Here is a 56,023-nt window from a genome sequence, read left to right on the forward strand (position 1 = left end):
TTCGCGCGGCGGCACGGATGGTCGCGGATGACCTGCAGGAGATGGGCGTCGGGGCGGTGCCTGCGATGGGGATGAGCGGCGGTGGACAGGTCCTGCTCCACCTCGCGACGGGATCGCCCGAGCGGATCGCAACCTCCGTACTCGTCAGCACCGCGCCCTACTTTCCCGACACCGCGCGCCAGCTGATGAAAGCAGCCACGCCGGATACTCTCCCGGAGGAGGCGTGGGCCGAGTTGCGCGCCAAGCATCCGGGCGGGGACGCGCAGGTGCGCGCCTTGTTCGAGACCGCCCAGAGGTTCCACGCGAGCTACGGCGATGTGGCCTTCACGCCGGACCTTCTGGCGCGGGTTTCGGGGCGATGCCTCGTCGTCCACGGAGATGCAGACCCGCTTTATCCCTTAGCCAGCGCGATGGAGCTTTATACCGGCCTGCCGGATGCCCAGCTTTGGATCCTCCCCGGCGGCGGCCATTGCCCCATCTTCGGCGACCAGGCCCAGCCCTTTGCCGAGCTTGCCCTGCGGTTTCTGACCTCGGATGGCGCGGCGTGATCGCACCCGCCGATCCTGCGCAGACCCGGATGACCGGTGAGATGGCCATCGGCCCCAACTTCGCGGCGCGCGCAGAATAGGCCGTCATCGGCGCATAGCCGAAGCCGGTTCACCATGCGGACAGGCGTAAGGGGTCGAACCCTTTCTTCGGGAAGAAGACGAGCGCCGCTGCCAGCGCCGCGCCTCGGACCTGCACCGTTGGGGCTTGCTGAAGGGGGCGGCCTGCGCTTGTGCCGCCCCCTCCCCGATGTCTTGGGTTCTGCCCCCTCGGACCGCGCGGTCTGTTCAGACGGCGTGAACGGCGGGAATGTCCCAAACCTCGCGCACCTTGCCGTCGATGATCCGCCAGACCAGAACCACATCAAATTCCATGGCCGTGGCCCCATCGCCCAGCCGGTTGCGGGTTTGCACCACAACCAGCTCGTCTCCCACAGCCCAGGCGCCCTTCGGGCTCACGTTGAAGACGCCCTGCCCATAGCTGCGGACCTTGCGAAAGAACTCGGCGATCCCGCTCAGGCCCTGATAGGCACCCGCCAGTTCCGGGGCGTTCGGGTTGAAGAAATGCCATGTCACGTCGGGATGAAAATGCGCCGTATCCGCGCCCATATCCGCGATGTTGATCGATGAAATAAGGTCGATATTGGCGTGCTCGGGGGTCATGGAATACCTCTTTGGTTGACCTGTTTGGAGTGAAGGAGGGTGACGTCGGACGGAAGCGGCTGGGCAGAGATCCAGGCCGCAAGGATCCGGGCGGCGAGGTCGGGATCATTGAGGCACCATCCATGACCGGCATCCGGGATGATCCCGGCCCTTGCGTGAGTGCTTTGGGCCGCGACGCCGGAGAGGCCTTTGACAACGGCCGCCGGTTCCTGCGACCCGGCAAGATACAGGCTGCGCACGGACTGCGCCGCCATCAGCTGCGCCGGATCGGCCCGCAGGACAGCCCGCGCCAGATCCCGGACCGTCGCGGGTGTGGCCCAGCCCTGGCCCTGCGGATCGCTCAGGGCTCCGGGATCCGAAATGCCCGCCAGCCGCCCCGCGACGCGGCGCAAGGCGCGGACCCCGAGGAGCGGGTAGACGAGCTGCACTGCCGCCTCCATGGCCCGGGGATGGCGCAGCGCGCGCAGGACAACGCCCGAGATCACAGCCGACCGGATCGGGATCCTGTGCTGCGCAAGCAGGGTCATCGCCACATAGCCCCCCAAGGACAGCCCGAACAGATGCACCGGCGCGTCCTCGCCCTCAAGGCGCGTCGCAATATCCTCGGCGCAGCACGCCAAACTGGAAAACACCTGTCCGCGGTTTGCCCCATGCCCGCGCAGATCAGGCGTCAGGCAGCGATACTGCGGCAATCGTTCCGCGATGGGGTGAAGAGATCGAGACGACATCGCTCCGCCATGGAGCATCACCAATACCTGTCGGTTTCGGGTCATTCCTCGCCCCTTCCCTTGGGTGCCTGCGGATGTCCAAACGCGCAGGCCTCGATACGGTTTTTGAGCCGGTTTTGCCCCGACAGCCACCACGCGCGATCCGCCCGGAGGTCGCGTTCAGCGACCCGTGGCGTATGGCGTCCGCCCATCTGAGCATCCGCTCAATTGAGCATGTGCTCAGCGCGAAGCCCGATGTCAAGACTGCCCTCCTCGCCGCCAGAAGTCAGAATGGAACTTGGGCAATGATCAGCCGAAGACGACGTCCGGAGCCCCGTGCCGGGCATCCCCTTCCCCAGGACCGCCCGACGCCCGGCATGGCCAGTTCCCGCGCAAGGATGACTTGCGGGGGTCCCTTTTGAACGCCCGGGATTGAGGCAGCCTGAACGCCTCGCAACACGCAGAAGACATGCGCTTGCCAGTGACATCGGCGGCGCCACATGCCGCCGCGGTTCTGCTCAGTACTTCTTCAGGCGGTGACAAGCTGCCCGCCCCCGGATGCGGCGACCCTTGGATCAAGGGGACGGTCCGGCGACGCCATAGACCCGGTGGCCCGCCCCCGACCCCTCCTCCGCCACCGCGTCCACGAGGAATTGCGCAAGGCCGGATCGCGACACCGAGCTGCCACCGGTCGGCAGAGCCCCGAGGGTCGCGCGGTATCCTTGCACCTCGTGGTCGGTCAGAAACCCGCAGCGTGCTAGGGTCACCTGCAGCCCCGACGCGTGCAGAACACGCTCCATGCGCTCTGCGCTGCGCACCACGGGCCGGACCATCGCGGCCAGGAGCTTGTCACGCAGGCTCCGGCGCGGAAAGAGCAGCGCGCTGGAGGTCACCACGACCCTGTTCACCCCTGCCTCCGTGGCGGCGACGAGGGCCTCAGCGGATCGCCAATAGACCGACGCGGCGCTCCGGGTTGGTCGGCGCCCGCCAAGGGTGGAAATCACCGCATCCTGTCCGCGCAGGATCTCGACCAGAGCCTCGCGCGCGCAGGGATCCGCGACCTCCATGCGCAGCCGGTCATCGCGCAACGCAAGACGCTTGTCCGGCTTCCGCACGACCGCCGTCACCCAATAACCCCGGTCCAGAGCGGCCTGCACCACGCGCCGCCCGGTCCGGCCATTCGCCCCAAGGACAACAAGTCTCATCTGGCGCGCCTCCGAGGGGACCGGGCCCACCCCCATGGTGTGCCATCAGCCCCTTGCGCCGTGATTACCCATGCAGTTTTCGAAGGTGAATTGACCAAATACGTATTCTCAGCATGCAAAAATCGTATATACTCGGGTCATGGGTTTTGACTGGGATCTGGCGCGCACATTCCTGACCGTTGCGGATGAGGGCTCTCTCTCGGCGGCGGCGCGGGCGCTTGGCCAGACGCAACCGACCATCAGCCGACAGATTGCCGCCTTCGAAACCGCGCTGGACGCGACCCTGTTCGAGCGGACGGGACGCTCGGTCGCCCTGACGCCCTTCGGGGTGGAGTTGCTGGACCATGTGCGCGCCATGGCGGCGGGGGCGGATATGGTCTCGCTCGCCGCCATGGGTCAGTCTCAATCGGTGGCGGGTCAGGTGCGGATCACGGCCTCCGAGCTGCTCTCGGCCTTCGTGCTGCCGCCGATCCTGCGAGAGATCCGCGACCTCGCCCCGCTGCTGGAGGTCGACATCGTGGCCGATAACGGGATCAGAGACCTTGCGCGACGCGAGGCCGATATCGCGATCCGGCATGTGCGACCGGAGCAGCCCAACCTGCTGACCCGACGCCTGCGCGCGGAAACCATGCGGTTCTATGCCAGCCACAGCTATCTGGACGCGCAGGGCATGCCGGACATGGCCAGTCTCGGCGATCATCAGATCATCAGCTATGTGGAGGCCGACCGAATGCTCGGTTATCTGCGCCCGGCGGGCTTTGACCTCACACGGGCGAATGTCCGGTTCACCACGTCATCGCAATACACAGCACTTGAATTGGCACGGGCGGGTTTGGGGGTGATCATCCTGCCGGTTCGGATGGCCGCGACGCTGCCCGATCTGCGCGAGGTTCTTGGCGACATGGCGCCCTTCGAGGTGCCGACTTGGCTGGTCACCCATCAGGAAATGAAGACCAGTCGCCGGATCCGGCTGGTGTTCGACCATCTGGTCGAGAGGCTGTCCTGAGCGCAGGCCACCCGGCGGGTCAGGACAGCGCCTCCCACAGCATTTTCATGGCGCTGATGCTCAGGAACAGGGCGAAGACCGCCCGCAGCCGCTGCGCCACGAGGCGATGGGCGATCCGCGCTCCGAGGGGCGCGAAGAGGACCGTGGCAATGGAAATGGCAAGCGCGGCGGGCAGGTTGATATAACCAACCGAAAACGGCAGCAAACCCGGGATCGCGGACCCCGCTGTGGCGTAGCCGAGACTACCCAGCACCGAGATCGCCAAGCCAAAAACTGCGGCCGTGCCCACCGCCTTGTGGACCGGACAGGACAGCAGGGTGAGGACCGGCACGGCAAGGGTCCCCCCGCCGATGCCCATCATCGCCGAAAGCGCGCCGATCGGTCCCGCGATGGCCGCGCGCTGCCAGAGCGCTGATGGCGGCGCCTCGGCAAGCGTGACCGGCTTCGGGTTCAGCATGCTGAGCGCGACGATCAGGGCGATGACGCCAAAGACCAGCGCAAGGACCCGCGCATCGGCCTGCGCCGCCAGCCCACCCCCGAGAATGGCCCCTAGCACGAGAAACGGCGCCCAGGCGCGGACCAGACCCATATCGATGGAGCCCTTGCGCCGATGGGCCAGCGCAGACGAGATCGAGGTCGGAATGATCGTGCAGAGCGATGTGGCCACCGCGAAATGCATGGCCACATCCGGGGCGACGTCCAACAGGCCCGCCTCGGTCAGCCAGTAGAGCACAGGCACGATCACGATCCCGCCGCCGACCCCGAGGAGCCCCGCGAGGGTGCCGGCCATGGCCCCAACCCCCAGCAGGATTGGCCCAACCGTGACCCAGGTCGTCATATCCATTGGTGAAGTCTCCGGGGGGGGGCGCGGGCTTGGCGTGCGGTGCAGGCCGCGCTCAGCGCAAGAGGGGCATGCGGGGCTGCGCCCGGGGCCCGTGTGCGGGCCCCGGGGCGCGGGCGGCGCGCTTTAGGCGGCCGCCCCCATGGGAAACGGAGCGTCGATATCGCATTCCGCGGCGATCTTGTTCAGCTCTTTTTGCAAGGCCGGGTTCAGGGTCAGTCCCGCCTTGCGGCGGGCCTCGGCCTGGGCGGTCTTGCCCTCGCCGGGCAGTCGTACCGGGTCATGGCCCGGCAGAGGCTCCGACGCGCGCATCTCGTCGAAAATGCGGGTCGCAGTCGCCGCGAACTCCTCGGCCATGCCAAAGGCCGCGGGATCCAGCGCCATGACGCATTGCCCGGTATTGGTCGAAGAGCTGGTATCGGAGGTGAAATCCACCACATCCCCGCCAAAGGCCGCCCCGTTGAGCACCCCGGCCATCAGGCCGATCGCCACCGAGAGGCCAAAACCCTTGGGCCCGCCTATTGGCAGCAGGAAGCCTTCGGATTTGCGCGCCGGGTCGGTCAGGGGCTTGCCATCGCGGCCCACCATCCAGCCTTCGGGCATGGGCGCCCCCTGTTGCAGCAGGGTCTTGATCTTGCCCATCGCGGCCACGGTGGTCGCCATGTCGAAGACAAAGGGATCCGCCCCGGCGGCGGGCGCGGAAAAGGCGATGGGATTGGTGCCCAGCAACAGGTCACTGCCCCCATAGGGCGGCACGTGGTTTGCACTGCCCACCGCGGCGGCCATGCCGAGCAGACCGGCCTCGGCCTGCGGACGGACATAAAGCGCGAGCGGCCCCGCATGGTTGCCCCCGCGCACGCCGACCCAACCGATGCCTGCGGCGCGGGCCTTTTCCATGGCCAGATCGCGGGCGGCGGCCATGGCCAGATGCCCCAGACCATCATCGCCGTCGATCACGGCCGTGGCCACGGTTTCATGGGCGACGGAGATATGCGGCGTGGGATTGCAGCCGCCCCCGGCCAGCCGCGCCATGTATTGGCGCAGCCGGAACACCCCGTGGGTGCCATAGCCGAACACATCCGCTTCGACCATCAGGGCGGCCACCTTGGTCGCGTCGCCCTGCGGCACGCCCTTGCTCCTCAGGGCCTGAGCCACGAAGCCCTGCAGGGCGTCGACCGGGATCGGGTCCGTCTCAGCCATCATGGGACCCCACGGTTTCCTTCTGCCAGAACACCACCTTGCGCTGGGTCCATTGCACGATCAGGTAGAGCGTCAGCCCCACGAGGCTGAGATAGAGGATCAGCGAGAACACGCGCGGCGTATCCAGCTGCGAGGCGGCCACGCGGATCAGCTCGCCAAAGCCCTTGCCCCCGCCGAGAAACTCGCCGGTGATTGCCCCGGCCATGACGCCGACGGCCCCGATCTTGAGCCCGGTGAAGATCTGCGGCAACCCGGTGGGCAGCTTCATCTTTATGAGCGTCTGCATCCGGCTGGCCCCCATGGTCTTGAACAGCATCCGGGCGTTCTCATCCGCCGAGTGCAGACCGGCGGCAGTACCCACCACGATCGGGAAGGTTGCGATGAACGCGGCCAGGGCCACTTTCGATTCAATGCCAAACCCGAGCCACGCGACGAAGAGCGGCGCAAAGGCGACCTTGGGCATCGTATCGATGGCCACCAGATAGGGCATCACGGCTTTCTCGCCGAAGGCCGTCTCGCCCACCAGAACCCCGAGCGAGAACCCGATGGCGATGGCCAGCGCAAACCCGTAGATCACTTCCTTGATCGTGATCCAGAGCGAGCCGAGCATGTACCCGCCCGAGAGCAGGTTCTTCCCGACAAAGACCATATCCTCCAGCGTCTCCCAAGGGGTCGGCAGGATGATCGGCGAGACGAGCCCGAGGCCCGTCACCAGTTGCCAGGTCCCGATAAAGACGAGGAACACGAAACTCATCGCGATCCAGCGCGGGACGGAATCGATGAAGGCCACTTCCTGGACCCAGACGGTATCCTCGTCATTGGCCTTGAAAGACAGGTTGCTTTGCACGTCGCTCACATGTTCTCTCCCTTGTCCAGAAGGCCGCGAATATGATCGACGATCTCGCCGAATTTGGGCGTCGTCATCATGTCCAGCGTGCGCGGACGCGGCAGGTCGACCTCGACGATTTCCGCGAGGCGTCCGGGGCGTGGTTTCATCACGACAATCTCGTCGGACAGGATCACCGCTTCCTGGATCGAGTGCGTCACGAGAAAAGCCGTGGCGTCCTGCTCGCGGCAGATCCGCTGCAGCTCCATGTTCATCATGTCGCGCGACAGCTCATCCAGCGCGCTAAACGGCTCGTCGAGCAACAGGACCGCAGGCTCGGTGATCAGCATCCGGCAGATCGAGGCCCGCTGGGCCATCCCGCCCGACAGCTCGTTGGGATAGACATTCTCGAACCCCTTGAGACCGACGATCTCGAGCAGCTCATAGGCCTTGTCGAGCGCCTTCTTGGCGGCGGCCTTGCCATCGCGGATCTCGATCGGCAGGACGATGTTCTCGACGGCGGTTTTCCAGGGAAAGAGCGTTGCCTGCTGGAACATCATGCCGATGTCGCGGCGCGGCCCGATAACCGGTTTGTCCTGCAGGATCACCCGCCCCTTCGAGGGGGGAATGAGGCCCGCCATGATCTTCAGCAGGGTGGATTTCCCGCAGCCACTGGATCCGATCACGGAAGTAAAACTGCCCTTGCGCAGGGTCAGGCTGACATCCTCAAGCGCGACAACGCTGTTGCGCGCATAAGTCTTGCTGACATGGGTCAGCTGATAGACCGGCGCACCCAAGGGTGCGCCGGAATAGTCATGGGCCAAGACCGCGGTCATCAGTTGACCGCCTCACGTCCGATCTTGGCGAACTCGTTGGTCCAGGCGGCGCTCAGATCTTCGAGCGGCCCGTCAACCTCGCCACCGGCCACGAGAGCGTCCTGCCATTCCTGCCAGACCTCTGCCGGGTACCAGCCGAGACCTTCGCCGCCCTCAGCCGGGATCGTCTTGGAGCGCACGGCGTCAAACAGAGCAGCCTGGAACTCCTTGTCCTCGCCCTCTTGCGGGTTGCCCGCAGCGAGATGGGCCAGCACCGCCTCGCGGTTCGCATCATCGAGCGCAAAGGCATGGCCCTTGGCGAAAGCCCGGCTCCAGGCTTCGACGAGCGCGCGGTCGTTGCGGATGGTGTCGCCCAGCGTGGCGATCCCGTTGCCGAAGAAACGCCCGAACTCTGCCGGGGTGATGTCGCGCACGGCCATGCCGCGCTGGTTCAGGATGGCCGTATCGGCGGTGGAGGCGGAATAGGCCTCGATCTCGCCATTCAGGAAGGCCGCCGTTGCCGGGCCGCCATCCCCGACGGTGAGGAATTCGTAGTCCTCGCCATCCTTCATGCCAGCGCCGGTCATCACGTTGCGGGCAAAGCCGACCTCGGCGCCATCCGCGGTGCCGGTGCCGATCACCTTGCCGCGCAGCTCCTCAACGCTCTGATAGTCCGAGCCTTCCTGCACCGCGATGCCGAAATTGGACCGTGCAGCCACGTTATAGATATGCACTGCGTCCACACCGCGGGTCCGCGCCGCGATCAGCGGGCCCGGGCCCGGGCGTCCGAAATGGGCCTGCCCCGCCGAGAGCGCCTGCAGCACGGCACCGGAGCCGTTGATCGCCTCGACCGTGACCTCAAGGCCTTCTTCCTCGAAGAACCCTTCGCCAATCGCCACGAAAACCGGGAACGAGTTGATGGCCGAGGGGCTCGGTTGCACAAAGGTGATCTTGCGCAGGTCATCCGATGCGAATGCCGGCGCGCCGAGGGTCGCCATAAGGGGCAAGCTCGCCACCAGTGCCGCCGAGAGTGCTCTTCTGTTGATCATGTTCGTCTCCTCCAAGTTGGTCCAGATATGGCCGTCATGCCCAACGGCCGTGTCAGTGCGTCATGCAACGCGCACTGTGTTCTTCAATTGCCCGATATCGGTGATCTGACAGACCACGGTGTCGCCTGGTTTGAGGTATTGCGGCGGGTCCATCGCGTAGCCCACGCCCGACGGGGTGCCCGTCGCGATGATGTCCCCCGGCTCCAGCGTCAGCCCCTCGGACAGAGAGGCGATCAGGGTCGGGATGTCGAAAATCATGTCATGGGTGCGCCCGTCCTGACGCACCTCGCCGTTGACCGACAGGCTGATCGAGAGGTTCTGCGGGTCGCTGATCTCGTCGGCGGTGACGATCCACGGCCCAATCGGGCAGGAGCCATCCAGGGATTTGCCCTTGAAATACTGCCCCCCATGGCGCCGCTGCACGTCGCGGGCCGTGATGTCATTCAGGATCGTGTAGCCGAAGACATGCTCAAAGGCGCGCTCCTTGGGGATGTCGCGCCCGGCCTTGCCGATCACGACGGCCAGCTCGACCTCGTAATCGATCTTCTCCGAGACCGCCGGAAAGATCAGCACGTCCCCGCCATGGCCCACAACCGCCGTGGCAGGCTTGGTGAAATAGACCGGATGATCGGTGATCCCGATCTTGGCCTTCTGCGCCCGCTCGCCCTCGGCGATATGTTCGGCATAGTTCCGACCGACGCAGAAGATGTTCTTGCGCGGCGCATGGAGCGGCGCGAGGAACGGGTGATCCGCCGAGACGACCGCCTCTGCGTGCCCACCAGCCTCCGCCTCATCCACGATGCGCTTGAGTTCGGCCAGCGCCTCGGGTCCGGCATCGATCAGGGCCTGCAGGTTGCCACTGCGCAGAGCTGCGCCGGCGGCCCCCGGGATATCCCGGGTGGTGGCTGCAATCTGCAGGGCCGACCCATTGGACAACAAGACAACAGCCAAAGGGGTCTCGCCCATGGCGAGGGTCGCGAGTTTCATGCCATTCTCCTCCCAAAGAACGGGTCTGCGGTGTTTCCTGCGCGTTTCCCCTGCCCCATCCATGGTCGGATCGGGCCCCCAAAACGCGGTTTTCCTCTGGGCCGCAGAACAACTTCTGTGCATTGATAAGGAGCGCAGATATGCTCTCGCGCAACCAACCAATATGGCAATTGGGTGAAATTGAGTGACGCAATCCAAGGAACTCGTCGGCCGGATACGAGACCTGATCACGGACAAGGGCTACACGCTGAGCGACCGTCTCCCGCCGGAACGGGATCTGTGCGAGACGCTGGACGTGTCGCGGCATTCTTTGCGTAACGCCCTGTCAGAGATGGAAAAAAGCGGGTTGATCTGGCGCCATGTGGGGCGCGGCACCTATGTCGGGCCCCGCCCGATCCTCAATCTCGACGATGTTCTCTTCCTGCGCGATCTGGTCACGCCGGAACAGGTGGTCGCGGTGCGCTTCACCATCGAGCCGGAGCTGAGCCGTCTGGCCGCGCGCCATGCGACAGCCGCCGATCAGGAGCGAATGGAGCTCTGCGCCGATCGCTGCCGCACATCCGAAGACTGGCGGACCTATGAGGCTTGGGACAACAACCTGCATCACGCGATTGCCCGCGCCGCGCGCAATCAGCTTTTTCTCTACTTCTTCGAAACTCTTAACTCCGTGCGACGCTCTATCGTCTGGGGCCAGAAACGGGATACGGACAAACCGCATCCGGGCTATTCCAGCTTCCGCGAGCATGACGCCATTGTCTCGGCGATTGTCTCGGGCGACGGCGATTTCGCCGCGCGGGCCATGACCGTGCATCTCAAGTCGGTCTATTCGCGCTTTCCGCACGACTAGGGCGATGGCGCGGATCCGGCCAGCGGTGACCGTCAACCAATTCAGGAAATGGTTGGGCTCGGAACACTTCTGTTCTTCTACATATCAGGCTTAGACACCGGGGCGCGTCCCCGGGGTCCACGCGCCCCATCGCCCTGGCGGCGGTCGGGATCGTCCCGGACCGGCTCGAGCAGCCCGGGCGCGTTTCTTGTTCTTGCTCAGGAGGAAAGCAATGTCCGATCATGTCATCCCTGCACCCCAGGTGCATACCATCCCGACCGGCGATGGTGGCCGTTTCCCGGTTCGGCGGGTCTATTGCATCGGCCGCAACTTCGCGGCCCATGCTGTCGAGATGGGGCATGATCCGGATCGCGAGCCGCCCTTCTTCTTTCAAAAGAACCCCAACAATCTCGACGCGTCCGGCGAGTTCCCCTATCCGCCCCATACCTCCGATGTGCATCACGAGGTCGAGCTTCTGGTCGGGCTGAAATCCGGCGGCACGAATATCGCGCTGGAGGAAGCGCTGGATCATGTCTGGGGCTATGGGGTCTCGCTCGACATGACCCGTCGCGACCTGCAGGGCCAGATGAAGAAGATGGGTCGCCCCTGGGAAATCGGCAAAGCCTTCGAGCGGTCCGGGCCGGTCGGCCCGCTCCTGCCGGTCTCCGAGGTGGGGCACCCGGATCAGGGGCGCGTGGCGCTGGTCGTCAATGGAGAGATCCGTCAGGAGGGCGATCTGAACCAGATGATCTGGAAGGTGCCGGAAATGATCTCGTATCTCTCGGAGTATTTCGAGCTTCAGGCGGGCGATGTGATCATGGCCGGGACCCCTTCTGGCGTGAATGCTGTGGTCAAGGGCGACGTGATGGAAGCGACCATCGATGGGGTCGGATCGCTGACCGTCACCGTGGTATAAGACGCCTGCGCGCCTCGGCGTCCGATCCCCTGTGATCGGGCGCGCGGGGGCATCCGCGCCCAACCACCGAACCCCGTGCGGGGCGGCACCGCCCCTGCGCCCTTGGCAGCGCACACATAATCGATTTTGCAGTTTCAGCGATAAAAAATCGATAAATGTAGACGTGGACTATTTTCACCGATACTTTTGATCATATCCATAGGGAGGAGGAGATCATGCGAAAGCTTATTCTTGCAGCGGCGCTGTCGGCGGTGACAGCCCTGCCCGGCGCGGCAGAAGAGATGCGGATCGGGACGGCCAGCCTCGGCGGCGCGTTCTACCCGATGGGCCAATCCATCTCGAACCTCGTCAACAAATACGCCGGGGGTGACATCTCGATGGTGCCGGTCGTCACCGGCGGCTCGGTCCAGAACCCGCGGCTGATCGACAGCGGCGAGGTCGAAATCGCCATCACGAACAACAATCTGGCCAAGCTCGCCGTAGCGGGCAAAGGCCCCTACAGCTCGGGCGCGATCGACCTCAAGGCCGTGGCGGCCCTGCACCCGTCGATCCTGCACATGATCACGCTGGAGGGCTCGGACATCGAGACCTTCGAGGATCTCAAGGGCAAACGGGTCGCCGTAGGCCCAGCGGGCGGCGGGACGCTCGGCTTCCTGAACTTCCTCTTGCCGATGCATGGCATGAGCGTTGACGATTTCACGCCGAGCTTTCTGAGCTATTCCGATGGGTTCAGCCAGCTGACCGACGGCAATGTGGATGCAGCCCTAGCGCTGTCGGGCTATCCCGCGGGTGCGGTGATGCAGGCCACGGCCGGGGCGGACCTCAAGTTCATCCGCTTCTCGGAGGGCAAGCTGGACGAGGCGATCAGCAAGAACGCCGCCTATAGTGCCGTCACCGTTCCGGCAGATGTCTATGGCACCCCGTCCGATGGCGCGGTTCTGGGCGTGAACAACATGCTGGTCGTGCCCTCGGACACGGATGCGGATGTGGTCGAGGCCATCGCCCGCGCGGTTTTCGAGCATCTCGACGAGTTCAAGGCCGAAAACGCCAATGCCCGGCAGATCGATCCGGCCATGTCCACATCGCTGGCCATCGATCTGCATGAAGGCGCGGCGCGCTACTTCGGACAGTAAACGGCGTGACGCAGGCGCATGCACCGGGCTGGAAAGGCGCGCTGACCGGGAACAGCGTGTTGCTGGTCGCGGCGTTCGGGCTCGGTGTCTTTCATCTGGCGGTGGTGTCGGGACTGATCTCCCTCTCGACACTGCCGATGCGCATCATTCATGTGGCGCTCGCCTTCTCGCTGCTCTTTGCCACCAAACCTATGACCGCGCGTCTGGCAGGGACGCGCTGGAACATGGTGCTCTCGGGGGTGCTAATCGCTGCCACCCTCGCGGCCTCGTGGTGGATGCTGACCCGCTGGAAGGCAATTGCCTTCAGCGGCGGGCTGACCGAGCCGGGGGATTTCTGGGCCGGGCTCGTCCTGCTGATCGTGGTGTTCGAGGCCGCGCGGCGAGGGATCGGGTTGATCCTTGCGGGGATCGCCCTGGCCTTCTTCTCCTACGCCTTTCTCAGCCCCTATCTGCCCGGTGTGCTGAACGGGCGCGGCTATTCGCTCGAACGGATGGTGATCTTCCTGACCACGGATACGGCGGGGATCTACGGCATCCCGGTGGGGGTGGCAGCGACCTATATCATCGTGTTCACGATCTTCGGCGCGCTGCTCTCGCGGTTCGGGGCGGGTGATTTCTTCTTCGAGATCTCGATGCGACTGACCCGGGGGCTGCGTGCAGCCTCGGCGAAATCCGCGGTCCTCTTCTCGACACTGATCGGGATGGTCTCGGGCTCGGCGGCGGGCAATGTGGCGGTGACCGGGGTCGTCACGATCCCCATCATGAAGCGCGAGGGCTACAAACCCCATCAGGCCGGGGCGGTCGAGGCGGTCGCCTCCACCGGCGGGCAGCTGATGCCCCCCGTGATGGGGGCCGCGGCCTTCATCATGGCCGAAATCGTGGGCGTGCCCTACACATCGATCATGGCGGTGGCGATCCTGCCCGCACTGCTGTTTTTCACCTCTGCCTTCTTCATCGTGCACCTGCAGGCCGTGAAGTCCGGGTTGGCCCCGTCGAGCGAGGGCACCGGCGACGGGCGCAGCCTTGGCCGCGTGCTCTGGGACGGGCTGCCCTTCATGGCGGCTTTCGGCACGCTGATCGCGCTGATGCTCTGGGGCTATACGCCCTTCAAGGCATCGCTTTGGGCCATGGGCGCATTGCTGATCGGGGACATCCTTGTGCGGCGGCGGCTCGATGCGGATTTTGTCGCGCGCATTGCCGGAGGCATCTCGGAGGGCGCGAAAGGGGTGATCACGATCTCGGCGGCCTGCGCGGCCGCAGGGATCATCGCCGGGACCCTGGGGATCACCGGGCTGGGATCGAAAATCGCGCTGCTGATCGAGACCGGCTCGAACGGCTGGCTCTTTCTCGCCCTGGTGTTCACCATGATCACCTCGATCATCCTCGGCATGGGGCTGCCCACCACGGCGGCCTACCTGATCCTTGCGACGGTCGTGGCCCCGGCGCTGGTCAAGCTCGGCGTGCCCGTGCTGACGGCGCATTTCTTCGTCTTCTACTACGGCTGCATCTCGACGATCACACCGCCCGTGGCGCTGGCCGCCTATGTGGCGGGGGGGATTGCGGGTGCGGATATCAACAAGGTCGGCTGGACGGCGGCGGCCTATGCGATCACCAGCTTCGTGCTGCCCTTCGCTTTCGTCTTTGCCCCCGCGCTGACCCTGCAGGGCGGGCTGGTCGACAATCTCGCCGCGATCGTCACCGGATTTGCCGGGATCGGCGCGGTGGCAGTGGCCGTGATCGGCTGCTTGTCCCGGCCCCTCGGGCCGGTGCCGCGCCTTCTGGCCGGGCTCGCGGGCGGCTGCCTGCTGTTTCAGGGCTGGGCCACAGCCGCGCTCGGCCTGTGCCTGATTGCTGCGGTGATCGTTCTGGATCGCCGCGCCCCTTCACATGTTCAAAGGATCTAGAACCATGGCACGAGAGTTCCGCCGGGTGGTCACCGGCCATGATGCCACCGGCAAGGCAGTGGTGGTCAGCGACGAGACCGCGACCCAGTACCTGGAGCGCCCGAACCGGCCCGGCGTGCGGTTGACGAATTTCTGGATCGAGCGCGGCAGCCCGGCAGAATATGACGGCCCGACCGAGACCTGCACTGGGGATTTCGTCCTGCACCCGCCCCCGATGGGATCCACCTTTCGCTGCGTGGAGTTCCTGCCCGAGGATCCCGAGGTGCTGGCCACGCTCGACGGCAAATCCGCCTTTGGCGAGATGGGGGCCAGCGCGAATATCGTAGAGGATTCACGGCATCCCTTCATGCACCGCACCGACAGTCTCGACTACGCCATCGTTCTGTCCGGCGAGATCTGGATGATGATGGATGAGGAGGAGGACGACCTCCTGCTCAAGGCCGGGGATGTCCTGATCCAGCGCGGCAACAACCACGCCTGGTCCAACCGCGGGACGGAGCCCTGTGTGATCGCCTTTGTCCTGATCGATGGGGTGACCCAGCGCGATGCGCCCGCCGCACAAGCCAAGGGCAAACCGGCGCGCGGCTAGTAGAGCCCCTCCCCGCATGCGGAGAACTCAGAGGGCGAAACCGGACCCTTCCGAGGGGCTGGTCCGGCACCACGGCGCGGGTCGGAAGATGCGCCCGGGCCATGCGGCCCGGGCCAAGCGACACAAAAGATCCCGAATGGTTTCGCCGCATCTGGCGCAGCCGCCCTATGCGAGGAAGGCATCCTCGTAGATCAGCCCGGCCTCCAGCGCCACGATGCCCGCGATCTCATCCGTATGTCCGACCTCGGAATTGGCGGACCGCTCCTCTTCGACGAAGAGGGACACGCTGTCGCCATCCAGCGCGGTCATCCGCAAGGCAGCCGTGTCCCCGCCATCGGTGGTCTGCATATCCGCCAGCAGAACGGGGGCCGCGTCAAAGCTTGTGTTGAACGCGAAGGTGTCGACGTTCTCGTCCAACTGATCCGGAGTGCGGAGCACGTCGAGCCCGCTGGCAGTGCCGGTTTCGATGGCAACCCACGACACGGTTTCCGGCACATGGGGGCCAAGCGCCTCCTCTTCTTCGATCTGCACTTCGAAGCCGGACCCGTCCACGTTGCGGATGCGGGTGGTGACGGGATCGTCCTCGTTGACGCTGGTCACCTCGGCCAGCACCACGGCCTCGCCCAGCGCGGTTCCAAAGCTCACATCGGTGAAATTCGTCCCGACATTCTGCGACCCGGCCACGATGGTCTGCCCGGTGGACAGGGTATGGGTGCCCTCGGAGACCGCGAGCCAGCTGACCGTCTCGGTCGTATGGGTCCCGTCGAGATAGTTCCATTCGTCGATCTGGAACTCGAACCCCGTTTCCGTGACATTGCGCACCCGCGTCACCGCCGGGTCCCCCCCGTTGAAAGAGACCGGCCCCATGACCACGACCGCGTCGGCGATCTCGGCATCGAAAGTCACGCTGTGCCATTGCTCGGACCCCGATTGCGCGACGGTGACCGTCCCGCTCTGCCCGATCAGGCCATCCTCGCCCGTGCCGCCCGACCCGTCGATGGTGATGTCCACCTGTGCGGAGGCCACCCCACCCCGGCCATCCGTGACCGTGTAGGAGAAGCTTTCTGCGCCGGTTTGGCCGGAATTGAGCGCATCAAATGCGCCATTCTGCACGTAGCTCAGGGTGCCGTCGGCATTCAGAGTCACGGTCGCGCCCGAGGCGAGGGTGACCGAGCCATCGACCCCGATCGACTGGCCCTCGATTTCGGTGATGGTCAGACCGTCGAGATCCGCATCACCGTCATTTGCCAGCACCGTCAGGACCAGCGGCGCATCCTCGGCCACGCGGGCCGTGTCATCCACCGCCACAGGCGCGATGTTGTCGCTGGGTGCCGCATAGAGCAGCCCCCCCTCCAGCGCCACATAGCCCGCGGTTTCGGTGGTGTGGCGGACCTCCGCATCCCCCGATTGCTCCTCCTCGACAAAGAGCGAGACGCCCTCCGCGTCGAGCCCGGCCAAGCGCAGGGTCGCGGTATCGCCCCCATCCACCGATTGCATATCGGCCAGAAGCACCGGCGCATCGCTGAAGCTCGCGCTGAACTGGAAACTGTCGATCTGGTGGTCCAGCTGATCGGCGGTGCGCACCACGTCGAGCCCTGCCCCGACCCCGGTTTCCACTGCGATCCAGGAGAGGGTTTCGCTCCCATGGGAGCCGAGAGCCTCTTCCTCTTCGATCTGCACCTGGAAACCCGTCTCGTCCACATTCCGGATCCGGCTGGTCACCGCATCCGCCTCGTTGACGCTGGTAACCTCCGCCAACACGACCGACGTGTCCAGGGTCGCCCCGAAAGACACGGAGGCAAAGCCCGTGCCAACGCTCTGCGTGCCCGCCACGAGGGTCTTGCCATTGCTCAGGGTATGGGTGCCCTCGGACACGGCCAGCCAGCTGACGGTTTCCGCGCCATGCACACCGTCGAGGTAGTTCCACTCGTCGATCTGAAACTCGAACCCGGTCTCGGTCACATTGCGCACACGGGTGGTCGCGGCCTCGGCGTCATTGGTCGAGAGCGGTCCCATGACGACAACCGCATTGCTGATCGCCGTGTCGAAGGTCACGCTGTGCCACTGGCCCGAGCCGCTCTGCGCCACCGTGACGGTGCCGCTTTGACCGATGGGGCCATCCGACAGGTCGTCATCCGCCCCCTCGATGGCGATATCCACGGTCGCGCTGGCCGCGCCGCCATTGCCGTCGGAAACCGTGTAGGTAAAGCTCTCGCTCCCGGTCTCGCCGGTGTTCAGGGCATCAAAGGCGCCGTTCTGGGCGTAGCTCAGCGTGCCGTCCGCGTTCAGCGTCACCGACGCGCCGGAGGCCAGATCAACGCTCTCGCCGGTGGCGATGGCCGCGCCATTGATCTCGGTGATGGTCAGGGCATCGCCTTCGGGATCCACGTCATTGCCCAGCACTGCTAGGATGAGCGGCGCGTCTTCGTCCACGGTCGCGCTGTCATCCGCGGGCATGGGGGCCTGATTGCCGAACAGATCGAAGATGTCCGAGAAACTGTAGGTGATATCCACGAATTCGAAGCTTTCGATCGTGTCATAGACAAAATCGATCCCCTCGCCGATCACCTGGATCGCATCCTCGATCAGCGAGAAGCTGTAGAAGCTGAACTCGAAATTGTAGATCACCGTGTCAAAGCCAGCATCGCCGTGGAAGACGTCATTGCCGAGCTGACCGATGAAGCTATCGTCGCCCGCGCCCCCTTCGAACACATTGTCGGCGTCATTGCCGATGAAGCGGTCATTGCCCGCGCCCCCGATCGCGTTCTCGATCACCGTGCCGATCGCGAGGGTCAGGTTGCCGGTGCGGCCACCGATATCCGAGCTGTTCTGATAGGTCTGGTCTGCGGTCTGGACCGTGAGGTCGATCTTCTGGTTGGCGCTGTAGCCACTGAAATCCAGCGTATCGATCCCGCCCGCATCGATGATCGTCGAGGCCGTGCGGTTGGCATAGCTGGCATAGTCATTCCAGATCCGGCTCTCGCTGGCCGAGATATTGGTGTTGAATCCGTAGACCGTGTCGCCGGTGAAGGCGTTCGACACCCCGTAGCCCTGCGCGCCATAGATGCTGTCCAGCGCGAGCCAGTCCACCGCCATGGGGGTCTGCAGGAACTCGCCATTGGCCGAAACGGCCGAGTTCTCGGTCTGCGAAAAGTAGGACATCATCGAGGCTTGCCAGCTATCCAGCTCGAAGATCGCGTCGTCGCTGTAATTCGCGCTGCCGTTATAGGGGCCCTGGTGCCCGAGGCCGAGCGCGTGGCCGACCTCGTGAAAGATCGTCTGCAGCGTGTAATCGTCATAGGTCGAGGTGCCGCCAGACCAGCTCTCGGCAATGTTGATATAGGAGTAATAGATCGTGCCGTCGCTAAAGCGGGTCGAGCCCGCAAAGGCGCCGCTTTGATTGTCCGAGAAGAAGAAATCGACGACGCTGTCATCGGTGCTCGTGGTTTCGATGAACTGGATGCCCAGCACCTGTTCGTAGACGTCGAAGACATCGCGGATCAGCTCTGCGCGCTCCTCTGAGACACCGTCCGCATCGCTCCCGCCACCATAGGTCAGCGGGCCGTAGCCGGTCACGTTGTAATAGAGCACCCCGTTATTGGCATCGGGCCCGGTTGTGCCAACATTGTGGCGAAGACCTGTCCCGTTGCCCCAATAGCCAACCTCGAGAAAGTCGGCCATTTCCTGCAGCGTCGCGGTCTCACCGGCCGAGCCGGTGCTGCCATCCGTGGGATTGCCCGCGCGTTCCAGATCGTCCTGAAACCGATCCTCCGCCATACAGGCGGGACAGGTGCAGGTAGAGAGATGCGTGGACAAATCCTCTGAATTTGCATCAAAATTTTCAGAGTTTTGTCTCGGATCGGTATAGGACATCAACGCCTCTTTTCAGTCGAGTGCCTGGTGTTTCGCGTGGGCTCGAATGCTGGGGCGTGACGGACAAACCCCATCCTGACGCATCCAGAACCCGGTATGGAGGGGCACTGTATTCGCTTAATCATCTCTGTGGAGGTTGGGACTTTTTTTGGGCAAAGCTTCGCCAAATCCGTGGCGTTAACCTGCTGGTTTGATGCATTTCGGGTCCTTGACGCAGCGCGCCGAACCTGCATTGCGGCGCGGAACCGAGGGCCTTTCGCAGGGTTTCGGCCTGCGTGACTGCACCCCGCATCAAGGGTGCAACGGTGGTGCGGCGGGCCGCGATCCAGCGGCCCAGCGGGGCGGGAAGAGGAACCTCTAGCTCTCGTCCGGATCGTCGAAGGCCGCGAGCGCCGCTGTCACCGCATTCATTGCGGCGGGCACTCCGGCATAGACCGAAACCTGCAATACGATTTCAACGATCTCGTCCCGGCGCACTCCGGTCGCCCGGGCCGCGCGCATGTGAAACGCCAGCTGATCCGGAGCGGTGCCCATGGCCGACAGCATTGCCACGGTCAGCATCTCGCGGGTCCGCAGGTCCAGCCCCGCGCGACCGAGCACATCGGTGAAAGCGTAGCCCATGATGATCTCGGCGGCCTCGGGCGCCAGAGACTCCAGCCGAGCCCGCACGGCCTCGGGCGCGGAGGCGTCCAGTTGGCCCAGCACGTCCATCGCCCGCGGCAAAGGCGCAGCCTCGCGGCTCATGCGTCGACGCCTTTCATGCCTTCGTCGGTATAGCGCGCGCCCATGATGGGCAGAGCGGCGAGGCCGGTTTCCAGCGCCGCGAGATCGGCCGGGTCCAGAGTGATCGCCCCGGCGGCCGCATTGTCGCGCAGGTAATCCAGCGTCCTGGTTCCCGGGATGGGCACGAGATCCTCCCCTTGCGCCAAAAGCCAGGCCAGCGACAGCTGCGCCGGGCTGCACCCGATCCGGCCGGCCATCTGGCCGACAAGGTCCGCAATGCGCTTGTTCGTGCGCACCGCGTCACTCTGAAACCGCGGCAGCGCGCTGCGGAAATCTCCGTCCGCGAACTCTGCATCGCTCTGGAACCGCCCGGTCAGGAAGCCGCGCCCCAGCGGCGAATAGGGCACAAACCCGATCCCCAGTTCCCGGCAAGTGGGCAGCACCTCCGCCTCGGGCCCCCGGGACCAGAGCGAGTACTCGGTCTGCACCGCCGTGACCGGATGCACCGCATGGGCCCGGCGCAGCGTATCAGGGCTCACCTCGCAGAGCCCGATCCGGTCGATCTTGCCCTCCTCGACCAGCCGGGCGAGGCCGCCCATGGTCTCTTCGATCGGCTGGCCGCGGTCCACCCGGTGCACGTAATAGAGATCGATCCGCTCGATGCCCAGCCGCCTGAGCGAGCCTTCGCAGGCGGCGCGGGCATAATCCGGATGGTTGTCGAGGCTTCGGCGATATTCCCCGGGCCGCCGGACGATGCCGAACTTGGTCGCGATCTTCGGGCGGCTCTCCGTTTGGGCGAGGAATCTGCCCAGCAGCTCCTCGTTGTGGTGCGGACCGTACATGTCCGCCGTGTCGAAAAAGTCGATCCCAAGCGCGACCGCCTCATGCAGCACCCGGAGGGCGCGGGCATCGTCGCGCGGGCCATAGAATTCACTCATGCCCATGCAGCCGAGGCCGATGGCCGATACGTCAAATCCGTGTCCAAGGGTGCGTCTCTTCATGGTGGTCTCCTTCGCTTGCCGTCCCGTTTGAGAGATGGCATTTCCGGAATGCGATACATATCGACGAAACCGGCAAGGGAGTTTCCAAAATCGGAAAGCACGGCACAGAGGATCTGGTCTGGGACGACATCCGCGCCTTTCTCGCCGTGGCGCGCGCCGGCACGCTGAGCGGTGCGGTCCGGCAGATGGGGGTCGGGATCGCCACCGTTTCGCGTCGGATCGAACGGCTGGAGGCGGCGGTGGGGCACCCTCTCTTTGCCCGGCACCAGTCGGGGTATCGGCTGACCGAGGATGGCGCGGCCCTGATCCCCCGTGCCGAAGAGATGGAGGCGAGCGCCCTCGCGCTGACCTCCGGTCTCGGGCGGGACACCGCGGTCTCGGGCGTGGTGCGTCTAGCCACGGCAGAGAACCTCGCGACTGGGCTTATCCTGCCGGCGCTGGGGCGCTTGCGGGCGGACTACCCGCTCTTGTCGCTGGAGATCGTGACCGATGTGGCCACGGTGAACCTGCATCGGCGCGATGCGGATATCGCCCTGCGCATGGTGAAACCGGATCGCGGCAATGTCTCGTTGCAGCGGCTCGGGCGTCTGGGCTTCGGGCTGTATGGCGCACCGGAGTACATGGCGGCGCGCCCCGCCCCCGCCGATGCCAGCCGGTTCGATCAGGACGCCCTGATCGGCTGGACGGATGCCTATGCGCACCTGCCCGCCGCGCAATGGGTCGAGCGGGTGTTGAAGGGTCGGGCCCCGGCCCTCGCGACCACGTCGCTTGCCACGCAACTGACGGCCTGCGCCACCGGGCTCGGTCTCGCCATCCTGCCGCATTTCCTCGCCCGCCCCCGGGGGCTCATCTGTCTCGACGGGGATCTCGGTCTGGACCAAACCATCTGGCTGGTGACCCATTCCGACCTGCTGCAGACGCGCCGGGTCCGGGCCGTCGCGGATTTTCTGCGCGCTCTGGTCGAGGATCGTCGCGGCGATCTGAGCGGGTGATCCCGCCCCGTCGCCCGAGGGTTAGAGCCGGAACTCCATGCCATCGGCGGCCACGGTCCAGCCTGCGGCCTTGGCCGCGGCGCGTTCGGCGCTGTCCGGCCGCAGGACCGGGTTCGAATTGTTCATGTGGACATAGACCTTGGTCTTCACCCCGAGCCCGGCAAAAGCCGCCATCGACCCTTCGGTCCCTGCCATGGACATATGCCCCATCCGCTGTCCAGTCTTCTGGCTGAGCCCCTGCAGCAGCATCTCGTCATCGCGCCACAGGGTGCCGTCGAAAAAGACGATATCCGCCCCGCGCAGCCGGTCGGCGAGGTCCGGACGGATCAGGGCGCAGCCGGGGATGTAGAACACCGATTGCGCACCGCAGCGCAGATGCACGCCCACGGTCTGTTCGCCCTCCAGGTCGGTGGCGACGTCCTCGCCCTCGAGATAGAGCGGCACCTTGCCCGGCACCGCAAAGACCGTCGCTTCGATCCCCTCGACCAGCGCAAAGGCCTCGCCCAGCCGGATCACGCGGCGCGGCACCACGGCAGGGTTCACCGCCGCGAAGATCGGGTTGTCATCGAGCACGCCATGGATCTCGGCGCTCGCAAAAAGGTCGAAGGGCTGCTGCTCCCGCAGGGTGAGCAGGCCCGCCACATGGTCGATATCGCCATTGGTCACGAGCACCGAGCGCAGAGGCAGCGCGCGCAGGTCGGTGGGATGCAGCTCCGGCGTGGCCGCCAGTTGCGTGCGGATATCGGGGGATGCGTTCAGGATCGCCCAGTCGCGACCGGTCGCGCTGACGGCAATCGAGGATTGTGTCTGAGAGGGGATGTCGCCTGCACGGGCGAGGTTGCAATTCTCACACCCGCAATTCCACTGGGGGAGGCCGCCGTCGGCAGCCGCCCCCAAGATCTTCGCGCGGAACGTCATGTCCGAGCTCGCAGTCCATTACTCAGAACAGATCGCGGCCTTCGTCGTCACGATCATTGTCCGGGCCGTACATGTTGATTTCCATGCCGCACTCGATCTCGCGCAATGTGGGTTTCGTCCAAGCCATAATGTATCCTCCAGGGCCTTCATGTTCGCGACATACCTTCCGCAAAACACCCCCATACGTACATAGGACCATGGTCGCGGAGCGGTCAGACCGCCTGCGGGCGCAGTCGCCGGGCGCGCAGATGGGCGACCCGCTCGGTGATCTCGGCGCGCACCGGACCGGGGCGTGGCGCGTCGCGCAGGGTGGTGAACAGGGTCTCGGCGGGCACCCGGGACATCTTGGTCCCGGCCCAGCTGAGCCCGCGCTGCACCGCCTGCGCCTCGGCGGGCAGATGATCGGGGATCTCATGCCCGTTCAGGGTCGCCCAGACCCCGGCCCAGAGCCGCCCGACCGTCCAGGGATTGTACCCGCCCCCGCCCAGCACGAGGTAGCGCTCGGTCAATCCGGCCAGCGCGCCGACCACGTCCCAATGGGCATTGTTCGACAGCGCAAGCCGGGAGAGCGGGTCCTCGTCCACCGCATCGGCCCCGCATTGCAGCACGATCGCTTCGGGCGCGAACCGTGCCACCACTGGCAGGATGAGATCCTCGAGGATCACCGTCATCTCGCTGTCATTGAGGCCACGCGGCACGGGCAGGTTCACCGCCGCCCCCGCCTCGGTCTCGTCGAGCCCGCCGGTGAAGGGCCAGCGCTTTTCCTCATGGACCGAGAGCATCAGCGTCTCGGGATCGCCGCGAAAGGCCACGGCCACCCCGTCGCAGTGATGGGCGTCGATATCCACATAGGCGATGCGTCGCAGCCCCGCCTGGCGCAGGGACAGGATCGCCAGCACCGGGTCGTTGAGATAGCAAAACCCGTTGGCCCGATCCGGCAGGCCATGATGGGTCCCGCCCGCCGGGTGATAGACCACGCCCGGCCCCGCCCCGAGGATCGCAGCGGCGAGCATGGACCCGCCAGCCGCCGTGGCCGGACGGCGATAAACCTCTGGAAAGACAGGGTTTGACGGGGTGCCCAGATTGTGGCGGCTGCGGATCTCCGGGCTCACATCCCCGGCCGCCTCGGCCGCCACCAGAGCGGCCACATAGGCCGGATCATGCCAGAGATGCAGCGCCGCAGGCTTGGCCCGGGGCGAGACACGGAACTGCGACCGCGGCAGCCAGCCGAGCGCCTTGGACAGGTCCATCGCGGTCGAGACCCGCGGGATCCGTAGCGGGTGCCAGCCGCCATAGGTCGAATTGCGATAGATCTCTGCGCCAATGAAGACCGGCGCAGGCAAGCTCCGGGAGATCGTCACCGGGTCAGCAGCGCATCGATTTCCCGGGTGATCCGCGGGGCGAGCGGGCGGGTGGTCGAGCCCCAATGGGCGACATAGCCCCCCTCGCCGTCGAGAAGCACCTTGGTGAAATTCCAGCGCGGCGCGACCCCCTCGCTCTGCTGCAGCCAGCTGTAGAACGGATGGGCATCTGGGCCGCGCACCGGGGTGATATCGGTCATGGGCAGGTCGAGCCCGTAATTGATCTCGCAGAACTCGGCGACCTCGGCGGCGCTTTCGAGCTCCTGATTGAAGCTGTCCGAAGGCACGGCCAGTACGACCAGCCGCTCTGCGCCGTAGCGATCCTGCAGCGCCTGCAACCCCTCGTACTGGTCGGTGAACCCGCAATGGGAGGCGGTGTTGACCACCAGAACCGGACGCCCGCGCCAGGCGCTCAGATCGAGCGGCCCGCCATCGATGGACATGAACCGCCCCGCATCTTCGGGCGGAGGGGAGGCCAGAGCGCTCGCCACTCCCAGACACACGCTCAGCGCCGCTCCGAAGACACCGTATCGCACCGTCGCATTCACCATGGTCAATTCCCTCGTTTCCGGCAGGTGGCCACCACCCATTCCTCTTGCGCGAAATAGCCAGAACACCCGGTTTTTCAAATCGAATTTCACAAAGCCGTTACGCTGTCGGGAAAAGGACTGTGGTGAAATACCCCATGAGGGGTTATACTGAGGGTATAACATGCGTGGATCGCACGCGGGTGATGCGAGCAGTGAGAGGCAAGTGAGCCATAAATGGTTGTTGCGGTTCGAAAAAACCAACACCCGTTGCAACTCAACGGGCTCGGAAAACGAGATGTGCGCACGCAGTTCGCGGCGCTGCCCTATCGCATCGTGCGGGGAAAACCCGAGATTTTGCTGATTACCAGCCGGGAAACCGGCCGCTGGATCATTCCCAAGGGATGGCCCGAGGATGGTCTGACCGCCCCGGAGAGTGCCGCGCGCGAAGCCTGGGAAGAGGCCGGGGTCGAGGGGCGGATCTCGCTCAACTGCCTGGGGATCTACTCCTATCTCAAGGTGCTGGATCGCCAGGACCGGTTGCCCATCGTGGTCGCGGTCTTCCCGGTCAAGGTGCGCAAACTGATCGAGGATTTCCCGGAAAAGGGCGAGCGCAAGCGCAAGTGGTTCTCGCGCAAGAAGGCCGCCGCGCGGGTGGATGAGCCCGAGCTGCGCCACATGATCCGCGATTTCGACCCGACGCATCTGCGCGACTGATCTGCCGCGCGCGACGCCCCGACCGGGCGGTGACCCACGCAACCGCGTGCGCTGCTTTGCCGGATCTTTCACCCTCCCGTCCGGAAATGGGCGGGACGCCGCGTCAAAAACCCGAATAGAGAATCCTGCTTTGCTATGGGGACCTTAACGCATAGAGTTGCAGAATTGTACGACTGACATCCGTCCTGTAGGCCCTGACTTCATGATCCGCTACACGCTGAAATGCGAGAATGACCACGTCTTCGAAAGCTGGTTTCCCTCAGCCGAAGGATATGACCGATTGCGCGCCGCGGGACTGGCGAGCTGTGCGATCTGTGGGTCGACCGAGGTGGACAAGACGCTGATGGCACCGCAGGTGCGTCCGGCCCGCGATCGCGCTTCCCTGCCCACCCCGGACGATATCCCGATGGAGAGCCCGGCACCCCAGTCCGGCGGCGCCGTCACGAAGCCCGGCACAGACACCACGCCCGAGCATCCCTCGCTCAGCACCCCGGACACGGCGCTCGCCAAGGCCATCGCCCGCCTGCGCGACGAGGTGGAAGCGTCCTCGGATTATGTGGGTACGGAATTTGCCTCCGAGGCGCGCTCGATGTTTGTCGGGGATGCGCCCGAACGCGCGATCCATGGCGAGGCCTCCGCCGAAGAGGCCAAAGCCCTCGCCGAAGAGGGGGTACCGATCCTGCCCCTGCCCTTCTCGAACCGGACAAAGTCGAACTGACCATGGTGGCGGTGATCACAGGAGCCTCGCGCGGCATTGGCCTCGAGCTGGCGCGCCAGATGGCGGCCCGGAACAGCCGCGTTCTGGGCACCCATCGCGGTGCCGCACCTGCGGATCTGCCGGGCGTGGACTGGCATCCGCTCGACGTCGCCTCCCCGGAGAGCCACGCGGCGCTGAGCCAACATCTGGACGGCACCGCCGTGGACCTGCTGGTCTGCAATGCGGGGATCTATCTCGACAAGTTCGAAAACCTGGCCGAGGGCTATCCTCCGGCCATGTGGGCAGAGATGTTCGAGACCAATGTGACCGGCGTATTCCTGTCGGTGCAATCGCTGCTGCCGCAATTGCAGCAATCGGGCCAAGGCAAAATCGCAATTATCTCGTCCCAAATGGCATCGCATACCCGCGCGCCGGGACGCTCTTACATTTATCGCGCTTCAAAGGCCGCCGTTCTCAATCTCGGGCGCAATCTCGCGACCGATCTGGAGGGATTGGGCATTGCGGTCGGGATTTATCACCCGGGCTGGGTGCAGACGGATATGGGCGGGCCTTCGGCATCGCTCGCCCCTGCGGAGGCCGCCTCCGGGCTGATGGATCGTTTCGAGGCCCTTTCATTGAAGACAACTGGTTGTTTTGAAACCTGGGATGGACATGCGCACCCTTACTGAGCCCGACCTCGCCGAAAACGGCGTCCTGATTGTGTTTGGTGGCCTGCCGGGCACCGGCAAATCCACCATTGCCCAAGCCCTGAGCGCGCAGCTCAGTGCGGTGCATCTGGTGCTCGACCGGATCGAGGCCCCGCTAAAGGCAAAGCTGGGTCCGGATGTGGGCCCGCTGGGCTACAACGTGGCCTACCAGGTGGCCACCTCGAACCTCGATCTCGGCCATGTGGTGATCGCCGATTGCGTGAACCCGATTGCCATGACCCGCAATGCGTGGATGAGCGTTGCCATGGGCTGTCAGGCCACGATGGTGCAGGTCAATGTACAGTGCTCGAACCCGCAGGAGCACCGACGCCGCGTCGAAAAAAGGCTGACCGAATTCCCGATGCAGGGCCTGCCGGACTGGAACAGCGTGCAGGCACGGCAAGTGGATGAATGGGCCGAGGCGGATCTGAACCTCGACACCTATATGCTCTCGGTCGACGAATCCGTCTCGTCCATCATGAGCGCCCTGCGCCGCCTCGTCCCCAGCCGCTTTGGCGCCGACGCGCTCGTCCGCGGTGTACTCGGCTCGGGCTGATCCGGGGCAATCCGCGTCCGACGTCCTCTCGGGTCGGGCCCGGCGAGCGCTCCGATCCCGTGCTCTGATCCATCCCCCAGCGGCGCTGAGGGCACGACAAAGGCGAGGCCCCCGCTCTGCGCGCGACATCTGGACCAAGTGGCGTCTACCCCGGCGCAGTACGTCCCCTATCAATCGCGCAGCGCAACGCGGCCTTAGGGCGACGGCGCTGCCCCGCGACCTCCCGGTCCCTTGCTCCTGCCCCGCCTTTCCCCTACACGGCGGCGGAACGTGAGGACGGAAGACGCATATGTCCATTCTGGTGATGAAATTCGGCGGCACTTCGGTGGCCGATCTCGACAAGATCAAGAACGCGGCGACCAAGGTCAAACGCGAGGTGGAGCGGGGCCACAAGGTCATCGTGATCGTCTCGGCCATGTCGGGCAAGACCAACGAGCTGGTGGGCTGGGTGAACCAGACATCGCCGCTCTATGATGCGCGCGAGTACGACGCCGTGGTCTCTTCGGGCGAGAATGTGACTGCCGGGCTCATGGCCTTGACCTTGCAGGAGATGGAGGTGCCCGCGCGCTCCTGGCAGGGCTGGCAGGTACCGCTCAAGACCAATTCCGCCCATGCCGCTGCCCGGATCGAAGAGATCCCGCGCGAGAACCTCGATGCGAAATTCGACGAGGGGATGCAGGTCGCCGTGATCGCGGGATTTCAGGGGCTGAGCCCCGAAGGCCGGATCACCACGCTGGGCCGGGGCGGCTCGGACACCACCGCCGTGGCCTTTGCCGCCGCTTTCGAGGCAACGCGCTGCGACATCTATACGGATGTGGACGGCGTCTACACGACCGATCCGCGGATCGAGGACAAGGCCTGCAAGCTCGAGAAGATCGCCTATGAGGAGATGCTCGAGCTCGCCTCCCTGGGGGCCAAGGTGCTCCAGACCCGCTCGGTCGAGCTGGCCATGCGGTTCAAGGTGCCCCTGCGGGTGCTGTCGAGCTTTGAAGAAAACACCGAGAATTCCGGCACTCTGGTCTGCGATGAGGAAGAGATTATGGAAAGCAATGTTGTCTCCGGCGTCGCCTATTCCCGCGATGAAGCGAAAATGACCCTGATCTCCGTGGCCGACCGGCCCGGGATTGCGGCGGCGATCTTTGGGCCGCTCTCCGAGGCGGGAGTGAACGTGGACATGATCGTGCAGAACATCTCGGAAGATGGCCGCACGGATATGACCTTCTCCTGCCCGACGGATCAGGTGATGCGGGCCGAGCGCGCGATCAAGGAAGCCAAGGAACTGGGCGAGATCAACTTCCAGGAGCTGGTGGCCGACACGGATGTGGCCAAGGTCTCCGTGGTCGGCATCGGCATGCGCAGCCATGCCGGCGTTGCCGCCCAGATGTTCCAGGCGCTGCGCGACGAGGGCATCAATATCCGCGTGATCACCACCTCCGAGATCAAGATCTCGGTGCTGATTGAGCGCAAATACATGGAGCTCGCGGTGCAGGCGCTGCATGACGTGTTCGGGCTCGACAAGGCCGCCTGAGCCCGCCCGGCATCCCGGCCGTTCGGGTCGCTCGGGCGGCCCGCGCCTGCGCATCCGGCGCAAAAATGAGCCGGGGCGTGTCAATTTCGCGCCCGGACCACGCAGCATGCCGCGCCCCCTGAGGCGCGGTGCAATTTCCGTTCCCATGCTCTGACGAATATGGTCTAACCGATCCGAGGACACCGGCTCCGGGGGTCCAGACGAGGGATCAAGGCGCAGCAATGCCCGACACCATGGAAACCGAAAGCCGCAAGCTTCTCAGACGCTTGCAGGCTACGCTTGCCGAGGCGGGCGCGGGTCAGGAACGCCTGGACCGGATCACGCATCTGATCGCGGACAGCATGCGGACCGAGGTCTGTTCGATCTATCTGTTTCGCGATGCGGACACGCTGGAGCTCTGCGCGACCGAGGGTCTGAACCCCGAAGCCGTCCACCAGACGCGCATGCGGATCGGCGAAGGTCTGGTGGGGCGCGTTGCGCGCAAGAACCGCCCCCTGAACACCGCCGACGCGCCCGGCACCGAAGGGTTCCGCTACATGCCCGAGACCGGAGAGGAGGTTTATTCGAGCTTCCTCGGTGTGCCCGTCCAGCGGCTGGGCGAGACGCTCGGCGTGCTTGTAGTGCAATCTCGCGCGCAACGGGAATACTCCACCGACGAGGTCTATGCCCTCGAGGTGGTGGCCATGGTGCTGGCCGAGATGAAGGAACTGGGCGCCTTCACCGGCGAGGGCGCCGCGCTGGCCGCACCGCATCAGAACGCGATCATGGTCAAGGGCGGGGTCGCGCAGGAAGGCATCGCCACGGGCCGGGTCTATCTGCATGAACCGCGGGTGGTGATCACCAATCTCGTCTCCGATGATCCCGAGGCCGAACTGGCCCGCCTGCGCGAGGCGGTGGACCAGCTGCGCGTCTCTGTGGACGAGATGCTCGACACGGCCTCGACCCAGGACAAGGAGCAGCTGCAGATCCTTGAGGCTTACCGGATGTTCGCCAATTCCCGGGGCTGGATGCGGCGCATGGAGGAAAGCCTTGTGAGCGGCCTGTCCGCCGAGGCGGCCGTCGAGAAAGAGCAATCCGCCGCCCGCACCCGGATGGAGCAGGTCCCCGACGCCTATCTGCGCGAGCGGCTGCATGATTTGGATGACCTGTCGAACCGGTTGCTGCGGCTCTTGACCGGGCAAGGCTCCGAGACCGGGGCCGAGATCCCGGTGGATCCGATCCTCGTGGCGCGCAATATCGGGCCCGGCGAGCTGCTGGACTATGGTCGCGCGCTGAAGGGGATCGTGCTGGAGGAAGGCTCCGTCGGGAGCCATGCGGCGATCGTCGCCCGCGCGCTTGCCATCCCGCTGATCGTGAATGCCAAGCGGATCACGACCGAGGCGCTGAATGGCGATCTGGTGCTGATCGATGGCGAACAGGGGATTGTCCATCTGCGCCCGGATGAGACCGTGCAGGCCGCCTTCCGCGACAAGAGCGCGATGCAGGCCAAGGCGCAGGAGCGCTACGCCTCCCTGCGCGACAAGCCCGCGATCACCCAATGCGGGACCGAGATTTCCCTGAACATGAATGCGGGCCTGATGGCCGACCTGCCATCGCTGCCCACCTCGGGTGCCGAGGGCGTCGGGCTGTTCCGGACCGAGCTGCAATTCCTGACCCGACCCAAAGTTCCGGCGCGGTCTGAGCTTGCGCAGCACTATGCCCGCGTGCTGGACGCGGCGGGGGGCAAGCGCGTGGTCTTTCGCACGCTGGATATCGGGTCGGACAAGGTCCTGCCCTATATGAAGCCCCAGGACGAGCCGAACCCGGCCCTGGGCTGGCGCGCGATCCGGGTCGGGCTCGACAAGCCCGGCGTCATGCGGATGCAGCTGCAGGCGCTGATCCGGGGCGCGAATGGGCGGCCTCTGACGCTGATGTTTCCCTTCGTGGCCCAGCTTGAGGAATTCACCCGCGCCCGCGACTACCTGATGCGGGAGCTTGACCGCGAGGCCTCTCTCGGGCGGGTCCTGCCGGAAAAGGTCGAGGTGGGCGCCATGCTCGAGACCCCGAGCCTCGCCTTCTCGCCGAACTCCTTCTTCGAGATGGCGGATTTCATCTCCATCGGGGGCAATGACCTCAAGCAGTTCTTCTTTGCCGCCGACCGCGAGAATGAGCGGGTGCGCCGCCGCTACGACACGCTGAATGTCTCCTTCCTGAGCCTGATCGAGCTGATCGTCAGCCGGTGCCGCGATGTGGGCACCCCGGTCAGCTTCTGTGGCGAGGATGCGGGCCGCCCGATCGAGGCACTGTGTTTTGCCGCGATGGGTCTGCGGGCGCTGTCCATGCGCCCGGCCTCCATCGGGCCGGTCAAGCATCTCTTGCGCCGCTGCGATCTGCGCGAGGCCCGCGGCGTGATCACCGAGGCCCGCGCCTCGGGCGCGATGACCGTCCGCCCGGCGGTGATGGACTGGTTGCGCCAGCAGAGCTGAGCCTGCTCACCCGGGCAGCAGCCGCCCCGACGGCGCGGGCCCGCGACCGAAAATCGGACAGCCCAGCGTGGTTTGCAGCGCCGTGATCAGCTCATCCACCGTCTCGGTGGTCAGGTACAGCCCACCGGTCTGATCCGCGAGGCAGCGCGCCACGGTCTGCCCTTCGCGGTAGTCATGCTGATTCTGGCTGTCCCAGCTGAAATGCTCACCGCGCAGCTTGAACCCGATCACATGCACGGTCAGGTCATGGGCCTCCGCAGAGAGACTGGCGGCCAGCTGGCACGGGGCGCCGCCGCAGGTCTCCTTACCATCGGTGACCAGCACCACGACCCCCGCCCGCTGGCGGAAATCGAGCGCCTCTGCCGCGCGGGCCACGGAGTCGGTCAGGGGCGTGTTGCCCGAGGGGGCCAGCGCGTCGATCTCGGCGATCATGCGCGGGGCGGCGTCCGGGATCGGGGCAAAACGCAGATCGATATTGCTGCAGGCTTCGCGCGGACCGGGCCCGTAGATCAGCAGGCCGAGATTGCGAAACGGGGCCACTTGCGGCATGGCCCGCCGGATCGCGCGCCGGGCGGCAAAGATCCGGGGTTCATCCATCAGGTTGAACCCCATCTCCGACATCGATCCGGAGCCGTCAAAGACCACGATCGCATCCTCGGAACAGCCCTGCGCCGCGTGCAATGCAGGGGGCGCGCCCACAAGGCTCACGCCCAGAAGGGCGATGGAGGCAAAGAGGCTCGAGCGGATCCGGGAGGGGGCAAAGGGGATCATCATGGGGCAAGCCTGCCATGGCCGCCCCTGCCCTGTCTATGCGACTGGGGTCTTGGGTGGGCGCAGGTCGCGCCCCCTGCGGTCAGGCGGCGGCGATCAGGCGGCGGCGGTCACCACCCCCTGCACCCCGTCCCAGGCCCCCGGGCTCAGGGCATGGATGAGCACCCGGTCGGGGTTCGTGGGCGGCGGCATCTCGACCCCTTCGGCCCGAGCAAACCCGAAGCGGCTGTAATAGGGCGCATCCCCGACCAGCAGGACCCGCGTCCAGCCCAGTGAAGCGGCCTTCTCGAGGCCGGCCTGAATGAGCAGCGCGCCCAACCCCTCCCCCTGCCGTGTCGGGTGGACCGCAACGGGGCCCAGCAACAGCGCCTCTTGTCCGCCCACGCGGATCGGCCAGAACCGGATCGCCCCGCCGATCCCGCCCAGCACATTGTCGATGCTGGGCGCAACAAGGCAGAGCTCGGCCACGGGCGGCACCCCATCGCGCAGCCGGTAGGACGAGAGCGCCTCCCGCCCCGGCGCGAAGCAGAGATCGAAGAGCGCCTCGACCTCCCACCAATCGCCGGTCTGTTCCTGCCTCAGTTGCACGTGGTCTGGTTCCGTTTTTCGCTGGCCTCGCGCCTAACACAGGCGTTAGGTGATGCGCAAACAGCGAGGAGGACACATGTTTTACCGTCCCGAAGAGGGCCATGACCTGCCCCATAACCCGTTCAACGCCATCGTCACGCCCCGCCCTATCGGCTGGATCTCGAGCCGGGGCACGGATGGCCGGGACAATCTCGCGCCCTATTCCTTCTTCAACGCCGTCGCCTATGTCCCGCCGCAGGTGATGTTCGCCTCGACCTCCGCCAAGGAGGATCGCGGCGACACCAAGGACAGCGTCGCCAATATCCGCGAGACCGGGGTGTTCTGCGTCAATATCGTGTCCTACGCGATGCGCGATGTGATGAATGTCAGCTCCGGCGCCTATGGCGCGGATGTGGATGAATTCGAAAAGGCCGGGATCGAGAAAGCCCCGTGCGAGACCGTGGCCTGTTCCCGCGTCCTCGCCGCGCCTGCAAACCTGGAATGCAAGCTGACGCAGATCGTACAATTGCCTGGTGCGGCGAATTTCGTGGTCTTTGGCGAGGTCACCGGCGTCCATATGCGCGACGAGCATATCGTCGATGGGCGCTTTGACGTGAGCACCTTCCGCCCGCTCTCAAGGCTTGGCTACCGCGACTATGCCTGCGTCGACAACCTGTTCTCGCTGGCGCGGCCCGACGACTGAGCGCGCCTCAGGCCCCGAGCACCGCGTAGCGCGCGAGGCCGTAGATATAAAGCGCGGTGAACAGGATGTTGATGTATTTCAGCTGCCGCTCGCCATGGAGCCACGCACAGAGGATCCAGATCAGGCAGAACGGCAGCCCGAGGACCATCGGCCAGGGATGCCAGTTCTGCACGATGGCGACCGTACTGCTCACGCCCAGGAGCAGGGCGAGCCATTTGAGACGTTGTTCGTGGCGGAGCAGCCAGGCCTCCACCAGAGCCGAGAGCGGGGGACGCACAATCATGGCGCGCGACACCTTTCCGAAATGACCAGAGATGTGGGGGGACGGGTCCTCACTGCCACCCGTCACCCAACGCTCTAGCCCGGACCTCGCCCCTCTGGCAAGAGCCCGCGTCTGCGGCGCTAGTGCCCTGCCCCGAGAATGCCGGTCTTGACCGAATAGTCGGCGGCAATCGCGTAATCGGGGTCGTCATCACTGTCGATCATCAGTTGCCCCGCTTTGCTCAGCAGCTGGTGACAATCCTTGCTCAGATGGCGCAGCTGCAGGGTCTTGCCCGCCTCGGCATACTTCGCGGCCATGGCCTCGATCGCCGTGAGGGCGGACTGATCCACCACGCGGCTATCGGCGAAATCAACGATCACCACGCCGGGGTCATTGGAGACGTCAAAGAGCTCGACGAACCCGGCGGAGGAGCCGAAGAAGAGCGGCCCCTGCACCTGATAGACCTTGGCCCCTTCGGGCGTGTCATAGGTCTTGGCATGGATCCGCGAGGCGTTGTTCCAGGCATAGGCCAGCGCCGAGACGATCACGCCCACGACCACCGCGATGGCAAGGTCGGTGAGCACGGTCACGACCGTGACCAGCACGATGACCAGCGCATCGGTCAGCGGCACCCGGCGCAAGATCGTCAGCGACTGCCAGGCAAAGGTGCCGATCACCACCATGAACATCACGCCCACCAGTGCGGCCAGCGGGATCTGTTCGATCAGGGGCGAGGCCGCAACGATGAAGATCAGCAGGAAGAGCGCCGCCGCCACTCCGGCGATCCGCGTGCGCCCGCCGGATTTCACGTTGATCATCGACTGGCCGATCATGGCGCAGCCGCCCATGCCCCCGAAAAAGCCGGTGACGGTGTTGGCCACGCCCTGCGCGATGCATTCCTGGCTCGCGCCGCCGCGCTTGCCGGTGATCTCGCCCACGAGGTTCAGGGTGAGCAGGCTTTCGATCAAGCCGATCGCCGCGAGGATGAAGGCATAGGGCGCGATGATCTGCAGCGTCTCGAGGGTCAACGGCACCATGGGAATGTGGAAGCTCGGCAGCCCGCCCTGGATCGAGGCCATGTCGCCCACGCGCGGCACATCGATGCCGAAGACGATCACGAGAATCGCAACAATCCCGATACCCGCCAGCGGGGCCGGCACCACCTTGGTCAGCTTGGGCATGCCCCAGATGATCACCATGGTCAGCGCCACAAGGCCCAGCATCATCACCAGCGGCCAGCCGGTCATCCAGGTCAGCTCGCCCGCCTCATTGGGCACCCGGAATTGCGTGAGCTGCGCGAGGAAAATCACGATGGCCAGCCCGTTCACGAAGCCCAGCATCACCGGATGGGGCACGAGCCGGATGAACTTGCCCAGTTTGAAGATCCCCGAGAGGATCTGCAGGATCCCCATCAGCACCACGGTGGCGAAGAGGTATTCGACCCCGTGTTCGGCCACCAGCGCCACCATGACCACCGCCAGCGCGCCCGTCGCGCCCGAGATCATCCCCGGCCGTCCACCGATCAGCGCGGTGATCAGTCCGACGATGAAGGCCGCATAGAGCCCCACCAGCGGGTGCACCCCGGCGACAAAGGCAAAGGCCACAGCCTCGGGCACGAGGGCCAGGGCCACGGTCAGACCGGACAGGATCTCGATCCGCCAGCGGGCGGGGCTGAGCGTCTCGTCCTCGGTCGGGCTGGAAAAGGCGATACGATTGGCGAAGGACGCCAGCAAAGCTCGGGCCACGGGGAAACCTCGGGATGGGGATGGGGGCTGCGCGCGGGATAGCCGGTTTGGGCCGCTCTGCCTAGCCCTGAGATGCAATGCCGCACTGCATCGGATGCAAGGCGGGCGTTGCCGGCTTGGACTGCCCCTCGGGACCCGCCCGCCCCGCATCCGGGTCGAGGGACAGCGCTCGCCATGACTGCAAACGCGCCCGCCCGTATCGCCACGCGCCGATTTGCGGTATCGTTCCCCCTGAGGGAGGACATCGCCAATGCCCAGATTACGGTTTGCCTCGAATGTCGCCGGCACGATCGATGCGGTTCAGTTCCATCTCGAGGCGCTCGTCCTCGATGCCAGCCTGCAATCCCTGTCGGACCGGGAGGCCGTGCTGACCTTTCGCCCCGGCAGCACGGATCTGACCTATACCGCGAGCGGGCTGAACCTCGGCACCGTGCCGGATGGGGAAGGCGGAACTCGCCTGACGGGCACCCTGACCGGGTTGCGCGTCGACACCCCAGGCGGGCCTCTGGTCGAGATCGACCGGCTCTTTCTGCCCCTCGCCACTCTGACCGCCGCGGCCGAAGAGGATCGTTCCGGCAGCGATCCGGGGGCCGTGGACGACATCGTCCTCGGGCTCGACTGGTCCTATCGCGGGGCCCCGCCGGGGACGTTCCAACCCCGGGATGCGGTCAATGATGACGGCGTCGTCCTGAACATGCGCGGCAATGACGTCGCGATCTTCGAGGATGGCGCGGATATCTTCTGGCTCGGCGACGGGCGCGATCTGGCTCGGGGCGGCGGCGGCGATGACGGGCTCGCGGGGGGCAATGGCAACGACATCCTCTTTGGCGAGGACGGCGCGGACGCGCTGGAGGGGGATGCGGGTGATGACATCCTGATCGGCGGCGCGGAGGGCGACCTGCTCAAGGGCGGGTCCGGCAATGACCGCCTCGTCGGAGAGGACGGGGTCGATGTTCTGGTGGGAGGCACCGGGAACGACCGGCTTCTGGGCGGGGCGGGCGAAGACACGTTCCGCTTTCTGGCCGGGGACGGGTTCGACGTGATCGTGGATTTCGACGCCGAGGCGGACCTGATCCAGCTCGTCGGAGACAGCGATCAGGTGACGGTGACCGACACGCTGGCGGGCGCGCTCCTGCGCGGCGATGATGTCACGGTCCTCGTTCTGAACACGACCGCAGACAGCCTCGATGACAGCAATCTGCTCTTGCTGTAGCCACAGCCATTGACGCGCCCGAATGCGCTGCCTAGCCATGAAGGCAGAGACAACAGGGGGCACTTATGCAGACGTTTCTGGGCATCATCGGCGGATCCGGGCTTTATGAGATCGAGGGGCTGGAGAACCCCTCCTGGCAGGAGGTCGAGAGCCCCTGGGGCGCGCCTTCGGATGCGATCCTGACCGGGACGCTGGACGGGGTGCGGATGGCGTTTCTGCCCCGGCACGGGCGCGGCCATGTCCATTCGCCGACCACGGTGCCCTACCGCGCCAATATCGATGCGCTGAAGCGGCTGGGCGTGACGGATGTGATCTCGGTCAGCGCATGCGGGTCGTTCCGCGAAGACATGGCGCCCGGCGATTTCGTGATCGTGGATCAGTTCATCGACCGGAGCTTTGCACGTGAGAAGTCCTTCTTCGGCACGGGCTGCGTTGCCCATGTGAGCGTCGCGCACCCGACCTGCCCCCGGCTCGGCGCGGCCTGTCTCGAGGCGGCCAAGGCAGGTGGCATCACTGTCCATGACGGCGGCACCTATCTGGCCATGGAGGGACCGCAATTCTCGAGCCTTGCCGAAAGCAAGATGTACCGCGAGAGCTGGGGCTGCGACGTGATCGGCATGACCAACATGCCCGAGGCCAAGCTCGCCCGCGAGGCGGAGCTTTGCTATGCCAGCGTGGCGATGATCACCGATTATGACAGCTGGCATCCGGATCACGGCGAGGTCGATGTGACCGAGATCATCAAGACGCTGATGGGCAATTCGGAAAAGGCCAAGGGGCTTGTGGCCCGCCTGCCCGGTCTGCTCGGAGCCGAGCGGGAGCTCTGCGCGCATGGCTGCGACCGGGCGCTGGAATACGCGGTGATGACGGCGCCGGACAAGCGCGATCCGGCGCTTGTGGCCAAGTTGGATGCGGTGGCGGGACGGGTTCTGTCGGCGTGAGCCGTCGCAGGGCGGTGCGGGTGCCGGACCGGGTCGGGGGCCAGCCCCCACGGTCCTGCGGACCGTTCCCCCGGGATATTTAGAGACTTAAGAGAGCAAGACATGCTGGGCTGCGGCAGGAGTGCTTCTGCTGCGACTGCACAATGGACAGGCTTTGGAGGGAACGCTAGCTTCGAGCTTGAGGACAAAAACTGTGAGGGGGGCCAGCATGTGCCAGATATTCTCCCATCAGGATCCGAACCGATACGCGTGCACCACGCGACGGCTCAGACTGAACGGGCAAAGCACGTCGATCCGGCTGGAGAACAGTTTCTGGGCTATTCTCGACACGATTGCCGAGGCTGAGGGGACCAGCACCCCGGCCTTCATCTCGACCCTGCATTCCGAGGTTCTGGAGGCGCGCGGCGAGCCGTCGAACTTCACCTCGCTGCTGCGGTGCACGGCACTGCTCTATATCGAAACGCAAAAGGCGCCGGAGGCCGGGATCGCCGCCGAGTAGCGGAACAGGTTACGGGCGGGACAGCGCGTCGCGCAGCGACATCCCCAAACCACGCGAAGCAAAGAAATCTGCGGAATTGCTTTGACCCCAGGTCACCCTTGGGTCCAAGGTTGGTCTTTGGCCCTGAAAGGAGCAATCCGATGCGGTTTATTTCTCTTGTTTGTGCTTTTCTTCTCGCAGCCCCCTCAGCCAACGCGCTGAGCTTCGACTTTTCCTTTTCGAACACAGTTGGCAACGTCGCGGGCACCGTGACCGGAACGGTCTCCGGTCTGGCGGACAATGCCACCGGCGCGGCGACGTCCCTCATACTCACATCCGTACCAGCCGCGACCGGTGGCCAGACCAACCCCAACACCAGTGACGTGGTTCAGTGGACCGCCATTGACGTCAACAGCTTCACGGTGACCAACGGCCAGATTACCGATTTCATGTTTTCAGCGGTCCTCGAAGCCGCGCCGGTCTTTGAATTCTTCTGCCTTGGCGATCCCGCCTGCGCACCCGTTGGCGCAGAAACACTCTACGGCACGGCGTTCTTCGCTGTTCCGTTTACTTTCGTCGGGACCGATGGTGGGTTCGCGGGCGTCACCTTCACGCCGACGGCCATCCCCCTGCCCGCGGGCCTTCTCCTGATGCTGAGCGCGCTTGGTGGGCTGGGTGCCGCGCGCCGGTGGCGCCGGGACAAAGGCGCGACACGGATGGCGATCCGCACAAACTTTAGGCAGTAGTAAAACCTTACTACCCTGCCCTGTTTGAGCCCGCGCTAGCCTGACCTCCCAACAATACCAAAACAGGGAGGTTGGATTGGCCAAGGCAATCCACAGCATGATCCGCGTTCTCGATGAGGCGCGGTCCTGCGATTTCTACAAGCGGGCCTTCGGACTGGAGGTCGCGGATCGGCTCGACTTTTCAGACTTCACGCTGGTCTATCTCAGCAATGCCGAAAGTGGCTTCGAGCTGGAGCTGACGGTCAACAAAGGCACCACCGAGCCCTATGATTTGGGCAATGGCTACGGGCATTTTGCCGTATCCGTCGAGGACCTGAAGGCGGAACACGCCCGGTTCGAGGCCGAGGGACTGAACCCAAGAAAGCTGGTGGAATTCGCGCCGGACGGCAAGCTCGTCGGGCGCTTTTTCTTCGTGGCCGACCCCGATGGCTATCAGATCGAGGTGCTCGAGCGCAGCGGACGCTTTCAATAAAACAGACAGCCGCGCGGCAGGGAGGCCGCAGCGGCACGAAATGGGAGGAAAGACATGATTGAAACCAAAGGCCCCAAAGGCCTGACACGGCGCCAGCTCTTGGCGCGGGCAACCGCAGCAAGTGCCAGCTTTGTCGTCGGGAGCGGCTTTGTCGCCGCAAAGGATGCCGCCTGGGCGACCGAATTGTCGGCGCTCAAGCCCGAGACCTTCGCAACCCTCGTGCAGATGGCGCGCGACATCTATCCCCACGACCATGTGGGCGACAAGTTCTACGCCGCTGCCGTGAAGGGCTATGACACCGATGATGACGCGGGCACGATCGAGCTCGGGATCTCGGATCTCAACGCTGCGGCGCGCAATGCCGGGCATGGCAGCTACCTCGCCATGGGCTGGGAGCGCGACCGGGTGGATGTGCTGCGCGGGATGGAAAACAGCCCCTTCTTCCAACAGATCCGCGGCGGGCTCGTCACCGGTCTTTATAACCAGAAAGATGTCTGGCCCCTCTTTGGCTATGAGGGCGAGAGCTTCTCCAAGGGCGGCTATATCGATCGCGGTTTTGATGACGTGGACTGGGTCTGAGGGAGGATCTGAGCATGACTACATTTGATCTGAACGACGACTCCGTGGTCGTCATCATCGGCACCGGTGCCGGTGGCGGAACGCTGGCCAATGAGCTGGCCAAGAAGGGCGTCAAGGTTGTCTCGCTGGAGGCTGGTGCCTTCCACGAGCCGCAGGATTTCCTGCAGGATGAATGGGCCAGTTTCGGCCAGCTCGCCTGGCTCGATGCGCGCACGACCTCGGGCGATTGGCGGGTAAGCGACGATTTCTCCGGCCTGCCCGCCTGGATCGTGAAATCCGTGGGCGGCTCGACCGTGCACTGGGCGGGTGCCTCCCTGCGGTTTCAGGACCATGAATGGAAGGCGCGCACGACCTATGGCAATGTGCCCGGCGCGTCCTTGCTGGACTGGCCCATCGATGCCGAGGAAATGGCCCCGTGGTACGCGGCCGCCGAGGACAAGATGCATGTCACCCGCACGGGCGACCGTCCCGGCCTGCCGGGCAACAACAACTTCAAGGTCTTCGAGGCTGGCGCCAAGCAGCTTGGTTACGAGGACGTGCATACGGGTCGCATGGCGATCAAGAGCTCCGACAGCGCCGATGGCACCCCGTGCCAGCAGATGGGTTTCTGTTTTCAGGGCTGCAAGGTCGCGGCCAAGTGGTCGCCCAGCTATGACGAGATCCCGAACGCGCTCGACACCGGCAATTATGAGCTGCGCACGCAAGCCCATGTTCTCAAGATCGAGCATGACGATACGGGCAAGGTGACGGGCGTGCTCTATGCGGATGCCGAGGGCAACCAGCATCTGCAAAAGGCCCGCGTGGTGGCCGTGGCCGGGAACTCGATCGAGAGTCCGCGCCTGCTGCTGAACTCGGCCTCGTCGATGTACCCCGACGGGCTCGCCAACAGCTCGGGCCAGGTCGGGCGCAACTACATGCGGCACATGACGGCCTCGGTCTATGCGGTCTTCGACAAGCCCGTGCGCATGTGGCGCGGCACGACCATGGCCGGGATCATCACTGACGAGGCCCGCCACGATCCGTCGCGTGGCTTTGTCGGCGGCTACGAGATGGAGACGCTGAGCCTCGGCCTGCCCTTCATGGCCGCCTTCCTCGATCCGGGCGCCTGGGGCCGCGAGTTCACCAGCGCGCTGGATGCCTATGAGAACATGGCCGGCATGTGGCTCGTGGGCGAGGACATGCCGCAGGAGACCAACCGCGTGACCCTGAACACCGATGTGCTCGACCAGTACGGCCTGCCCGCGCCGAACGTGCATTTCGATGATCACCCCAATGACATCGCCATGCGCAACCACGCCTGGCAGCAGGGGCAAGCGGTCTACGAGGCGGTGGGCGCCACGCGCACCTTCCCGACCCCGCCCTATCCCAGCACGCATAACCTCGGCACCAACCGGATGTCCGAGAATGCGCGCGACGGGGTGGTGAACAAATGGGGTCAGACCCATGACATCGCGAACCTGTTCATCTCGGACGGCTCGCAATTCACCACCGGAGCCGCGGAAAACCCGACCCTGACCATCGTGGCGCTGGCCATGCGGCAGGCGGATCACATCGCCAAGGAAATGGCCGCTCAGAACATCTGAGCCATTCGGTTTTGCAAACGAGACGGGCCACCTGGCAACGGGTGGCCCTTTTCGATTGCGGGCAACACAGGCAGCACGACGCCTGACCGCGTCCACAGATATCCATGAGGTTGCTGACATGCGCCTTACACAACGCGCTCGCTGTCGTCTTCGGGGGGAGCAAGGGCCCCTTCGTTGCGACGACACAAACCTCTGCGACGACGAGGAGATCCAAGGATGGCCAGGGGCAGTGGCAGGTCCCAGCAACGCAATGGCGATGTCAAAATTAGAGCGCCAAGAGGTCGAGACCGAATAAATGTAAACTCAGCATTACACCTTGACTGTCTATATTTGCTGACGCTACTCTCAACCTGCTGCCATGCATGTCCACCCTCAACTAAACTCGAAAACGGCCTGTAGTCAGCGTCTCGAAGTGATGATGTGACAGGAGTACGGCAATGGCAGTGGATGCTTCTTCAATCTCGGGTGCAGACTTCCTGGCGGCTTTGTCCAAGGCCCCCTTCTCACTCGTGCTGACCGATCCGCGTGCGGAAGATAACCCGATTGTCTATGTCAACGACACCTTCACGACGATTACGGGCTATGCGCGGGACTTTGCAATTGGTCGCAATTGTCGCTTTCTCCAGAAGGACGACAAGGACCAGGAGAACATCGCAAAATTACGCGCAGCGATCGAAAACGAAGAGGAAATCATCGTCGATCTGCGCAACTACCGTCCTGACGGCGAGCAGTTTTTGAACCGGCTTATGATTTCACCGCTTATCGGCGAAGATGGCAAGGTGTTGTACTTTGTCGGCCTGCAGCTTGAGATCGAAGTGCCGGGAACTGGGCGACAAAGCCAGTATGACTCGGATATTCAGAACGCCCTCGAAGAGATTCAGCACCGTGTGAAGAACCACCTCGCGATGGTGGTGTCGATGATCCGGCTGCAGTCCGGCGCGAAAGGACCGCGTCCGGACCAGGACTTTGACATGTTGGCCAGACGGGTCGAAACACTGCAGCTGCTGTATGAAGAGCTTTCTGGACGGGATGACGAGGACGAGACTGGGGCCAAAGATACCGTCGCGCTCGGGGCGTATCTGTCGCGCGTCGCGAACGCTGTTGCCTATCTGGATGGCCGAAGCGGCGTCAGAGTGAATATCGATGCGGAAAAGTTGCGGGTTCCCTTCCAAACAGCGACACAGCTTGGTCTGATCTTGTCAGAGTTGACAACCAACGCTCTGCAACATGCGTTTGAAGAGCGCAACGAAGGTTTGCTTGAAATCGAAGCCAAAACGCTGAGCAATGGCGTGTTTCGTCTTGTTGTCTCGGACGATGGAGTCGGCATCCCAGACGATGTCGACTGGCCGAAGGAAGGCAACCTTGGGGGGCGTATCATTAAAAGCCTTGTCGAAGGGCTCGAAGGAAAGCTCGATGTCGCCGCTGGGGATGTTCAAGGCACCACGGTGACGTTGGACGTGCCGAAGGCCCTCGTTTCCATCGAAGAGGACGAAGAAGAACATGCTTAGCCATGTTGCCCTTCGGATGATCGGGTCATGAGGGATTCTGCGCCGTCCAAGACGATTCTGCTGTTGGAAGATGATCCTATCGTTGCGCTTGATCTGAAGGATCAGTTTGTCCACGAGGGCTATATCGTAATGGGGCCTTTTGATCGTGTGAGCCGCGCGATGGATGCGTTGCGCGAGTCCAAACCGGACATTGCCGTACTCGATCTCCATTTGAAGGATAGTTCGTGCGATATCGTTGCCGAGCAACTCGAAGCGCATTCAATTCCCTATGCGATCGTCACCGTCACGGCGCCGAGTATGGTCCCCCGTGACATCTCACCCCGTGCCGTTATCGAAAAACCATTCGATATGAAGCACCTGAGCGCCTTGGTAACATCCGCGCGCTGATCTGAAGGCTGCCGTCGATCACGCCTGCGGACAACGCGCGCCATCGCCACCGACTAGACCGATCACCAGGCGCGACGGCTGCGGGCAGTTCGCCGCTGGCAATTATGCCGCCACGGCAGAGGCGGCTGAGGTCGCACTGATGGAAGCCGCCCAGAGCGCGACACCGCTCGTCCTCGGCACCATCGGCTATGTCGGTCAGGGCCGGATCGATAAGGCCATGGAGACCTTCCGAAAGGTCGAGCGGATCGCGCCCAAGCTGGTCGAGGCCCGCCTGTCCGGCAAATGGCTGAGTTCAGACCCCGACGACCTGTCCCGCGCGCGCACGTTCTTCAAGGTGGCTGCGAGTCTGGCCCCTCCTGAAGCGGTCGATGCGATCCGGTGACCAGCCCGATTTTTAGATGTTTTTAGTCAAGCTTATGGCGCGATCCCGCGCGCCGCAGGACGGTGCGGAACCGACGCCACGACACAGGGCGCTTGCCGCCCTCGCTGGCACGCGCGCATCAAAGGAAGACGCCATGAGCCAGACGCTTGAAACCGGCACCGCAGGGATCAACGGGCCACTTTGGGGCGCACGCGCCCGGGACTGGGCCGAGGCGCAAGAAGGGCAGTTCGCCGCCGGGTTCCGCGCGGTTCTCGCCCATGCGAAGGTCGCACCCGGCACCCGCCATCTGGACGCGGGATGCGGCGCGGGCATGGCGACCGCCATCTCAGCGGAGCTGGGTGCGCAGGTCAGCGGATTCGGCGCGCGGGCCCGCTACCTGATCGCCACGGTGTGACCCGGATTGCCCTCAAGACCGCCCGACCCGGAGGCTACAGATCGCGTCGCGGATGCCCAAGATCTCCGGCGCGCAAGGCGCGATTGGCGACCCGCGAGAGGAGCAAACCCAGCGGGCGGACGCCACGCCCCCGGATGGGCGACTTGGCAGGCCCCGCCTTGGCCATCCGACCCCCAACCCGCTGCGCGCGAACCGTTCCGGGGCACCATGATCGCCCGGGCCACTGACGCCCCCAGCCCCCGCTTCACAAGAGGCCGTTCCAGGTCCACGCACCCAGTCCAAACGAGGAGGAGGACACCAATGAAAGCAATCCCAAGAGCACTGAGCGCCGCGACATGTGTCGGTCTGGCATGGGCCCCTAGCGCGATGGCAGAACCGTCCGAGCATTTCATCATCCATCAGCTGGACCAGCCACCGCAGGAGGCCGCCACGCTTATTCGCGACTTCATCGCCATGAATGACGACTGGTCGCTGAATGGCGAGTTCGAGATGATGGGCGGGGCCGCCGTCGGCATGAAGATCTGCTTCAATGCCATGCGCAGGTATGTCGGGGCCGCGGGTTTGCATAATCTCGCCCTGATGCCATGTGGGAATATCGCGTTTTTTCAGGAGGATGGTCAGGCTTACCTGTCGATGCTCGATGTCGGGTACATCACGACCCTGTCGCCCCACCCTTCCCTCGAAGAAGGCGTGGCCCTCGCGCGGCCCGCCTATGCCGAGATGTTCACCGAGGTGCCCGGCGTCGAATGACACCCGGTGCAGGGCGCTGACCCAGCGGCTCACAGAGGCGCAAGGCAGGTCGGCTCAAAAGAAAACGTGTCGATGGGCTCAGATGGCCCGACCTGTCTCACTGCGCTCAGAGATACAAAATTTGTCTGCGTCCATCGCATTTGCCTTGGCCGCAACCTGCATCAGAAAAAACGCAGTTTACGGGCGTTCGATTTTACGAGAACGGAGATCACTGTGACCCAGATCATTCAAGTGGCCGCAATTGTGCTCGCGACAGCCGGAACCGGCGCGGCCACCATGTCCGTAATGAACGAGGACATTCCGGACCTGGAGGTGCCCGAGGGCGCCTGGGGCGCGTCCGGCGCGCTGGATGGCCGTGCGTTCACGGTCCGCGGGATCGACATGGAAAGCGGCGCTGTCCTGGAAGATGAGCTGTTGTTCCGCGATGGCACCTTTCAATCCGCTGATTGCCAGATCTACTGCGATTTCGGCTGGTCCGATTACCAGACGAAAGAGATCGATGGCGTGATCCATTTCACGACCACAACCCTTTGCCCCGACGCGCCGCACACTGTGGTCTGCTACGGTCAGGTCACCGGCGATACGATCACATTCGACGTCACCTGGACCACGCGCCGCTGGTACTGGACCAATCAGATCGTCTTGGAAGGATCCGGCGCCGCCACCGATTTCGACACCGCGACCGCGATCTCCAGCTGAGATCGCCGAGGTGCGATCGTCTGGCCTTTCGATCGGTGGTATTGCGCTGCGCGTCGCGATCCTAATCGCCGTGCTGGTGCTGGCCACCTGGGGCGCGCATGAGGTGCGCGATGCCCTGAACCTGCAGATCCGGCCTGATAACGAGCAACAGGTGCACCGCATGATCATGTTCGGTGCGGTGGCCTATATCAGGCTGCTGGCGCTCCCATTCGTTCCGGGGGCGGAGATCGGGCTGGCCATGCTCGCGGCCTTTGGCGCAGCTATCGCGCCGCTGATCTATATCTGCACCGTGGCCTCCATGATCCTTGCCTATACCGCAGGTCGCTTCCTGCCCATCGACGTTTTGCGGAGGTCCTTGTCCCTCCTGCGGATGCGCCGCGCCGCGGACCTCGTCGCCCGCGCCGCGCCCCTTTCCGGTGATGACCGTGTGGCGATGCTGCTGGACGGACAATCGGCGCGCGCGCTGCAACTGGCCATACGGTATCGCTATGTCGCGCTGGCTCTGGCTGTGAACACGCCCGGAAACTCGGTCATCGGTGGGGGCGGTGGCATCATGCTGATGGCGGGCCTGAGCGGCATCTTTTCACCGCTGGCAACGGTGGCGACCATCGCGCTTGCCGTCTCGCCGGTTCCGCTGGCGATGGTGTTTTTCGGTTTGGAGTTCTGACACGTGCCGCGATGGACGAGGACGTTTATGGTTAGGCCCTCACCCGAGCCTTGAGCGGGTTGGTCGGGTGATCCGGGATGCCCTCGGCAGGCGCGCGGGAACAGCCAGAATGGCCCGCTCCCGCAGCCAAGGATCGCCGCCCGGCTGAAGGCTCGGCACTACAGTGCTGCGAGCGATCCGGGCATTCCTGCAGGTCCCCGCGACACAGGCCATGGGAAAGGCAAGCGTGACGCATGCGGCGTCTTTTCCGAACGGACCCATACGCTTGCTTGACCGGCGCGCGGACATTGCCAAGGATGCCCCTGCCTGCAATCCAAGGACAGTTTTCCCATGACGCCGCAAAAGACCCTGCGCGAGTATATCCGGACCATTCCCGACTTTCCCCATGAGGGGATCATGTTCCGGGATGTCACCACGCTCTTTCTCGACCCACGGGGGTTTCGGATCGCGGTGGACCAGTTGCTCGACCCGTTTGTAGGCGTGAAGATCGACAAGGTGGCCGGGCTCGAGGCGCGGGGCTTCATTCTGGGCGGGGCCGTTGCGCATCAGCTGAGCGTCGGCTTCCTGCCGATCCGCAAGAAGGGCAAGTTGCCCGGCAAGACGATCGAGCAGGATTACGCGCTGGAATATGGCGAGGCCACGGTCGAGATCCATGACGACGCCCTGCAACCGGGCGAGCGGGTGCTGCTGGTGGATGACCTGCTGGCCACGGGCGGCACGGCCCGGGCGGGGATCCAGCTCATCGAACGGCTCGGCGCGCAGGTGGTGGGCTGCGCCTTCGTGATCGACCTGCCGGATCTGGGCGGGCGCAAATTGCTGGAGGAGATGGACATGGCTGTCCACGCCCTCACCGCCTTTGACGGGGATTGAGCGCAGAACTGTTCTCGGACCGGCAACAAAAACGCACCGGAAACGCGGAAAATTTGACGTAAAGGTCGCGCTGCGGCTAGGGAATTGGGATTAACCGTCCCAAGCCTAGTGAGTGACCTTTGATGAAAGCTCTTCCCCTCGCCCTGTGCCTTTGCCTCGTGACCCCCGGCCTCGCCGCCGCAAACACGCTCTTTTTCGATGATTTCGAAACCAACACTGCCGGTGCGAACCGCACACCAGCCGGATGGTCCACCACGGCCGGTGCCGTGGACATCACCGGCCCCGGATATTTCCCGGATGTCTGCTACAATATCGACACCTGTGTGGATCTCGATGGCTCGATCGGGGCCGCAGGCACGATCCAGACCGTGCAGAGCTTTACGCTCACCGCAGGTCAGAGCTACACCCTGAGCTTCGATTACTCGAAGAACTACTTTCAGCAGCAGAACACCAACGTCATGACCTTCGGCGTCGGCGGTGTCAGCGACACGCTCAGCATTCCCGGAGGCCCGCGCGCGTCGGATTTTGCCGAGCTGAGCTTCAGCTTTGTCGGCGATGGCTCCACCGGTTCGATCTTCTTTGCCCATGAAGGCGCAGATAATGGCGGGATCATCATCGACAACGTCAAGCTAGTGGGAAACACAGCCCCCCCGTCGCCGGTCCCGCTGCCGGCCTCGCTGCCGCTTCTGGCGGGCGGATTGCTGGGGGCCGCGGCCCTGCGCCGCCGGAAATCTTTCAAATCCTAACGAATTGCTAACGACTCAGTCGTAATCTGGGGCCTGTCGATGCAGCGATCGACAGGTTTCCCTAAGGTAGACTGACCCCGGCCGGTGTACGCCACCGCGCCGGGTCTTTTTTAGCCCAAACGCGCGGCGGTCCAGCGCAGGGAGGCAGCCTCGGTCGCCTGCACCCACCCCTCCTTGCCATCCATGTAATGCTCCGCGTCCCGCGTGCGGGCGACAAGGCGCTGTTTCAGCGCGCCATACTCCCCCGCGATCTCAGGATGCGCGCGCAAGTAGTCGCGAAAGGCGAGATGACGGCGCGCCCCCTCGGAGCCCGTGGCAAAGGCATGGAGCTGATGGGTTCGTCGCCCCGCCGCGCTGTCCTTGCGGAAATAACGCCGCCCGGGGATCCCGAAAGCGCCCATCGCCTCATAGCCCAGCCCGATCAGATCCCCATCGCGGGCATCCAGCGCCGCGAGATCCCCGATCTCCAGCAAGAGATCGAGGATCGGCTTGGCGATCAGCCCGGGGACCGAGGTGCTGCCGATGTGATGGACCGTGACGGCCAGTCCTTGCAGGGCGCCGGTGATCGCAGCACCCTCCGCCGCAGCCGCGCGGGCCCAGTCGGGATCATGGGGCGCGAGCTGGATACCGCCGGTCATGCCCTCTGGCGCAGGACCGCGCCCGGGTTGAGGATCCCGTTGGGGTCCAGCGCGTCCTTGATCGCCCGCATGGCGGCAAGCTTCACCGGATCGCCATAACGTTCCAGATCCTCGACCTTGAGCCGCCCGACCCCGTGTTCCGCCGAGACCGACCCGCCCATGGCATGGACGATATCATGGACGCAGCGCTTGATCGCGGGGCGCGCCTCCTCGTGATCGGCCCGGGTCTCGCCGGGCATGGGGAAGACGTTGTAATGCAGGTTGCCATCGCCCACATGGCCGAAGCAGTTGATCCGGTAGGTGCCGATGGCGCTCAGGGCGGCGGTCGCCTGGGTGATGAAGTCCGGGATCTGCGAGAGCGGCACCGAGATGTCGTGGGACGAGACCGAGCCGATCCGGCGGTTCGCCTCGGGGATGTTCTCGCGCACGGCCCAAAGCGCAGCCGCCTGCGCCTCGGACTGGGCGATGATCCCGTCCTGGACCAGACCGGCCTCCGCCGCGCGGGTGTAAAGCGTCTCGAGCGCGCCTTCGGGGTCGAACCCGCTGGCCCCCGCCAGATCGATCAGCACGCACCAATCCGGGGCCTCGGCAAAGGGCAGGCGCAGATCCGCCATGGTCTCGGCCAGAAACCGCATCCCCATGCCGGAGATCAGCTCGAAGGCCGAGATCGCGTCGCCTGCGACCTCGCCGGCAAGGCTCAGCAGGTCGAGCGCGGCCTCGGGACCGGTCACCTGCAGCATGGCCACTCCGTGCCGGTTGGGACGCGGATAAAGCCGCAGGGCCGCGGCCGTGATCACGCCGAGCGTGCCCTCCGCCCCGATCAACAGGTTGCGCAGGTCGTAGCCCATATTGTTCTTCCGCAGGCGGGTCAGCCCATGCCAGATCTCGCCATTGGCCAGCACCGCCTCGACCCCGAGGCAGAGATCGCGCGCATTCCCGTAACGCAGCACATTCACCCCGCCCGCATTGGTCGCCAGCACCCCGCCGACCCGGGCCGACCCTTCGGAGGCCAGGGACAGCGGAAAGAGCCGGTCCACCCCGGCAGCAGCGTCCTGCACATCCGCGAGGATCGCGCCCGCCTCGGCCACCAGCACGTTCTCGCGCGCATGCACGGCCCGGATCGCGTTCATCCGCTGCAAGGACAGGATCACCGGGGGCGGTCCTTCGGGGGCGATCTGACCGCCCACCAGACCGGTGCCACCGCTATAGGGCACCACGCCCACCCGGTGCCCATTGGCCAGCCGCAGCACCGTCGCGACCTCTGCGGCAGAACCGGGTGCCACCAGCAACCCGCCGGATCCCGCATAGCGGCCCCGGGGCTCTTCGAGATATTGCGCGCCCAGTTCGGGAAAGGCGGATGCGGGCAGCTCTGCGCGCAGGGCCGTCTCGAGATCGGCGGGAACGGTATCGAGCATGGTCTGTCCTCCGACGCGGGGGCCGCGCCTTACAAGTCGTCGTCGCGCAGCCAGGCCGGTCGCAGCACCACGACCGTGGGCTCGGAGGGCAGCGTGCGCAGGGACACCTCCAGAAAGTTCGTATCGCGGTACTCGACCCGGAATTCCGAGGCCATGCCGGTCAGGAAGCTCTGGAGCGTGAAATCCCCGAACCAGTGCATGGGCACAATCACCGAGGAGCGCAAGCGCCGCAGGATCGAGATCATCACGTCCTGCGGCACCGTATAGCCGCCATCCACCGGGGCCATGACCACATCGAGGCGCCCGAGGGCCGCATATTGCATGTCATTGGGCTCATGGTGGAGATGCCCGAGATGACCGATGCAGAGCCCGGCAATCTCGAAGACGAAGATCGAATTGCCAAGCGGCGCGCTCACCGTGCCAAAGCCCGAGCGGACATCCGTCGGCACATTGCGCACCAGCACCTCGCCCAGATCCAGATAATGCTCCACCGGGTTCGGGCCCGAGGTGTTCCAGCCCGGCAGGACATGGGGGATGCGCGGGTCGGGATTGGCCGTCCAATGGGTCGAATGGGCGTTGTTCATGGTCACCACATCCGGAAAGAACGAAGTATTGCCCAGAAACCCGGTGTAATCCGTCACCGCCGTGAAACCTTCGGGTCCTTCGATCAGAAAGCTCGCATGGGCGATATAGCTCAGCCGGACGGTGAAATCCTCAAGCGGGGCGCCGAAGCTTGCGGTCTGCACATAGGACAGCCCCGGCGCGGCATCTGCGATGGCGATGCAATGGCTGGGCTTGCGGGTCTGCTCCTGCGCCAGGGCGGCGGGCGCGGCCAAAGCTGTCGCGAGGCCAACCGCCAGCGCCGACAGGGTCAGGGGGAAACGGGACATGGACGGACCTCCGTGCGACAGGGTGCGGGTTGGCCAAGAGTATAGGGCGCCGGGCGCGCAAGTCTGGTCTTTCTGCACCGATACTGCGCCCGAGGGGACGCGCGCGGCCTCAGGCGCAAAAACCAGATGCACAGCCCGCGCCAGACGCGTATCTCTTGGGCAACGCGTTTTGAAAGGATATGGGCATGCGGCGCAAACTGGCAGCAGGAAACTGGAAGATGAACGGCCTCACCGCGGCCCTCGCCGAGGCGGGCGCGATTGCCGAGGCCGCGGCGGCGAGCCCTGCCGAGGTGCTGCTCTGCCCGCCCGCGACGCTGGTGGCGCCCATGGCGGCGATGGCCGGGGATGGCGCGCTGCAGGTCGGCGGGCAGTATTGCCATGCCAAGGTCTCTGGTGCGCATACGGGCCATGTCTCGGCCGAGATGCTGGGCGATGCCGGGGCGTCCTATGTGATCACCGGCCATTCCGAGCGGCGTCAGGACGATGGCGAGGATGATGCCGCCGTGCGCGCCCAGACCCTCGCCGCATGGGAGGCCGGTCTGACGGCGGTGGTCTGCGTCGGCGAGACCGAAGCCGAGCGCGACGCCTCGAACACGCTGGGCATCATCGGGGGCCAACTGGCCGGGTCGGTGCCGGATCAGGCCACGGGCCACAACCTCGTGATCGCCTATGAACCGGTCTGGGCCATTGGCACCGGGCGCGTGCCCAGCCTCGACCAGATCGGCGAGGTGCATGATTTCATCCGCGGCAAGCTGGAACAGCGGTTCGGCGAAGGGGTCGGTCGCTCGGTGCGCCTGCTCTATGGCGGGTCGGTCAAGCCGGGCAATGCCGACGAGATCTTCGGCGTCTCCAATGTGGATGGCGCGCTGGTGGGCGGAGCCTCCCTCAAGGCGTCCGACTTCACGGCGATCATCGCGGCACTTGGCTGAGCCGATGATGCGGCACGCGCGGCGCGGAGGCCGAGACATCCCGCGCCATGGGCAATCCATGCCCCGCGCGGCATAATTCCCCCATGGCGGATGCAAGTCACAGCGCGGCGCGGCCCCGCAACCCGGCCCGGCGGCCGATCAGGTCCGGCACGGCGCTGGCGCTGGCCCTGTGCCTTGCCGGGCTTGTGGCGCTGGTCAGCTTCCCCCGGCTGGAGCGGTTCTTTCAGCGCGACGCGGCCGAGCAGGCCGCCGCGACCCTCAGCCTGACTGTCGAGGGGCTGACCGGCGCGCTCAACCGCTATGCCCCCCTGCCCGCGCTGGTGGCCGAACGGCCCGAGCTCGCGCAGCTTCTGCAGGAGCCGGACAACACCGCCCTGATCGCTCAGGTCAATGAGAGCCTGCGCCAGACCGCCTATGCGCTCAGGGCCTCGGATGTCTATCTGCTCGACATCTCTGGCCATACACTGGCGGCGAGCAATTACCGCAAGACCCTGAGCTTCGTGGGCCGCAGCTTTGCCTACCGGCCCTATTTCACCCAGGCGCTCGATGGCGGTCTGGGACGGTTCTTTGCCCTGGGCACCACCTCGGGGGAGCGGGGGTATTTCTACGCCGCCCCCGTCGAGGAGGATCAGCGCATCACCGGCGTGGTGGCGGTGAAATTCACCGTGGACGGCTTCGAGGAGACCTGGCGCGCGGGCCCGGCCACGGTGCTGGTCAGCGATCTGCGCGGCGTGGTTTTCATGTCCGACCGCGAGGACTGGCATTTCCGCGCCCTGCGCCCCCTGACCCCCGCTGCCCGCGCCGGGATCGAGACGGCCCGGCAGTATCCTCTGTCGCAGGTGACACCTTTGCCGACCGAGCGCCGCGCCCTCGGCGCGGGGGCCGAGCTCTGGACTATCGACGATCCGGGCGCGCCCAGCGCGGGCTATGTCGCCCAGACCACCCGCATCGCTGAGGCCGGCTGGGATGTGACCGTGCTGGTCTCGACCGGACCGGCGCGTCAGCAGGCCCTGCAAATGGTGGCGATCGGGACGCTGCTGACCCTGCTTCTGGCGCTGGCCGGAATGGTCTTTCTGCAACGGCGCGCCCAGCAGCGCGCGTTGATGGCGGCGCAAACCGCCGCCCGGACCGAGCTGGAGGCGCGGGTCATCCAGCGCACGACGGACCTCAACGAGGCCAATGCCCAGCTCCAGCAGGAGGTGATCGAGCGGCGTCAGGCGGAACAACAGCTGCGCAAGACCCAGGCCGAGCTGGTGCAGGCGGGCAAGCTCGCCGCCCTCGGTCAAATGTCCGCCGCCCTGAGCCACGAGTTCAACCAGCCCCTGGCCGCGGTGAAATCCTATGCCGAAAACGCCGCGATCTTTCTCGAGCGGGACCGCCCGCAGGAGGCGCGCGAGAATGTCGGACGGATCTCGGCCCTCACGGACCGGATGGCCGAGATCTCGAAGCATTTGCGCAATTTCGCCCGACGCCCGCAGGATGCCGTGGACCGGGTGCAGCTCGCGACGGTGATCCATGACGCGCTGGCGGTGATGCAGGCCCGGATCAAGCATGCGGAGGCCGAGATCCGCTATGTCCCGCCCGCGGACCCGGTCTGGGTGCGCGGCGGCCATGTGCGCCTGCAACAGGTGGTGGTGAACCTGCTGAGCAACGCGCTGGATGCCACCGCCGAGACCGAGGCCCCGGTGATCACGCTGGAGGTCACGCAAACCGCCGATCAGGCCATCCTCAGCGTCTGCGACACGGGCCCCGGCATCGCGCCGGGCGCGGAAGAGACGCTGTTCGATCCGTTCTTCACCACCAAGGGGCCGGGCGGCGGGCTCGGGCTCGGCCTGTCGATCTCGTACAACATCGTGCGCGATTTCGGCGGCACGCTCAGCGCCCATAACCGCGAAGGCACGGGCGCGGAATTCCGGCTGACCCTGAGCCTGTGCCCCGAACCGGAGGGCGCGCGGCCATGAGTTCGGAGATGATCCTCTTCGTCGATGACGAGGAACCCCTGCGACATGCAGCGGCGCAGACGCTCCAGCTGGCCGATTTCGACGTGACCTGCTTTGCCAAGGCCGAGAGCGCCCTGCCTCGGATCGCCCGGGACTTTCCCGGCATCCTCGTGACCGATATCCGGATGCCGGGCCTGAGCGGGACCGACCTCATGGCGCGCTGTCTCGAGATCGACCCGGAATTTCCGGTGATCCTGGTGACAGGGCATGGGGATATCGAGCTCGCGGTGCAGTCCATGCGGGACGGGGCCTATGATTTCCTCGAAAAGCCCTATGCCCCGAGCCGCCTTGTGGCGACGATCCGGCGAGCGCTGGACAAGCGCCGCCTCACGCTTGAGAACCGTCGCCTGCGCGCGGCCGTCGGCCGCCGCGATCCGATCGAGGCGCGCCTGACCGGGCGCAGTCCCGCGCTGATCGCCCTGCGCCAGCAGGTGCGCGCGGTGGCCCAGACCGATGCGGATGTCCTGATCATCGGCGCGACCGGCACTGGCAAGGAGGTCACGGCCCGCGCCCTGCACCGGGCCAGCGGGCGCAAGGACGGCCCCTTCCTGCAGATCAACTGCGCCGCCCTGCCGGCGGATCTGATCGAGAGCGAGCTCTTTGGCCATGAGGCCGGGGCCTTTGCCGGGGCCATGCGCGCGCGCTATGGCAAGTTCGAGGCCGCGCGCGGCGGAACGGTCTTCCTTGACGAGATCGACAGCCTGCCCCTGCCGCTGCAGGCCAAGCTTCTCCACGCGATCCAGAACCGGACGGTCACGCGGCTGGGCTCGAACGAGCCGGTGAGCCTCGATGTGCGCTTTGTCGCCGCCAGCAAGAAGGATCTGGAGGCCGAGGCCCAGGCCGAGCGGTTCCGGGCCGATCTGCTCTATCGGCTGAATGTGGTGACCCTGCGGCTTTTGCCCCTGTCCGAGCGGCGCGAGGATATCCCCCTGCTCTTTGCGCAACTGGTCAGCGAAACCGCCGCGCGGCTGCAACAGGCCGCGCCCGAGGTCTCGGGCGGGGTCCTGTCGCGCATGGCCGCGCGAGACTGGCCCGGCAATGTGCGCGAGCTGCGCAATGCCGCCGAGCGCTATGTGCTGGGGCTCGATCTCGATCTTGCGCCATCGGGCCCCGACGCCCCGCCCCCCGCGCCCGAGGCGCTGGCCGATCAGATGGCCGCCTATGAAAAGGCCCTGATCACCGCAAGCCTTGCCGCCCATCAGGGGCGGCTCAAGGACACTTACGAGGCGCTGAATCTCTCGCGCAAAGCGCTCTACGAGAAAATGCAGAAGCACGGTCTGTCCCGCGAGACCTTCGCGCCCGAGAGCTGAGCGCCCCCGCATTGCCGCCCGCAGCCGGCTCGCTTGGGTCGGCTTGGGTCAACTTGGGAACATGATTTCCAGCCCATGTCCCCGTCCCGACCCAAAGCGCGCAATTTTTTCACGCGGCCCATGTCCTGACCGCATGGCGACCTTGCCAAAAACACATGCCGTCCCCCTACTGCGCCCAGCACCGAATGGGAGGTGTCTGCAAAGCCGCGCGCTTTGCGAGCGAGAGCCGCACCGGCCCGGCCCGATAACGGGTCCCCCGGCAGGCGGCGCAAACTGGAGGAAGACAATGAAATTCACTTTGATGACCGGCACCGCAATGATCGTGACCCTGGGCGCAAGCATGGCCACCGCGATGGATCGCGACGGCTGGCCCGAGAGCTTCACCGTGGGCACCGCGTCCCAGGGCGGGACCTATTTCGCCTATGGCTCCGGCTGGGCGAACCTTGTCGCCGAAGAGCTGGGCCTGTCGGGTGGCGGCGAAGTCACCGGCGGCCCGATGCAGAACATGGCGCTGGTCCATACGGGCGACGCGCAGTTCGGCATGACCACCATGGGCCCGGCCGCGGAATCCCTCAGCGGCACCAACCCCATCGCCCCGGGCCTGCAGATGACCGGCGCCTGCGCGATGTTCCCGATGTATCAGACGCCCTTCTCCGTGACGGCGCTGAGCTCGTCGGGCATCAGCTCCATCGCGGATATCCCGGACGGTGCCAAGATCGGCTTCGGCCCGGCGGGTTCCACCTCGGACACCTACTTCCCGCGCATGATGGAAACGCTTGGCGTGAACTTTGAACGCCGCAATGGTGGCTGGTCCGACCTGGGCGGTCAGCTGCAGGACGGTCTGCTGGACGTGATCGCCTTTGCCGCCGGTGTGCCGGTGCCCGCGGTCAGCCAGCTCGAAGTGCAGACGGATGTGAACATCATCGAGTTCACCGGGGAAGAGCAGGCCAAGATCCTCGAAGCCTTCCCGGTTTCCGAGTTCATGATCGGCGCGGACACCTATTCCACCCTGACCGAGGACGCGACCTCGGTTTCCATGTGGAACTTTGCCATCGCCAATTGTGACCTGCCCGCCTCCTTCGTCGAAGCGGTCGTGGACGT

General features: G+C 65.1%; 58 protein-coding genes (2 of these 58 only partly in view). 35 read left to right on the plus strand and 23 right to left on the minus strand.

All coding sequences use genetic code 11. The annotated features are described in order from the left end of the window. Window positions 1-548, plus strand: the 3' portion of a protein-coding gene (locus tag ACP150_RS00305) for an alpha/beta fold hydrolase (RefSeq protein WP_424964530.1). 181 nt of this gene lie to the left of the window's left edge; the window shows 548 of its 729 coding nt (coding positions 182-729); its start codon lies off the left edge, out of view; it ends in the stop codon at window positions 546-548. 285 nt (window positions 549-833) lie between these two features. Here the strand turns inward: ACP150_RS00305 and ACP150_RS00310 are convergent, their stop codons facing one another. From ACP150_RS00310 to ACP150_RS00320, 3 genes are all read right to left on the minus strand, one after another. Then, window positions 834-1,208: a nuclear transport factor 2 family protein gene (locus ACP150_RS00310; RefSeq protein ID WP_424964531.1), complete on the minus strand. Its 375-nt coding sequence runs from the start codon at window positions 1,206-1,208 to the stop codon at window positions 834-836. Further along, complete coding sequence (locus tag ACP150_RS00315; RefSeq protein ID WP_424964532.1) at window positions 1,205-1,981, minus strand: alpha/beta fold hydrolase; 777 nt, start codon at window positions 1,979-1,981, stop codon at window positions 1,205-1,207. Before ACP150_RS00315 ends, ACP150_RS00310 begins: the two co-directional genes overlap by 4 nt. 509 nt (window positions 1,982-2,490) lie before the next feature. Then, window positions 2,491-3,120 carry an NAD(P)-dependent oxidoreductase gene (locus ACP150_RS00320; protein ID WP_424964534.1) on the minus strand — a complete coding sequence of 210 codons (630 nt, stop codon included), beginning with the start codon at window positions 3,118-3,120 and terminating at the stop codon, window positions 2,491-2,493. A gap of 139 nt (window positions 3,121-3,259) precedes the next feature. Between ACP150_RS00320 and ACP150_RS00325 the strand changes: the two genes are divergently transcribed. Then, the gene (locus tag ACP150_RS00325) at window positions 3,260-4,126 is read left to right on the plus strand and encodes a LysR family transcriptional regulator (protein WP_424964535.1); all 867 of its coding nucleotides are present in this window, start codon (window positions 3,260-3,262) and stop codon (window positions 4,124-4,126) included. Window positions 4,127-4,145: 19 nt separating this feature from the next. Here the strand turns inward: ACP150_RS00325 and ACP150_RS00330 are convergent, their stop codons facing one another. From ACP150_RS00330 to ACP150_RS00355, 6 genes are all read right to left on the minus strand, one after another. Further along, window positions 4,146-4,970 (minus strand): sulfite exporter TauE/SafE family protein, encoded by an 825-nt coding sequence (locus tag ACP150_RS00330; protein WP_424964536.1) that lies wholly within the window; start codon window positions 4,968-4,970, stop codon window positions 4,146-4,148. A gap of 123 nt (window positions 4,971-5,093) precedes the next feature. Next, on the minus strand, window positions 5,094-6,167 hold the full coding sequence (locus tag ACP150_RS00335) for an Ldh family oxidoreductase (RefSeq protein WP_424964537.1): 1,074 nt from the start codon (window positions 6,165-6,167) through the stop codon (window positions 5,094-5,096). Continuing rightward, the gene (locus tag ACP150_RS00340) at window positions 6,160-7,023 is read right to left on the minus strand and encodes an ABC transporter permease (protein WP_424964538.1); all 864 of its coding nucleotides are present in this window, start codon (window positions 7,021-7,023) and stop codon (window positions 6,160-6,162) included. Before ACP150_RS00340 ends, ACP150_RS00335 begins: the two co-directional genes overlap by 8 nt. Beyond that, window positions 7,020-7,829, minus strand: a complete 810-nt coding sequence (locus tag ACP150_RS00345) for an ABC transporter ATP-binding protein (RefSeq protein WP_424964539.1) — start codon at window positions 7,827-7,829, stop codon at window positions 7,020-7,022. The genes ACP150_RS00340 and ACP150_RS00345 overlap by 4 nt, the downstream gene beginning before the upstream one ends. After that, the gene (locus ACP150_RS00350; protein WP_424964540.1) at window positions 7,829-8,857 is read right to left on the minus strand and encodes an ABC transporter substrate-binding protein; all 1,029 of its coding nucleotides are present in this window, start codon (window positions 8,855-8,857) and stop codon (window positions 7,829-7,831) included. The genes ACP150_RS00345 and ACP150_RS00350 overlap by 1 nt, the downstream gene beginning before the upstream one ends. 60 nt (window positions 8,858-8,917) lie before the next feature. Next, window positions 8,918-9,844 (minus strand): fumarylacetoacetate hydrolase family protein, encoded by a 927-nt coding sequence (locus ACP150_RS00355; RefSeq protein ID WP_424964541.1) that lies wholly within the window; start codon window positions 9,842-9,844, stop codon window positions 8,918-8,920. Between the two features lie 184 nt (window positions 9,845-10,028). Between ACP150_RS00355 and ACP150_RS00360 the strand changes: the two genes are divergently transcribed. From ACP150_RS00360 to ACP150_RS00380, 5 genes are all read left to right on the plus strand, one after another. Beyond that, window positions 10,029-10,691, plus strand: a complete 663-nt coding sequence (locus ACP150_RS00360; protein WP_424964542.1) for a FadR/GntR family transcriptional regulator — start codon at window positions 10,029-10,031, stop codon at window positions 10,689-10,691. Window positions 10,692-10,902: 211 nt separating this feature from the next. Next, entirely contained in the window at window positions 10,903-11,586 is a 684-nt protein-coding gene (locus ACP150_RS00365; protein WP_424964543.1) for a fumarylacetoacetate hydrolase family protein, read from the plus strand. Window positions 11,587-11,801: 215 nt separating this feature from the next. Next, complete coding sequence (locus tag ACP150_RS00370) at window positions 11,802-12,719, plus strand: TAXI family TRAP transporter solute-binding subunit (RefSeq protein WP_424964544.1); 918 nt, start codon at window positions 11,802-11,804, stop codon at window positions 12,717-12,719. Between the two features lie 5 nt (window positions 12,720-12,724). Then, the gene (locus tag ACP150_RS00375; protein ID WP_424964545.1) at window positions 12,725-14,623 is read left to right on the plus strand and encodes a TRAP transporter permease; all 1,899 of its coding nucleotides are present in this window, start codon (window positions 12,725-12,727) and stop codon (window positions 14,621-14,623) included. A gap of 4 nt (window positions 14,624-14,627) precedes the next feature. Next, complete coding sequence (locus tag ACP150_RS00380; RefSeq protein WP_424964546.1) at window positions 14,628-15,212, plus strand: cupin domain-containing protein; 585 nt, start codon at window positions 14,628-14,630, stop codon at window positions 15,210-15,212. Between the two features lie 165 nt (window positions 15,213-15,377). Here the strand turns inward: ACP150_RS00380 and ACP150_RS00385 are convergent, their stop codons facing one another. The 3 genes from ACP150_RS00385 to ACP150_RS00395 form a co-directional block, all read right to left on the minus strand. Continuing rightward, window positions 15,378-18,989: an Ig-like domain-containing protein gene (locus tag ACP150_RS00385; protein ID WP_424964548.1), complete on the minus strand. Its 3,612-nt coding sequence runs from the start codon at window positions 18,987-18,989 to the stop codon at window positions 15,378-15,380. Window positions 18,990-19,442: 453 nt separating this feature from the next. Then, entirely contained in the window at window positions 19,443-19,829 is a 387-nt protein-coding gene (locus tag ACP150_RS00390) for a carboxymuconolactone decarboxylase family protein (protein WP_424964549.1), read from the minus strand. Next, entirely contained in the window at window positions 19,826-20,809 is a 984-nt protein-coding gene (locus ACP150_RS00395; RefSeq protein WP_424964550.1) for an aldo/keto reductase, read from the minus strand. The genes ACP150_RS00390 and ACP150_RS00395 overlap by 4 nt, the downstream gene beginning before the upstream one ends. Window positions 20,810-20,955: 146 nt before the next feature. Between ACP150_RS00395 and ACP150_RS00400 the strand changes: the two genes are divergently transcribed. Then, the gene (locus ACP150_RS00400; protein WP_424964551.1) at window positions 20,956-21,801 is read left to right on the plus strand and encodes a LysR family transcriptional regulator; all 846 of its coding nucleotides are present in this window, start codon (window positions 20,956-20,958) and stop codon (window positions 21,799-21,801) included. A gap of 21 nt (window positions 21,802-21,822) precedes the next feature. On the opposite strand, the gene pqqB is transcribed toward ACP150_RS00400, so the two are convergent. The 4 genes from pqqB to ACP150_RS00420 form a co-directional block, all read right to left on the minus strand. Beyond that, window positions 21,823-22,719: a pyrroloquinoline quinone biosynthesis protein PqqB gene (pqqB, locus tag ACP150_RS00405; protein WP_424964552.1), complete on the minus strand. Its 897-nt coding sequence runs from the start codon at window positions 22,717-22,719 to the stop codon at window positions 21,823-21,825. 22 nt (window positions 22,720-22,741) lie between these two features. Continuing rightward, window positions 22,742-22,846, minus strand: coding sequence for a pyrroloquinoline quinone precursor peptide PqqA (gene pqqA, locus ACP150_RS00410; RefSeq protein WP_424964553.1), 105 nt, complete (start codon window positions 22,844-22,846; stop codon window positions 22,742-22,744). An 85-nt stretch (window positions 22,847-22,931) separates the two neighbouring features. Next, on the minus strand, window positions 22,932-24,080 hold the full coding sequence (locus ACP150_RS00415; RefSeq protein ID WP_424964554.1) for an acetoin utilization protein AcuC: 1,149 nt from the start codon (window positions 24,078-24,080) through the stop codon (window positions 22,932-22,934). Next, window positions 24,077-24,631, minus strand: coding sequence for a glutathione peroxidase (locus tag ACP150_RS00420; RefSeq protein ID WP_424964555.1), 555 nt, complete (start codon window positions 24,629-24,631; stop codon window positions 24,077-24,079). Before ACP150_RS00420 ends, ACP150_RS00415 begins: the two co-directional genes overlap by 4 nt. Window positions 24,632-24,907: 276 nt before the next feature. On the opposite strand from ACP150_RS00420, the gene ACP150_RS00425 reads away from it, so the two are divergent. The 6 genes from ACP150_RS00425 (at window position 24,908) to ptsP (ending at window position 31,277) form a co-directional block, all read left to right on the plus strand. After that, window positions 24,908-25,324, plus strand: a complete 417-nt coding sequence (locus ACP150_RS00425) for an NUDIX hydrolase (RefSeq protein ID WP_424964556.1) — start codon at window positions 24,908-24,910, stop codon at window positions 25,322-25,324. Between the two features lie 202 nt (window positions 25,325-25,526). Beyond that, entirely contained in the window at window positions 25,527-26,042 is a 516-nt protein-coding gene (locus ACP150_RS00430; protein WP_424964557.1) for a DUF1178 family protein, read from the plus strand. A gap of 2 nt (window positions 26,043-26,044) precedes the next feature. Beyond that, on the plus strand, window positions 26,045-26,710 hold the full coding sequence (locus tag ACP150_RS00435; protein WP_424964558.1) for an SDR family oxidoreductase: 666 nt from the start codon (window positions 26,045-26,047) through the stop codon (window positions 26,708-26,710). After that, the gene (locus tag ACP150_RS00440; protein ID WP_424964559.1) at window positions 26,694-27,284 is read left to right on the plus strand and encodes an AAA family ATPase; all 591 of its coding nucleotides are present in this window, start codon (window positions 26,694-26,696) and stop codon (window positions 27,282-27,284) included. The genes ACP150_RS00435 and ACP150_RS00440 overlap by 17 nt, the downstream gene beginning before the upstream one ends. Window positions 27,285-27,573: 289 nt before the next feature. Continuing rightward, entirely contained in the window at window positions 27,574-28,812 is a 1,239-nt protein-coding gene (locus tag ACP150_RS00445; RefSeq protein ID WP_424964560.1) for an aspartate kinase, read from the plus strand. A gap of 221 nt (window positions 28,813-29,033) precedes the next feature. Continuing rightward, window positions 29,034-31,277: a phosphoenolpyruvate--protein phosphotransferase gene (ptsP, locus tag ACP150_RS00450; protein WP_424964561.1), complete on the plus strand. Its 2,244-nt coding sequence runs from the start codon at window positions 29,034-29,036 to the stop codon at window positions 31,275-31,277. 6 nt (window positions 31,278-31,283) lie between these two features. On the opposite strand, the gene ACP150_RS00455 is transcribed toward ptsP, so the two are convergent. Then, window positions 31,284-32,051, minus strand: a complete 768-nt coding sequence (locus ACP150_RS00455; RefSeq protein ID WP_424964562.1) for a vWA domain-containing protein — start codon at window positions 32,049-32,051, stop codon at window positions 31,284-31,286. Window positions 32,052-32,144: 93 nt separating this feature from the next. Then, window positions 32,145-32,636 carry a GNAT family N-acetyltransferase gene (locus tag ACP150_RS00460; RefSeq protein WP_424964563.1) on the minus strand — a complete coding sequence of 164 codons (492 nt, stop codon included), beginning with the start codon at window positions 32,634-32,636 and terminating at the stop codon, window positions 32,145-32,147. Between the two features lie 76 nt (window positions 32,637-32,712). Here ACP150_RS00460 and ACP150_RS00465 point away from each other — a divergent pair, with 76 nt between their 5' ends. Then, window positions 32,713-33,318 (plus strand): flavin reductase family protein, encoded by a 606-nt coding sequence (locus tag ACP150_RS00465; RefSeq protein ID WP_424964564.1) that lies wholly within the window; start codon window positions 32,713-32,715, stop codon window positions 33,316-33,318. 7 nt (window positions 33,319-33,325) lie between these two features. Here the strand turns inward: ACP150_RS00465 and ACP150_RS00470 are convergent, their stop codons facing one another. Beyond that, window positions 33,326-33,601, minus strand: coding sequence for a peptidase (locus tag ACP150_RS00470; protein WP_424964565.1), 276 nt, complete (start codon window positions 33,599-33,601; stop codon window positions 33,326-33,328). A 119-nt stretch (window positions 33,602-33,720) separates the two neighbouring features. Continuing rightward, complete coding sequence (locus tag ACP150_RS00475) at window positions 33,721-35,325, minus strand: SulP family inorganic anion transporter (RefSeq protein WP_424964566.1); 1,605 nt, start codon at window positions 35,323-35,325, stop codon at window positions 33,721-33,723. Window positions 35,326-35,575: 250 nt separating this feature from the next. On the opposite strand from ACP150_RS00475, the gene ACP150_RS00480 reads away from it, so the two are divergent. The 16 genes from ACP150_RS00480 to ACP150_RS00555 all read left to right on the plus strand — a co-directional run bounded on the left by ACP150_RS00480 (window position 35,576) and on the right by ACP150_RS00555 (window position 47,740). Further along, on the plus strand, window positions 35,576-36,538 hold the full coding sequence (locus ACP150_RS00480; RefSeq protein WP_424964567.1) for a calcium-binding protein: 963 nt from the start codon (window positions 35,576-35,578) through the stop codon (window positions 36,536-36,538). A gap of 65 nt (window positions 36,539-36,603) precedes the next feature. Next, window positions 36,604-37,479, plus strand: a complete 876-nt coding sequence (locus tag ACP150_RS00485; protein ID WP_424964568.1) for an S-methyl-5'-thioadenosine phosphorylase — start codon at window positions 36,604-36,606, stop codon at window positions 37,477-37,479. A gap of 208 nt (window positions 37,480-37,687) precedes the next feature. Beyond that, window positions 37,688-37,978, plus strand: coding sequence for a ribbon-helix-helix domain-containing protein (locus ACP150_RS00490; RefSeq protein WP_424964569.1), 291 nt, complete (start codon window positions 37,688-37,690; stop codon window positions 37,976-37,978). A 140-nt stretch (window positions 37,979-38,118) separates the two neighbouring features. After that, window positions 38,119-38,703 carry a VPLPA-CTERM sorting domain-containing protein gene (locus ACP150_RS00495; protein ID WP_424964570.1) on the plus strand — a complete coding sequence of 195 codons (585 nt, stop codon included), beginning with the start codon at window positions 38,119-38,121 and terminating at the stop codon, window positions 38,701-38,703. Window positions 38,704-38,779: 76 nt separating this feature from the next. Further along, window positions 38,780-39,175 carry a VOC family protein gene (locus ACP150_RS00500; protein WP_424964571.1) on the plus strand — a complete coding sequence of 132 codons (396 nt, stop codon included), beginning with the start codon at window positions 38,780-38,782 and terminating at the stop codon, window positions 39,173-39,175. Between the two features lie 54 nt (window positions 39,176-39,229). Continuing rightward, window positions 39,230-39,754, plus strand: coding sequence for a Twin-arginine translocation pathway signal (locus ACP150_RS00505; protein ID WP_424964572.1), 525 nt, complete (start codon window positions 39,230-39,232; stop codon window positions 39,752-39,754). 14 nt (window positions 39,755-39,768) lie between these two features. Next, window positions 39,769-41,337, plus strand: a complete 1,569-nt coding sequence (locus ACP150_RS00510) for a GMC family oxidoreductase (protein ID WP_424964573.1) — start codon at window positions 39,769-39,771, stop codon at window positions 41,335-41,337. A gap of 437 nt (window positions 41,338-41,774) precedes the next feature. Further along, window positions 41,775-42,845 carry a PAS domain-containing protein gene (locus ACP150_RS00515; RefSeq protein WP_424964574.1) on the plus strand — a complete coding sequence of 357 codons (1,071 nt, stop codon included), beginning with the start codon at window positions 41,775-41,777 and terminating at the stop codon, window positions 42,843-42,845. A gap of 27 nt (window positions 42,846-42,872) precedes the next feature. Continuing rightward, window positions 42,873-43,232, plus strand: coding sequence for a response regulator (locus ACP150_RS00520; RefSeq protein WP_424964575.1), 360 nt, complete (start codon window positions 42,873-42,875; stop codon window positions 43,230-43,232). 139 nt (window positions 43,233-43,371) lie between these two features. Continuing rightward, a complete protein-coding gene (locus tag ACP150_RS00525) occupies window positions 43,372-43,614 on the plus strand; it encodes a hypothetical protein (protein ID WP_424964576.1) in 243 nt (80 codons plus the stop codon). Window positions 43,615-43,747: 133 nt separating this feature from the next. Then, window positions 43,748-44,008 (plus strand): hypothetical protein, encoded by a 261-nt coding sequence (locus tag ACP150_RS00530; protein ID WP_424964577.1) that lies wholly within the window; start codon window positions 43,748-43,750, stop codon window positions 44,006-44,008. A gap of 366 nt (window positions 44,009-44,374) precedes the next feature. Then, window positions 44,375-44,758 (plus strand): hypothetical protein, encoded by a 384-nt coding sequence (locus tag ACP150_RS00535; RefSeq protein ID WP_424964578.1) that lies wholly within the window; start codon window positions 44,375-44,377, stop codon window positions 44,756-44,758. 213 nt (window positions 44,759-44,971) lie between these two features. Next, window positions 44,972-45,457, plus strand: a complete 486-nt coding sequence (locus tag ACP150_RS00540; RefSeq protein ID WP_424964579.1) for a hypothetical protein — start codon at window positions 44,972-44,974, stop codon at window positions 45,455-45,457. Between the two features lie 10 nt (window positions 45,458-45,467). Continuing rightward, window positions 45,468-46,124, plus strand: coding sequence for a hypothetical protein (locus ACP150_RS00545; protein WP_424964580.1), 657 nt, complete (start codon window positions 45,468-45,470; stop codon window positions 46,122-46,124). Window positions 46,125-46,454: 330 nt separating this feature from the next. Continuing rightward, window positions 46,455-46,994 (plus strand): adenine phosphoribosyltransferase, encoded by a 540-nt coding sequence (locus tag ACP150_RS00550; RefSeq protein ID WP_424964581.1) that lies wholly within the window; start codon window positions 46,455-46,457, stop codon window positions 46,992-46,994. A gap of 122 nt (window positions 46,995-47,116) precedes the next feature. Further along, window positions 47,117-47,740 (plus strand): VPLPA-CTERM sorting domain-containing protein, encoded by a 624-nt coding sequence (locus tag ACP150_RS00555; RefSeq protein WP_424964582.1) that lies wholly within the window; start codon window positions 47,117-47,119, stop codon window positions 47,738-47,740. 110 nt (window positions 47,741-47,850) lie between these two features. On the opposite strand, the gene ACP150_RS00560 is transcribed toward ACP150_RS00555, so the two are convergent. Genes ACP150_RS00560 through ACP150_RS00570 form a run of 3 tightly spaced genes read right to left on the minus strand, consistent with a single transcriptional unit; the run spans window position 47,851 to window position 50,683 of the window. Then, complete coding sequence (locus ACP150_RS00560; RefSeq protein ID WP_424964583.1) at window positions 47,851-48,378, minus strand: GrpB family protein; 528 nt, start codon at window positions 48,376-48,378, stop codon at window positions 47,851-47,853. Beyond that, window positions 48,375-49,793, minus strand: coding sequence for an FAD-binding oxidoreductase (locus ACP150_RS00565; RefSeq protein ID WP_424964584.1), 1,419 nt, complete (start codon window positions 49,791-49,793; stop codon window positions 48,375-48,377). The genes ACP150_RS00560 and ACP150_RS00565 overlap by 4 nt, the downstream gene beginning before the upstream one ends. 29 nt (window positions 49,794-49,822) lie before the next feature. Continuing rightward, window positions 49,823-50,683, minus strand: coding sequence for an MBL fold metallo-hydrolase (locus tag ACP150_RS00570; protein ID WP_424964585.1), 861 nt, complete (start codon window positions 50,681-50,683; stop codon window positions 49,823-49,825). 185 nt (window positions 50,684-50,868) lie between these two features. On the opposite strand from ACP150_RS00570, the gene tpiA reads away from it, so the two are divergent. The 4 genes from tpiA to ACP150_RS00590 all read left to right on the plus strand — a co-directional run. Then, a complete protein-coding gene (gene tpiA / locus ACP150_RS00575; RefSeq protein WP_424964586.1) occupies window positions 50,869-51,612 on the plus strand; it encodes a triose-phosphate isomerase in 744 nt (247 codons plus the stop codon). 83 nt (window positions 51,613-51,695) lie between these two features. Further along, entirely contained in the window at window positions 51,696-53,573 is a 1,878-nt protein-coding gene (locus ACP150_RS00580; protein ID WP_424964587.1) for a sensor histidine kinase, read from the plus strand. Next, a complete protein-coding gene (locus tag ACP150_RS00585; RefSeq protein ID WP_424964588.1) occupies window positions 53,570-54,922 on the plus strand; it encodes a sigma-54-dependent transcriptional regulator in 1,353 nt (450 codons plus the stop codon). Before ACP150_RS00580 ends, ACP150_RS00585 begins: the two co-directional genes overlap by 4 nt. 286 nt (window positions 54,923-55,208) lie before the next feature. Further along, window positions 55,209-56,023 carry the 5' portion of a TAXI family TRAP transporter solute-binding subunit gene (locus ACP150_RS00590; protein WP_424964589.1) on the plus strand. It continues 169 nt past the right edge of the window, so the window shows 815 of its 984 coding nt (coding positions 1-815); it begins with the start codon at window positions 55,209-55,211; the stop codon falls past the right edge of the window.

The sequence above is a fragment of the Dinoroseobacter sp. S375 genome (assembly GCF_049800775.1).
Lineage (GTDB): Bacteria > Pseudomonadota > Alphaproteobacteria > Rhodobacterales > Rhodobacteraceae > Dinoroseobacter.

What these genes read in the sequence shown, in the direction of transcription:
- ACP150_RS00310 (WP_424964531.1), bottom strand. Translation starts at nt 1,208, where the DNA reads ATGACCCCCGAGCACGCCAATATCGACCTTATTTCATCGATCAACATC.
- ACP150_RS00315 (WP_424964532.1), bottom strand. Translation starts at nt 1,981, where the DNA reads ATGACCCGAAACCGACAGGTATTGGTGATGCTCCATGGCGGAGCGATG.
- ACP150_RS00320 (WP_424964534.1), bottom strand. Translation starts at nt 3,120, where the DNA reads ATGAGACTTGTTGTCCTTGGGGCGAATGGCCGGACCGGGCGGCGCGTG.
- ACP150_RS00325 (WP_424964535.1), top strand. Translation starts at nt 3,260, where the DNA reads ATGGGTTTTGACTGGGATCTGGCGCGCACATTCCTGACCGTTGCGGAT.
- ACP150_RS00330 (WP_424964536.1), bottom strand. Translation starts at nt 4,970, where the DNA reads ATGGATATGACGACCTGGGTCACGGTTGGGCCAATCCTGCTGGGGGTT.
- ACP150_RS00335 (WP_424964537.1), bottom strand. Translation starts at nt 6,167, where the DNA reads ATGGCTGAGACGGACCCGATCCCGGTCGACGCCCTGCAGGGCTTCGTG.
- ACP150_RS00345 (WP_424964539.1), bottom strand. Translation starts at nt 7,829, where the DNA reads ATGACCGCGGTCTTGGCCCATGACTATTCCGGCGCACCCTTGGGTGCG.
- ACP150_RS00350 (WP_424964540.1), bottom strand. Translation starts at nt 8,857, where the DNA reads ATGATCAACAGAAGAGCACTCTCGGCGGCACTGGTGGCGAGCTTGCCC.
- ACP150_RS00355 (WP_424964541.1), bottom strand. Translation starts at nt 9,844, where the DNA reads ATGAAACTCGCGACCCTCGCCATGGGCGAGACCCCTTTGGCTGTTGTC.
- ACP150_RS00365 (WP_424964543.1), top strand. Translation starts at nt 10,903, where the DNA reads ATGTCCGATCATGTCATCCCTGCACCCCAGGTGCATACCATCCCGACC.
- ACP150_RS00370 (WP_424964544.1), top strand. Translation starts at nt 11,802, where the DNA reads ATGCGAAAGCTTATTCTTGCAGCGGCGCTGTCGGCGGTGACAGCCCTG.
- ACP150_RS00380 (WP_424964546.1), top strand. Translation starts at nt 14,628, where the DNA reads ATGGCACGAGAGTTCCGCCGGGTGGTCACCGGCCATGATGCCACCGGC.
- ACP150_RS00385 (WP_424964548.1), bottom strand. Translation starts at nt 18,989, where the DNA reads ATGGCGGAGGATCGGTTTCAGGACGATCTGGAACGCGCGGGCAATCCC.
- ACP150_RS00390 (WP_424964549.1), bottom strand. Translation starts at nt 19,829, where the DNA reads ATGAGCCGCGAGGCTGCGCCTTTGCCGCGGGCGATGGACGTGCTGGGC.
- ACP150_RS00395 (WP_424964550.1), bottom strand. Translation starts at nt 20,809, where the DNA reads ATGAAGAGACGCACCCTTGGACACGGATTTGACGTATCGGCCATCGGC.
- pqqB (WP_424964552.1), bottom strand. Translation starts at nt 22,719, where the DNA reads ATGACGTTCCGCGCGAAGATCTTGGGGGCGGCTGCCGACGGCGGCCTC.
- pqqA (WP_424964553.1), bottom strand. Translation starts at nt 22,846, where the DNA reads ATGGCTTGGACGAAACCCACATTGCGCGAGATCGAGTGCGGCATGGAA.
- ACP150_RS00420 (WP_424964555.1), bottom strand. Translation starts at nt 24,631, where the DNA reads ATGGTGAATGCGACGGTGCGATACGGTGTCTTCGGAGCGGCGCTGAGC.
- ACP150_RS00430 (WP_424964557.1), top strand. Translation starts at nt 25,527, where the DNA reads ATGATCCGCTACACGCTGAAATGCGAGAATGACCACGTCTTCGAAAGC.
- ACP150_RS00435 (WP_424964558.1), top strand. Translation starts at nt 26,045, where the DNA reads ATGGTGGCGGTGATCACAGGAGCCTCGCGCGGCATTGGCCTCGAGCTG.
- ACP150_RS00440 (WP_424964559.1), top strand. Translation starts at nt 26,694, where the DNA reads ATGCGCACCCTTACTGAGCCCGACCTCGCCGAAAACGGCGTCCTGATT.
- ACP150_RS00445 (WP_424964560.1), top strand. Translation starts at nt 27,574, where the DNA reads ATGTCCATTCTGGTGATGAAATTCGGCGGCACTTCGGTGGCCGATCTC.
- ptsP (WP_424964561.1), top strand. Translation starts at nt 29,034, where the DNA reads ATGCCCGACACCATGGAAACCGAAAGCCGCAAGCTTCTCAGACGCTTG.
- ACP150_RS00455 (WP_424964562.1), bottom strand. Translation starts at nt 32,051, where the DNA reads ATGATGATCCCCTTTGCCCCCTCCCGGATCCGCTCGAGCCTCTTTGCC.
- ACP150_RS00465 (WP_424964564.1), top strand. Translation starts at nt 32,713, where the DNA reads ATGTTTTACCGTCCCGAAGAGGGCCATGACCTGCCCCATAACCCGTTC.
- ACP150_RS00470 (WP_424964565.1), bottom strand. Translation starts at nt 33,601, where the DNA reads ATGATTGTGCGTCCCCCGCTCTCGGCTCTGGTGGAGGCCTGGCTGCTC.
- ACP150_RS00480 (WP_424964567.1), top strand. Translation starts at nt 35,576, where the DNA reads ATGCCCAGATTACGGTTTGCCTCGAATGTCGCCGGCACGATCGATGCG.
- ACP150_RS00485 (WP_424964568.1), top strand. Translation starts at nt 36,604, where the DNA reads ATGCAGACGTTTCTGGGCATCATCGGCGGATCCGGGCTTTATGAGATC.
- ACP150_RS00490 (WP_424964569.1), top strand. Translation starts at nt 37,688, where the DNA reads ATGTGCCAGATATTCTCCCATCAGGATCCGAACCGATACGCGTGCACC.
- ACP150_RS00495 (WP_424964570.1), top strand. Translation starts at nt 38,119, where the DNA reads ATGCGGTTTATTTCTCTTGTTTGTGCTTTTCTTCTCGCAGCCCCCTCA.
- ACP150_RS00505 (WP_424964572.1), top strand. Translation starts at nt 39,230, where the DNA reads ATGATTGAAACCAAAGGCCCCAAAGGCCTGACACGGCGCCAGCTCTTG.
- ACP150_RS00510 (WP_424964573.1), top strand. Translation starts at nt 39,769, where the DNA reads ATGACTACATTTGATCTGAACGACGACTCCGTGGTCGTCATCATCGGC.
- ACP150_RS00515 (WP_424964574.1), top strand. Translation starts at nt 41,775, where the DNA reads ATGGCAGTGGATGCTTCTTCAATCTCGGGTGCAGACTTCCTGGCGGCT.
- ACP150_RS00520 (WP_424964575.1), top strand. Translation starts at nt 42,873, where the DNA reads ATGAGGGATTCTGCGCCGTCCAAGACGATTCTGCTGTTGGAAGATGAT.
- ACP150_RS00525 (WP_424964576.1), top strand. Translation starts at nt 43,372, where the DNA reads ATGGAAGCCGCCCAGAGCGCGACACCGCTCGTCCTCGGCACCATCGGC.
- ACP150_RS00530 (WP_424964577.1), top strand. Translation starts at nt 43,748, where the DNA reads ATGAGCCAGACGCTTGAAACCGGCACCGCAGGGATCAACGGGCCACTT.
- ACP150_RS00535 (WP_424964578.1), top strand. Translation starts at nt 44,375, where the DNA reads ATGGCAGAACCGTCCGAGCATTTCATCATCCATCAGCTGGACCAGCCA.
- ACP150_RS00550 (WP_424964581.1), top strand. Translation starts at nt 46,455, where the DNA reads ATGACGCCGCAAAAGACCCTGCGCGAGTATATCCGGACCATTCCCGAC.
- ACP150_RS00555 (WP_424964582.1), top strand. Translation starts at nt 47,117, where the DNA reads ATGAAAGCTCTTCCCCTCGCCCTGTGCCTTTGCCTCGTGACCCCCGGC.
- ACP150_RS00560 (WP_424964583.1), bottom strand. Translation starts at nt 48,378, where the DNA reads ATGACCGGCGGTATCCAGCTCGCGCCCCATGATCCCGACTGGGCCCGC.
- ACP150_RS00565 (WP_424964584.1), bottom strand. Translation starts at nt 49,793, where the DNA reads ATGCTCGATACCGTTCCCGCCGATCTCGAGACGGCCCTGCGCGCAGAG.
- ACP150_RS00570 (WP_424964585.1), bottom strand. Translation starts at nt 50,683, where the DNA reads ATGTCCCGTTTCCCCCTGACCCTGTCGGCGCTGGCGGTTGGCCTCGCG.
- tpiA (WP_424964586.1), top strand. Translation starts at nt 50,869, where the DNA reads ATGCGGCGCAAACTGGCAGCAGGAAACTGGAAGATGAACGGCCTCACC.
- ACP150_RS00580 (WP_424964587.1), top strand. Translation starts at nt 51,696, where the DNA reads ATGGCGGATGCAAGTCACAGCGCGGCGCGGCCCCGCAACCCGGCCCGG.
- ACP150_RS00585 (WP_424964588.1), top strand. Translation starts at nt 53,570, where the DNA reads ATGAGTTCGGAGATGATCCTCTTCGTCGATGACGAGGAACCCCTGCGA.